The 52,935-nt window shown below is 64.2% G+C and carries 61 protein-coding genes (2 of these 61 only partly in view); 12 read left to right on the top strand and 49 right to left on the bottom strand.

Annotated elements, in window-relative coordinates:
• Positions 1 to 264, bottom strand: partial view of a BufA1 family periplasmic bufferin-type metallophore gene (locus ACFOOQ_RS16435; RefSeq protein ID WP_379728625.1) — the 5' portion only. Its footprint begins 42 nt before the window's first position; 264 of the gene's 306 nt are visible here — the first part of the coding sequence; its start codon is at positions 262 to 264; its stop codon lies beyond the left edge, outside the window.
• 52 nt (positions 265 to 316) lie between these two features.
• Complete coding sequence (locus ACFOOQ_RS16430; RefSeq protein ID WP_379728623.1) at positions 317 to 844, bottom strand: YHS domain-containing (seleno)protein; 528 nt, start codon at positions 842 to 844, stop codon at positions 317 to 319.
• A gap of 675 nt (positions 845 to 1,519) precedes the next feature.
• Here ACFOOQ_RS16430 and ACFOOQ_RS16425 point away from each other — a divergent pair.
• Positions 1,520 to 2,200 carry a DUF6969 family protein gene (locus ACFOOQ_RS16425; protein WP_379728621.1) on the top strand — a complete coding sequence of 227 codons (681 nt, stop codon included), beginning with the start codon at positions 1,520 to 1,522 and terminating at the stop codon, positions 2,198 to 2,200.
• Positions 2,201 to 2,254: 54 nt separating this feature from the next.
• On the opposite strand, the gene ACFOOQ_RS16420 is transcribed toward ACFOOQ_RS16425, so the two are convergent.
• The 4 genes from ACFOOQ_RS16420 to ACFOOQ_RS16405 all read right to left on the bottom strand — a co-directional run bounded on the left by ACFOOQ_RS16420 (position 2,255) and on the right by ACFOOQ_RS16405 (position 4,515).
• The gene (locus ACFOOQ_RS16420) at positions 2,255 to 2,494 is read right to left on the bottom strand and encodes an anti-sigma factor family protein (RefSeq protein WP_449265816.1); all 240 of its coding nucleotides are present in this window, start codon (positions 2,492 to 2,494) and stop codon (positions 2,255 to 2,257) included.
• A gap of 89 nt (positions 2,495 to 2,583) precedes the next feature.
• Entirely contained in the window at positions 2,584 to 3,309 is a 726-nt protein-coding gene (locus ACFOOQ_RS16415; protein WP_379728619.1) for an RNA polymerase sigma factor, read from the bottom strand.
• Between the two features lie 146 nt (positions 3,310 to 3,455).
• The gene (nrtS, locus tag ACFOOQ_RS16410; protein WP_379728617.1) at positions 3,456 to 3,806 is read right to left on the bottom strand and encodes a nitrate/nitrite transporter NrtS; all 351 of its coding nucleotides are present in this window, start codon (positions 3,804 to 3,806) and stop codon (positions 3,456 to 3,458) included.
• 40 nt (positions 3,807 to 3,846) lie between these two features.
• Entirely contained in the window at positions 3,847 to 4,515 is a 669-nt protein-coding gene (locus tag ACFOOQ_RS16405) for a TetR/AcrR family transcriptional regulator (protein ID WP_379728675.1), read from the bottom strand.
• Between the two features lie 13 nt (positions 4,516 to 4,528).
• On the opposite strand from ACFOOQ_RS16405, the gene ACFOOQ_RS16400 reads away from it, so the two are divergent.
• The 8 genes from ACFOOQ_RS16400 (at position 4,529) to ACFOOQ_RS16365 (ending at position 11,720) form a co-directional block, all read left to right on the top strand.
• Complete coding sequence (locus ACFOOQ_RS16400) at positions 4,529 to 4,933, top strand: thioredoxin family protein (RefSeq protein ID WP_379728615.1); 405 nt, start codon at positions 4,529 to 4,531, stop codon at positions 4,931 to 4,933.
• A 25-nt stretch (positions 4,934 to 4,958) separates the two neighbouring features.
• Positions 4,959 to 5,681, top strand: coding sequence for a cytochrome c biogenesis CcdA family protein (locus ACFOOQ_RS16395; protein WP_379728613.1), 723 nt, complete (start codon positions 4,959 to 4,961; stop codon positions 5,679 to 5,681).
• 29 nt (positions 5,682 to 5,710) lie between these two features.
• A complete protein-coding gene (locus ACFOOQ_RS16390) occupies positions 5,711 to 6,259 on the top strand; it encodes a peroxiredoxin-like family protein (protein WP_379728611.1) in 549 nt (182 codons plus the stop codon).
• A gap of 124 nt (positions 6,260 to 6,383) precedes the next feature.
• Positions 6,384 to 8,525: an FAD-dependent oxidoreductase gene (locus ACFOOQ_RS16385; protein WP_379728609.1), complete on the top strand. Its 2,142-nt coding sequence runs from the start codon at positions 6,384 to 6,386 to the stop codon at positions 8,523 to 8,525.
• Positions 8,526 to 8,544: 19 nt separating this feature from the next.
• Positions 8,545 to 9,162 carry a CDP-alcohol phosphatidyltransferase family protein gene (locus tag ACFOOQ_RS16380; protein ID WP_379728607.1) on the top strand — a complete coding sequence of 206 codons (618 nt, stop codon included), beginning with the start codon at positions 8,545 to 8,547 and terminating at the stop codon, positions 9,160 to 9,162.
• Entirely contained in the window at positions 9,159 to 9,818 is a 660-nt protein-coding gene (locus ACFOOQ_RS16375; protein ID WP_379728605.1) for a DUF3047 domain-containing protein, read from the top strand. The genes ACFOOQ_RS16380 and ACFOOQ_RS16375 overlap by 4 nt, the downstream gene beginning before the upstream one ends.
• A 53-nt stretch (positions 9,819 to 9,871) precedes the next feature.
• The gene (locus tag ACFOOQ_RS16370) at positions 9,872 to 10,975 is read left to right on the top strand and encodes an FAD-dependent oxidoreductase (protein ID WP_379728603.1); all 1,104 of its coding nucleotides are present in this window, start codon (positions 9,872 to 9,874) and stop codon (positions 10,973 to 10,975) included.
• Positions 10,976 to 11,030: 55 nt separating this feature from the next.
• Positions 11,031 to 11,720, top strand: coding sequence for a haloacid dehalogenase type II (locus ACFOOQ_RS16365; RefSeq protein WP_379728601.1), 690 nt, complete (start codon positions 11,031 to 11,033; stop codon positions 11,718 to 11,720).
• 575 nt (positions 11,721 to 12,295) lie between these two features.
• On the opposite strand, the gene ACFOOQ_RS16360 is transcribed toward ACFOOQ_RS16365, so the two are convergent.
• The 8 genes from ACFOOQ_RS16360 to ACFOOQ_RS16325 form a co-directional block, all read right to left on the bottom strand.
• Entirely contained in the window at positions 12,296 to 15,472 is a 3,177-nt protein-coding gene (locus ACFOOQ_RS16360) for an efflux RND transporter permease subunit (RefSeq protein ID WP_379728599.1), read from the bottom strand.
• A complete protein-coding gene (locus ACFOOQ_RS16355; RefSeq protein WP_379728597.1) occupies positions 15,469 to 16,887 on the bottom strand; it encodes an efflux RND transporter periplasmic adaptor subunit in 1,419 nt (472 codons plus the stop codon). The genes ACFOOQ_RS16360 and ACFOOQ_RS16355 overlap by 4 nt, the downstream gene beginning before the upstream one ends.
• The gene (locus ACFOOQ_RS16350) at positions 16,884 to 17,291 is read right to left on the bottom strand and encodes a FixH family protein (protein WP_379728595.1); all 408 of its coding nucleotides are present in this window, start codon (positions 17,289 to 17,291) and stop codon (positions 16,884 to 16,886) included. Before ACFOOQ_RS16350 ends, ACFOOQ_RS16355 begins: the two co-directional genes overlap by 4 nt.
• Positions 17,292 to 17,423: 132 nt before the next feature.
• On the bottom strand, positions 17,424 to 17,777 hold the full coding sequence (locus ACFOOQ_RS16345; protein WP_379728593.1) for a hypothetical protein: 354 nt from the start codon (positions 17,775 to 17,777) through the stop codon (positions 17,424 to 17,426).
• Between the two features lie 369 nt (positions 17,778 to 18,146).
• A complete protein-coding gene (merA, locus tag ACFOOQ_RS16340) occupies positions 18,147 to 19,571 on the bottom strand; it encodes a mercury(II) reductase (protein WP_379728591.1) in 1,425 nt (474 codons plus the stop codon).
• A 9-nt stretch (positions 19,572 to 19,580) separates the two neighbouring features.
• Positions 19,581 to 19,811 carry a mercury resistance system transport protein MerF gene (merF, locus tag ACFOOQ_RS16335; RefSeq protein WP_379728589.1) on the bottom strand — a complete coding sequence of 77 codons (231 nt, stop codon included), beginning with the start codon at positions 19,809 to 19,811 and terminating at the stop codon, positions 19,581 to 19,583.
• Between the two features lie 4 nt (positions 19,812 to 19,815).
• Positions 19,816 to 20,154 (bottom strand): heavy-metal-associated domain-containing protein, encoded by a 339-nt coding sequence (locus tag ACFOOQ_RS16330; RefSeq protein WP_379728587.1) that lies wholly within the window; start codon positions 20,152 to 20,154, stop codon positions 19,816 to 19,818.
• A gap of 11 nt (positions 20,155 to 20,165) precedes the next feature.
• Positions 20,166 to 20,564, bottom strand: a complete 399-nt coding sequence (locus ACFOOQ_RS16325) for a mercuric transporter MerT family protein (protein ID WP_379728585.1) — start codon at positions 20,562 to 20,564, stop codon at positions 20,166 to 20,168.
• Between the two features lie 78 nt (positions 20,565 to 20,642).
• Here ACFOOQ_RS16325 and ACFOOQ_RS16320 point away from each other — a divergent pair, with 78 nt between their 5' ends.
• Complete coding sequence (locus ACFOOQ_RS16320; RefSeq protein ID WP_379728583.1) at positions 20,643 to 21,056, top strand: MerR family transcriptional regulator; 414 nt, start codon at positions 20,643 to 20,645, stop codon at positions 21,054 to 21,056.
• A gap of 85 nt (positions 21,057 to 21,141) precedes the next feature.
• On the opposite strand, the gene ACFOOQ_RS16315 is transcribed toward ACFOOQ_RS16320, so the two are convergent.
• The 12 genes from ACFOOQ_RS16315 to ACFOOQ_RS16260 form a co-directional block, all read right to left on the bottom strand.
• The gene (locus ACFOOQ_RS16315; protein ID WP_379728581.1) at positions 21,142 to 21,393 is read right to left on the bottom strand and encodes a DUF2274 domain-containing protein; all 252 of its coding nucleotides are present in this window, start codon (positions 21,391 to 21,393) and stop codon (positions 21,142 to 21,144) included.
• A complete protein-coding gene (locus ACFOOQ_RS16310; protein WP_379728579.1) occupies positions 21,393 to 22,634 on the bottom strand; it encodes a TrbI/VirB10 family protein in 1,242 nt (413 codons plus the stop codon). The genes ACFOOQ_RS16315 and ACFOOQ_RS16310 overlap by 1 nt, the downstream gene beginning before the upstream one ends.
• Positions 22,631 to 23,680 carry a P-type conjugative transfer protein TrbG gene (trbG, locus tag ACFOOQ_RS16305; protein WP_379728577.1) on the bottom strand — a complete coding sequence of 350 codons (1,050 nt, stop codon included), beginning with the start codon at positions 23,678 to 23,680 and terminating at the stop codon, positions 22,631 to 22,633. The genes ACFOOQ_RS16310 and trbG overlap by 4 nt, the downstream gene beginning before the upstream one ends.
• Positions 23,677 to 24,366 (bottom strand): conjugal transfer protein TrbF, encoded by a 690-nt coding sequence (trbF, locus tag ACFOOQ_RS16300; protein WP_379728575.1) that lies wholly within the window; start codon positions 24,364 to 24,366, stop codon positions 23,677 to 23,679. The genes trbG and trbF overlap by 4 nt, the downstream gene beginning before the upstream one ends.
• Positions 24,366 to 25,736, bottom strand: a complete 1,371-nt coding sequence (gene trbL / locus ACFOOQ_RS16295; protein WP_379728573.1) for a P-type conjugative transfer protein TrbL — start codon at positions 25,734 to 25,736, stop codon at positions 24,366 to 24,368. Before trbL ends, trbF begins: the two co-directional genes overlap by 1 nt.
• Before the next feature lie 4 nt (positions 25,737 to 25,740).
• Entirely contained in the window at positions 25,741 to 26,094 is a 354-nt protein-coding gene (gene trbK-alt / locus ACFOOQ_RS16290; protein ID WP_379728571.1) for a putative entry exclusion protein TrbK-alt, read from the bottom strand.
• 10 nt (positions 26,095 to 26,104) lie between these two features.
• A complete protein-coding gene (gene trbJ / locus ACFOOQ_RS16285) occupies positions 26,105 to 26,872 on the bottom strand; it encodes a P-type conjugative transfer protein TrbJ (RefSeq protein WP_379728569.1) in 768 nt (255 codons plus the stop codon).
• Positions 26,869 to 29,337: a conjugal transfer protein TrbE gene (gene trbE, locus ACFOOQ_RS16280; RefSeq protein ID WP_379728567.1), complete on the bottom strand. Its 2,469-nt coding sequence runs from the start codon at positions 29,335 to 29,337 to the stop codon at positions 26,869 to 26,871. The genes trbJ and trbE overlap by 4 nt, the downstream gene beginning before the upstream one ends.
• 12 nt (positions 29,338 to 29,349) lie before the next feature.
• Positions 29,350 to 29,622 (bottom strand): VirB3 family type IV secretion system protein, encoded by a 273-nt coding sequence (locus ACFOOQ_RS16275; protein ID WP_449265815.1) that lies wholly within the window; start codon positions 29,620 to 29,622, stop codon positions 29,350 to 29,352.
• Positions 29,623 to 29,630: 8 nt separating this feature from the next.
• Positions 29,631 to 29,963 carry a TrbC/VirB2 family protein gene (locus tag ACFOOQ_RS16270; RefSeq protein WP_379728563.1) on the bottom strand — a complete coding sequence of 111 codons (333 nt, stop codon included), beginning with the start codon at positions 29,961 to 29,963 and terminating at the stop codon, positions 29,631 to 29,633.
• Positions 29,960 to 30,895 (bottom strand): P-type conjugative transfer ATPase TrbB, encoded by a 936-nt coding sequence (gene trbB / locus ACFOOQ_RS16265; RefSeq protein ID WP_449265814.1) that lies wholly within the window; start codon positions 30,893 to 30,895, stop codon positions 29,960 to 29,962. The genes ACFOOQ_RS16270 and trbB overlap by 4 nt, the downstream gene beginning before the upstream one ends.
• A 213-nt stretch (positions 30,896 to 31,108) precedes the next feature.
• The gene (locus tag ACFOOQ_RS16260; protein ID WP_379728559.1) at positions 31,109 to 31,672 is read right to left on the bottom strand and encodes a LysR family substrate-binding domain-containing protein; all 564 of its coding nucleotides are present in this window, start codon (positions 31,670 to 31,672) and stop codon (positions 31,109 to 31,111) included.
• A gap of 15 nt (positions 31,673 to 31,687) precedes the next feature.
• On the opposite strand from ACFOOQ_RS16260, the gene ACFOOQ_RS16255 reads away from it, so the two are divergent.
• Positions 31,688 to 32,788 carry a c-type cytochrome gene (locus ACFOOQ_RS16255; protein WP_379728557.1) on the top strand — a complete coding sequence of 367 codons (1,101 nt, stop codon included), beginning with the start codon at positions 31,688 to 31,690 and terminating at the stop codon, positions 32,786 to 32,788.
• A gap of 27 nt (positions 32,789 to 32,815) precedes the next feature.
• The gene (locus ACFOOQ_RS16250) at positions 32,816 to 33,277 is read left to right on the top strand and encodes a DsrE family protein (protein WP_379728555.1); all 462 of its coding nucleotides are present in this window, start codon (positions 32,816 to 32,818) and stop codon (positions 33,275 to 33,277) included.
• Positions 33,278 to 33,686: 409 nt separating this feature from the next.
• Here ACFOOQ_RS16250 and ACFOOQ_RS16245 read toward each other — a convergent pair whose 3' ends face one another.
• From ACFOOQ_RS16245 to ACFOOQ_RS16135, 23 genes are all read right to left on the bottom strand, one after another.
• On the bottom strand, positions 33,687 to 34,298 hold the full coding sequence (locus ACFOOQ_RS16245; RefSeq protein WP_379728553.1) for a L,D-transpeptidase: 612 nt from the start codon (positions 34,296 to 34,298) through the stop codon (positions 33,687 to 33,689).
• A 312-nt stretch (positions 34,299 to 34,610) separates the two neighbouring features.
• Entirely contained in the window at positions 34,611 to 35,414 is an 804-nt protein-coding gene (locus ACFOOQ_RS16240) for a prolipoprotein diacylglyceryl transferase family protein (RefSeq protein ID WP_379728551.1), read from the bottom strand.
• The gene (gene dsbD, locus ACFOOQ_RS16235; protein WP_379728549.1) at positions 35,411 to 37,252 is read right to left on the bottom strand and encodes a protein-disulfide reductase DsbD; all 1,842 of its coding nucleotides are present in this window, start codon (positions 37,250 to 37,252) and stop codon (positions 35,411 to 35,413) included. Before dsbD ends, ACFOOQ_RS16240 begins: the two co-directional genes overlap by 4 nt.
• A gap of 135 nt (positions 37,253 to 37,387) precedes the next feature.
• Positions 37,388 to 37,831, bottom strand: coding sequence for a ribbon-helix-helix protein, CopG family (locus ACFOOQ_RS16230; protein WP_379728547.1), 444 nt, complete (start codon positions 37,829 to 37,831; stop codon positions 37,388 to 37,390).
• 9 nt (positions 37,832 to 37,840) lie between these two features.
• Positions 37,841 to 39,832 carry a conjugal transfer protein TraG gene (locus tag ACFOOQ_RS16225; protein WP_379728545.1) on the bottom strand — a complete coding sequence of 664 codons (1,992 nt, stop codon included), beginning with the start codon at positions 39,830 to 39,832 and terminating at the stop codon, positions 37,841 to 37,843.
• Positions 39,833 to 39,861: 29 nt separating this feature from the next.
• Positions 39,862 to 41,619 carry a relaxase/mobilization nuclease domain-containing protein gene (locus ACFOOQ_RS16220; RefSeq protein WP_379728543.1) on the bottom strand — a complete coding sequence of 586 codons (1,758 nt, stop codon included), beginning with the start codon at positions 41,617 to 41,619 and terminating at the stop codon, positions 39,862 to 39,864.
• Positions 41,620 to 41,866: 247 nt separating this feature from the next.
• Positions 41,867 to 42,643, bottom strand: coding sequence for a lytic transglycosylase domain-containing protein (locus tag ACFOOQ_RS16215; RefSeq protein WP_379728541.1), 777 nt, complete (start codon positions 42,641 to 42,643; stop codon positions 41,867 to 41,869).
• A gap of 4 nt (positions 42,644 to 42,647) precedes the next feature.
• Positions 42,648 to 42,983 carry a DUF736 domain-containing protein gene (locus ACFOOQ_RS16210; protein ID WP_379728539.1) on the bottom strand — a complete coding sequence of 112 codons (336 nt, stop codon included), beginning with the start codon at positions 42,981 to 42,983 and terminating at the stop codon, positions 42,648 to 42,650.
• Between the two features lie 47 nt (positions 42,984 to 43,030).
• Positions 43,031 to 43,576 (bottom strand): S26 family signal peptidase, encoded by a 546-nt coding sequence (locus ACFOOQ_RS16205; RefSeq protein ID WP_379728537.1) that lies wholly within the window; start codon positions 43,574 to 43,576, stop codon positions 43,031 to 43,033.
• Complete coding sequence (locus ACFOOQ_RS16200) at positions 43,573 to 44,091, bottom strand: DUF2840 domain-containing protein (RefSeq protein ID WP_379728535.1); 519 nt, start codon at positions 44,089 to 44,091, stop codon at positions 43,573 to 43,575. Before ACFOOQ_RS16200 ends, ACFOOQ_RS16205 begins: the two co-directional genes overlap by 4 nt.
• A complete protein-coding gene (locus tag ACFOOQ_RS16195) occupies positions 44,088 to 44,342 on the bottom strand; it encodes a hypothetical protein (RefSeq protein ID WP_379728533.1) in 255 nt (84 codons plus the stop codon). Before ACFOOQ_RS16195 ends, ACFOOQ_RS16200 begins: the two co-directional genes overlap by 4 nt.
• Entirely contained in the window at positions 44,339 to 44,977 is a 639-nt protein-coding gene (gene parA / locus ACFOOQ_RS16190; RefSeq protein WP_379728531.1) for a ParA family partition ATPase, read from the bottom strand. Before parA ends, ACFOOQ_RS16195 begins: the two co-directional genes overlap by 4 nt.
• The gene (locus tag ACFOOQ_RS16185) at positions 44,974 to 46,053 is read right to left on the bottom strand and encodes a replication initiator protein A (RefSeq protein WP_379728529.1); all 1,080 of its coding nucleotides are present in this window, start codon (positions 46,051 to 46,053) and stop codon (positions 44,974 to 44,976) included. The genes parA and ACFOOQ_RS16185 overlap by 4 nt, the downstream gene beginning before the upstream one ends.
• A gap of 20 nt (positions 46,054 to 46,073) precedes the next feature.
• Positions 46,074 to 46,355 carry a helix-turn-helix transcriptional regulator gene (locus tag ACFOOQ_RS16180; protein WP_379728527.1) on the bottom strand — a complete coding sequence of 94 codons (282 nt, stop codon included), beginning with the start codon at positions 46,353 to 46,355 and terminating at the stop codon, positions 46,074 to 46,076.
• A gap of 140 nt (positions 46,356 to 46,495) precedes the next feature.
• Entirely contained in the window at positions 46,496 to 47,038 is a 543-nt protein-coding gene (locus ACFOOQ_RS16175) for a DUF2285 domain-containing protein (RefSeq protein WP_379728525.1), read from the bottom strand.
• Positions 46,965 to 47,270 (bottom strand): transcriptional regulator domain-containing protein, encoded by a 306-nt coding sequence (locus ACFOOQ_RS16170; RefSeq protein WP_379728523.1) that lies wholly within the window; start codon positions 47,268 to 47,270, stop codon positions 46,965 to 46,967. Before ACFOOQ_RS16170 ends, ACFOOQ_RS16175 begins: the two co-directional genes overlap by 74 nt.
• A gap of 119 nt (positions 47,271 to 47,389) precedes the next feature.
• Complete coding sequence (locus tag ACFOOQ_RS16165) at positions 47,390 to 47,656, bottom strand: DNA -binding domain-containing protein (RefSeq protein ID WP_379728521.1); 267 nt, start codon at positions 47,654 to 47,656, stop codon at positions 47,390 to 47,392.
• Positions 47,657 to 47,785: 129 nt separating this feature from the next.
• A complete protein-coding gene (locus ACFOOQ_RS16160; RefSeq protein WP_379728519.1) occupies positions 47,786 to 48,031 on the bottom strand; it encodes a helix-turn-helix domain-containing protein in 246 nt (81 codons plus the stop codon).
• Positions 48,032 to 48,216: 185 nt separating this feature from the next.
• A complete protein-coding gene (locus ACFOOQ_RS16155) occupies positions 48,217 to 48,543 on the bottom strand; it encodes a DUF736 domain-containing protein (protein ID WP_102959702.1) in 327 nt (108 codons plus the stop codon).
• A 566-nt stretch (positions 48,544 to 49,109) separates the two neighbouring features.
• Complete coding sequence (locus ACFOOQ_RS16150) at positions 49,110 to 49,553, bottom strand: hypothetical protein (RefSeq protein ID WP_379728517.1); 444 nt, start codon at positions 49,551 to 49,553, stop codon at positions 49,110 to 49,112.
• A gap of 277 nt (positions 49,554 to 49,830) precedes the next feature.
• On the bottom strand, positions 49,831 to 50,835 hold the full coding sequence (locus ACFOOQ_RS16145) for a tyrosine-type recombinase/integrase (protein WP_379728515.1): 1,005 nt from the start codon (positions 50,833 to 50,835) through the stop codon (positions 49,831 to 49,833).
• A complete protein-coding gene (locus tag ACFOOQ_RS16140) occupies positions 50,828 to 51,790 on the bottom strand; it encodes a tyrosine-type recombinase/integrase (RefSeq protein WP_379728513.1) in 963 nt (320 codons plus the stop codon). Before ACFOOQ_RS16140 ends, ACFOOQ_RS16145 begins: the two co-directional genes overlap by 8 nt.
• On the bottom strand, positions 51,787 to 52,935 hold the 3' portion of the coding sequence (locus ACFOOQ_RS16135) for a tyrosine-type recombinase/integrase (protein WP_379728511.1). The gene runs 87 nt beyond the window's last position; 1,149 of the gene's 1,236 nt are visible here — the last part of the coding sequence; the start codon falls outside the window, past its right edge; the stop codon is at positions 51,787 to 51,789. Before ACFOOQ_RS16135 ends, ACFOOQ_RS16140 begins: the two co-directional genes overlap by 4 nt.

Genomic DNA, 52,935 nt, shown 5'->3' with positions numbered 1-52,935 from the left:
CGAGCGCCCGTCGGGCAGTTTCATGGTGAGGCAGGTTCCCTTCGGCACGAGCTTCCAGGAATTGCCTTGATAGTCGACCTTGGACGTGCCGGCGCAGGTCGTGCCGGGTCCCGCCGCACAATCGTTTTGCCCCTTCAGAGCGATGCCGAAGCACTTCTCCTTGGCTGCGTCCTGAGCGGCGACTGGCTGTGCGAGGAGCAGGACGGCGGTCGCGAGTGCGCCGGCAAGGCTGGCGGCGGCGGTGAGTTTGGTCGTTGCAGACATTTTTGCTCTCCTAGAGATGTGAGGACGGTGGTGGACGGATAATCTATTCATTTCATCGGGCGTTCAGTTCCTTCGCCGGAACGTCCTTGATTTTCGGCCATTCGATGTTCGCTTTCGCGATATTGCCAGGAACGTCATCGGCCCATTTCTTGGCCGCGTCGGCGTTGACGTTCAAATAGAGGCGTCCGTCGACGACCCTCCACAAGGTGGGGTCTCCATCGAGCTTCTTATCGAAGACCGCACCCATTGCGCAGAAACCGCCATAGGCCGGCGCGTATTTCGCCGGATCTTTCAAAAAGAGATCCTTGTGCGCGGCGGACGCAAAATTGTACCGAGCCCCTTCATACTCGGCCGTGAATTGCTCCGAGCCTTTGAGCGCCTTTCCATCCGTGAAGTAGGCGACCGGATCGTAGCCCTTGAGCATCACGCCGTTCTCATCGGCGTTTAGAGCGACGGTCGTCTTGGACGGTTCCGCCGCGTAGGAATGGGTCATCCCGCCGGAGGCGGCCAGCGCCACGGCGATGACGGATGCCGCGGCGAGACGAAGAACTGCCCGGCGTTGCGGTGATGTTGTGGTCACGTATCTCTCCTCATTTTTGACTACGCCGCAGCTCTAGCCGCCAGTGATGGCGCTGAGCTCAAGCAACGGCATACGGGTTAGTCGCGCGACACAGCGGCGCGTTACACCCGCCATTGCAGCACCGGCGGCAATTGCGCTGGGAAGCGTGCGCGGTGGGTGATGGAAAGAAGGTTTCGTCGCCAAGGCTGTAACGGCTCACCACTTGACGCGACCTACCCCAGGTCGGGTTCAAGTTGCGGATTTTCGTGATGAGGCCGTCTCGCCCGATACGACAACCCGAAGGAGAAAGAACCAAATGTCTTCGATCAGATCATCAAGTGCCCTCGCCATGATGGTGATTGCCGGAGGGCTCACCGCGGCTGCGCCTGCTCTCGTGAGCCCGGCCCTCGCGGCATGCGCGCCGGCGACGGCCCAGTGCGGTGCGGCCAAGAAGAAGGGGGCATGTACCGCGAAATGCGCCCCGATCAAGAAACACCCCATCAAGAAAAAGGGCGCCTGCGCCGCGAAGTGCGGCGCCGCTGAGAAGCCGGCCCCGTGTGCCGCGAAGTGCGGCGCAGCCAAATGACGGATTAGGTCGAGATAGGCTGAAAATCCCGGCTCGGGCGGCGACGACCGCCGCCTGAGCCGTGCGACCGTAGAAAATCATGTCCTCAGGGTGCGCAGGACCCAGAATCCATGTCACAGCAACGACAGACACGCCTCGCCGTGGCGGCGGATATCTTCCTCTCGGTGTTGTCCGAGGCCGCGCGGGACGGGCGCCACGTCATTATAGATCTGATCGGCGATGCGCCCTTCACACAGTTGGCCCACTATCCGGCCGAGGATGTACATGATACGCGAAGCGGCGCACTGTACTTCTACCATGCACACGCGCCCGAAGATCGCGCTGGCGATGAACACGGTCATTTTCATTGCTTCGTCGAGCGGTCGAAACTGACGTCCGCTGCCGCGCCCGTCGCTCGTCCCAAGGCCAAGTATAGCGGCAAGCAATTATGCCATCTGATTGCCATTTCCATCGATCGCAGGGGTGTTCCGGTCGAACTGTTCACAACGAACCAATGGGTGACTGACGAATGGCTCTATCCTGCCGACGAGGTCATTCCCCTGATCGAACACTTCGTCTTCTCGGACGAAGGTGAGATGCCGCTCGCCAGCCGCTGGCTCGCTTCTTTCGTCGCGCTCTACCGGCCGGTGATCGCACAATTGCTCCGCGAGCGCGACACAGCTCTTGAAATCGGCACTGGCGGCAGCACGAGCCGATGTGAAGATCTTCTGCTCGAGATCCCGTCGAGGCGCACAATCGACATCGATCGCCAGATCAGTGACGCCCAACAGGGCGTCTCAGAGACACCATAGAACCCAATCGTACAGGCGGCTCGTTGAGACGCGCACCTGCAGGAGAAGGCGTGGTCACAAGCGAGGGCGGTCGGCGTTGCGGAACAACTCCGCTAGCTTGTCTTCGGTGCCGCGATCCGGCGCCTCCGCCGGTGCCTGCCGCAGCAGCGTCACCGTTTTTGCCAGTTGGTCGACATACCTGCGGCAATGCTTACACATCATCAGATGCAAGCGAAATTGCGCTTTCGCCGACCAACTTAAATCGCGATCGAGATAGGCGTTCGCCATCTCAGTCACTTCACGACAACTGAGCACGACCGTTCTCCAGGGGGTAAATCGAAATCCAGCGGATTTCTGTAAGGAATGAACTCATCATCTGTACGGTCTCGCAACGCAGCTTGATGTTACACTTTTCTCTCTGGGCGCGCCAAATGGCCAGCCGCCGGCGCATCGAGCAAAGTTTCCATGGCCTGACGTATGCGCGAACGGCCCCGATGCAGGAGAACCCGCTGGTTCGCCTCGCTCACGCCGAGGATCAGGCACGCCTCTTCCGGCCCCAATCCTTCAACTTCGCGCAGAATGATGACGCTGCGCTGGGCTGGCGGCAAGGTCTCCAGCGCCGCCCACACATGCTCCAGTATCTGGCGTCCGGCGACGATGCGTTCGGGGGTGATGTCGGACCAACCGCCAGGCGGATCGGCCCACATGCCGTTGGATTTGAAGCGATCGGGATCAACCGCAGGATCACCCTCGACGCCCAAGTCCGAGAAGGTCACGATGCGGCCGTCGCGCACCCCCCGCGTCCGCGCCTTGTTGACCAGGATGCCGAAGATCCAGCTCTTGAGGGATGATCGCCCCTCAAACCCGGACAGGCCCGTAATGACGGCGACCCACGTGTCCTGAACCACCTCCTCGGCTGTCGCACGGCTTCTTACGAACGATCGGGCGAGGCTGATCATGGCGCCGTGAAGGCTGCGCACGAGATACCGGAAGGCGGCCTCGTCTCGCCCGCGCAGGCGGGCGAGGAACGCGTCCGATTCGGTGTCCTTCTTGTCTGTATGATCTTCCCCGCCGCCCATCACTGCTCCCGATTTTTGCCCGGTCTTGAGCGTTTCATTGTCTTGCAACATGCGGGGTTTGCCGCGGGCGGTTCCCTACGGTCGCATCCCGTGCGTGCGTCGAAGAACAGGCACGCCTCGGTCGGCATCGTTTCGGATGTCGCAGCGCCGTAGTGCGGGCAGGTGATGACCCCTCGAGCATCAGAGGAGCGCCGTCGTCATGGTTCAATCCTCACGCCGATGTAACGGCTCCCGCGTTCGGGAGACCTAAGGGCGTGCAGCTCGGTCTCTGCGCTGTTTCCTGAAGGGGGGGCGTGCTGGTGAGAAGCAGCCTGTGACGAGAGGGCGTCGCGCTCTTGGCGCAGTCGATAAGACACGGCGCCGTAAGTCGCGACGCAATAAGGCACGGCAAAAGTGAGCGCGATCTTGGTCCAATTGATTGCGCCTCCGCTGAGGGCCGCATCGCCCTGGTTGATGAGGTTCAGGACAGTGCCGACGAACACGGCGACGAGCAATGATCTGCGCGGAACGCCGGATTCTAACGAGTGGGAAATGAAACGTTCGATCATGGTGTCTCCGAGGTGGCAGACGAATTGTTCATGGCTCGGTTCAACCGTCCAAAGGGGGAAGCGCAGAGTGGGCGATGCTCTCGAGGAGTGCGCGATCATCGGCGACGCGAGCAAGCACACGCGTGGAAATGACGGCCGAAAGCAGGCGCCTCGCGAGATCCTCGCTGGGCTCACAAGAGCGTACGGAACCCTCACGCTGGGCACGTTCTACTGTGCGGCGAAAGCCGTCTTCTATTTCCTTGAGACCGGCCCTGATGTCCTTTCCCAGTTCGGCGTCGAAGGGTGCGACCTCCATGGCGGAGTTCACGAGCAGGCAGCCGCCGCGACGATCGGCGAGGGAGGCGGTGATCAGATCGGCGAAGAAGACGTGCAGCGCCACGAGCGGATCGGCGGCGGCGTCGAGTTGCGCCATCCGGCGGCGGGACGATCGGTCGAGATAGTGCTGCAGCGCGCGAGCGAACAAAGCCCGCTTGTCGCCGAAGGCGTTGTACAGGCTCGCGCCACCCAGCTTCATGTGGGCGGCGAGGTCTCTTACCGAAGTCGCGCCATATCCTCTACGCCAGAAGCACTCGACGGCGGCGTCGAGGACCGCTTCTTCTTCAAAGGCTCGGTGTCGCCCCACGGATCGCTCCTTGCAATGTGAACGCGCGGTGGACGCATCGTCATTGGTTTTTAGATCGGTCGATCTAAAATTACAAGCATCAGCCATCAAGGAGATTCTCATGAATAAGACGCGTCCCATCCTGTCCGCCTTCGTTGGCGCCTTCGCCGTTCTGGCGATGATGCACGCTGGCTTGGCCGCAGAACGCAAGTCATTCGATGCCAAGAGTTTCGCGGCGGCTCAGGCGGCGGGTTCGCCCATTCTCGTAGAGATTTCGGCGAGCTGGTGCCCGACCTGCAAGGCGCAGAAGCCGATCGTCGACGCACTCGCCGAACTGCCGGAGAACAAGGCCCTGGTCATCTTCGAGGTCGACTTCGACAGCCAGAAGCCGGTCGTCCGCGATTTCCGCGCTCAGAGTCAGAGCACGCTTATCGCATTCAGAGGCAAGGTCGAGACCGCACGGTCGGTGGGCGATACGAGCCCCGATTCAATCGGCTCCCTCGTGAAATCGACGGTCGCCAAATGAGAGCGCACGGAAGGAGTCGTCACCCATGAGTGCCGGAGATGGTCTCCTCGCCTTCCTGGCAGGCGTCCTCTCGACGCTGTCTCCCTGCGTGTTGCCGCTCCTGCCTCTGGTTCTGGGCGCGGCGGTCTCGCAACATCGGCTCGGGCCGCTGGCCTTGGCGAGTGGACTTGCGCTGTCCTTCGTGACCATCGGCCTGTTCGTCGCCACCATCGGTTTCTCCATCGGATTGGATGCCGGTATTTTCCGTGCTGTCGCGGCCGTTCTGCTGATCGCCGTCGGCATCGTCCTGGTCGTGCCGCAGCTTCAAAGCCAGTTGGCGACGGCGGCGGGACCAGTCAGCGGATGGGCGGAGCATCGGTTCGGCGGCTTCGCGACAGCGAGCTTGAAAGGACAGTTCTCCGTCGGCCTGCTGCTCGGGGCGGTTTGGAGCCCATGTGTCGGCCCCACCCTCGGTGCGGCTTCCGTTCTCGCTGCGCAGGGCAAAGACCTCGGCCAGGTAGCCATTGTGATGCTGAGCTTCGGCCTCGGGGCGGCGCTGCCGCTGCTGGTGCTGGGCCTTGTCTCGCGCGACGTCATGATGGGATGGCGCGAACGGCTGCTTCGTGTCGGCCGGGGCGGCAGATCGCTCCTCGGGAGCCTTCTCGTCGCTGTCGGTGCACTGATCCTGACCGGGTTCGACAAGCGGCTCGAGACGTTCCTGGTCGATGTCTCGCCTGCCTGGCTCACCCGTCTGACTACGCAATTCTGACCGATCCACCGTAAACTGGAAGGCAAACTATGACGGATCTCATCACCCTATTTCCTCGCCAGCCGGTCCCGGCGCTCGCTGTCGATCTGGCCGGCGGCGGGATTTTTGAGATCACGGCGGAAAGGTCCAGGACGTTCACCCTAGTGGTGTTTTATCGCGGCCTGCACTGCCCGATCTGCAAAGCCCAACTCAAGGAGTTGGAGGCCAAGCTCGATGACTTCGAAACGCGGGGCGTTGCCGTCGTTGCGATCTCGTCGGACACCGCGGAGCGGGCCCAGGAGGCCAAATCGGCGTGGGGTTTGGCTCGACTCCCCCTTGGCTACGGGCTCGATCTCGCGACGGCCCGCCGATGGGGCCTGTTCGTCTCGGCCGGAAGAGGAAAAACGTCACTGGGAATTGACGAGCCCGCCCGTTTTTCCGAGCCCGCGCTCTACCTTATCCGGCCGGACGGTACCCTCTATTTCGGCAGTATCCAGACGATGCCTTTCGCGCGGCCGCACTTCGCGGACATCCTCAGCGCCATCGATTACGTCGTGAAGATCGATTACCCGGCGCGTGGCGAGGTGGTGAGCGTGTGACGCCGCTTGGCGAATTGAACAGACACCCGGCTGACCTTTCGGCGGGCACAGACGTGCCCCCGCACAGACACGGGCGAAACCCTGCCAACCGGCCCATCGGTCGAACTATTCCTGAAGGCCCAAAATGAAGCGCGTTAGAACATCCCGGCGGCTTGGCCCGCGACTGGCCATCGCCGTGGCCATCGCCGCTTCATTGATCGTCTTCGTCGCTATGGGAGGTCCGCGCCTTCTCGATTGGCATGCGCTCGCTCAGTACCGTAGCGCTTGGCAGGGCTGGCTCGGCGTGCACCCGTTCCTGGGCGCGCTCAGCTTCTTCCTCGTCTATGTTGCGGTCACATCGCTTTCGATCCCCGGCGGAACCGCCTTGACGCTGGTGGCGGGAAGCCTGTTCGGCCTCTTGGGCGGAACCGTCATCGTCTCATTCGCCAGCGTAGTGGGAGCGACGCTCGCCATGCTCACGGCGCGCTATCTCCTGCGCCGTGTGGTCGAGGCCAGGTTCGCGCCATTGATGGAGAAACTGAACGAGGGAATCAGGCGCGATGGCGGCCGCTACCTGTTCGGCTTGCGGCTCGTGCCGGTCGTTCCCTTCTTCGCGATCAATGTCGCGATGGGTCTCACCCAGATGCCGGCGCGCACCTTCGCATGGGTCAGCCAGATCGGCATGCTGCCGGCGACCATCATCTACGTGAATGCGGGAAGTGAGCTTGGCTCGCTCCAAAGCGCCGGCGACCTGCTGAGCGGGCGTCTTCTCATGGCGTTCGCAGCGCTCGCGCTCTTGCCCTTTGCTGTCAAAGCCGCTCAAGGGTGGTGGGACCAGCGTGCGCTCTTACGACCATGGCCTCGTCCGCGGACTGCGGACTACAATCTGGTGGTGATCGGCGGCGGTTCTGCCGGGCTCGTGACCGCCTATATCGCCGCCGCCGCCAAGGCGCGCGTCGCCCTCATCGAGCACGGCGAATTGGGCGGCGACTGCCTGAACACGGGATGCGTGCCCTCGAAGGCACTGATCCGCTCCGCCAAGCTGATGAAGGAGGCGCGCTACGCCGAACAATTCGGCCTCAAGGGGGCATTGGAGGCCGACTTTCCGGCGCTGATGGCGCGCGTCAGGCGCGTCATTGCGCGCGTCGCGCCGCACGATTCCGCCGCACGTTACCAAGGCTTGGGCGTAGAGGTGATCCGCGGCTCCGCGCGCCTCACCAGCCCCTGGACTGTCGCGGTCGGGGATCGAACGCTGACCACCCGTCGCATTGTTGTCGCCTCGGGCGCCGAGCCGGCGCTCCCTCCGATTCCTGGCCTTGAGCGGATGGAGCCGCTTACCTCGGAAACTGTATGGTCTCTTGCCACCCTGCCGCGCACGCTGCTCGTGGTGGGCGGCGGGGCTATCGGCTGCGAACTTGCTCAAAGTTTCGCCCGCCTCGGATGCCGAACGGTCCTTCTGGAGGCTGCGCCGCGTCTGCTGGCGCGGGAGGATGAAGAAGTCGGCAAAGCGATGCATTCCATCCTCGCTGCCGATGGCGTCGAACTCCAAGTCGGGGTCGACATAGACCGGTTCGAGCGCGTTGACGGACAATGCACGGTGTTCCTTGGTGATGGGAGCGCTATTCCCTTCGACAGAGTGCTGGTCGCCGCCGGTCGCCGTCCGCGTGTGACCGGTTTCGGTCTGGAAGAGCTCGGGCTTTTGGAGAACGGCCGCCTTGTGGTGGATCGTCGACTCCGGACAAGACTGCCAAGCATTCTCGCCGCGGGCGACGTGATCGGCGAACTCCAGTTCACTCACGCGGCCGGACACTACGCATGGTTCGCTTCCATCAACGCGCTGTTCGGGAACGTCAAGTCATGGACCGTTGATGTCAGCGTCTTTCCGATCGTCATCTATACCGATCCGGAGATCGCCCGGGTCGGGCTGACGGAGGAGGAGGCCCACCGCAAGGGTGTGGCGTTCGAGGTCACGACCTATGACCTAGGGGAACTCGACCGGGCCATCACCGACGAAGCTAATCAGGGCCTCGTCAAAATCCTGACGGCGCCGGGCAAGGACCGGATTCTTGGGGCGACTCTGATCGGCGCGAGGGCCGGGGACATGCTCGCGGAATTCACACTCGCTATGAAAAACGGTCTGGGGCTCAACGCGATCCTGCGCACGATCCACCCTTATCCGGGGTGGATGGAAGCCAACAAGGCTGTCGCCGGGGAGTGGCGTAGGGCGCACACTCCCGCTTGGGCGCTGTCTCTGTCGGAGCGCTGGCTCAAATGGCAGCGCGGATAACGGTCGGGGAGATTCGATTGTGTTCGACCGTCATCTTCTGACTTCGCAGAGAAGGGTGCTGCAAGGTCCCGCCCGCTGGCTCTCGGTACGGGGTGTTAGCGCCGACAGCATAACCTTGTGCGGATTTGTATTCGGGTTGGCGGCGTCTGGCCTGGTGGCCCAACGACTTTACGCAACGGCGCTGGCCTTCATTATCCTGAATAGGATTTTCGATGGACTCGACGGTGCTATCGCACGCGAACGGGGTCCTACCGACCGTGGCGCGTTTATGGATATCGCCCTCGACTTCTTTTTCTACGCCACGGTTCCGTTTGGCTTCGCGCTCGCCGATCCTGCAGAAAATGCCTTGGCCGCATCAGCTCTACTGCTCGCCTTCGTCGGGACAGGTAGCAGCTTTCTGGCATTTTCTGTGATCGCAGCAAAGCGAGGCGTCTCATCGACATCGTACCCCCAAAAGGGAATCTACTATCTCGGCGGCTTGACCGAAGGGGGCGAGACCTTCGTGGCGTTCGCGGCAATGTGCCTCCGGCCGGCGAGCTTTGCCGCCATCGCCTGGGTTTTCACGATCCTTGCTCTCATCACCACGGCGACGCGCTGGTGGTGGGGGTGGCGTATCTTCTCGGAGAGAAAATTATGAGACTTGGCATCGCGCTGTCGTTCGCAGGACTGATCTTCGCAGGAACCGTCCCCACCGTGGCAGCAGGAGACGCGATCGCGATCAGCCGCTTTTCGGATGGCGCACTCAACGCCTGGGAAAGCCGCTCGTTCAAGGGAGAGACGAGCTACACATTCGCTATCGATCCAGAGATCAATTCGGCGGTCCTAAAGGCCGTTGCGGACGCTTCCGCATCCGGCCGCTTCCGAAAGATTAAGATCGATTTGAGCAAAACCCCTTTTCTTAACTGGTCGTGGAAAGTTACCAACATTTTCCCTGGCATTGATGAGCGAACAAAAGCCGGCGACGATTTTCCCGCGCGGATTTATGTCGTTGTCGAGCGCGGCATCCTGGGGACCAGTTCCCTATCGCTCAACTATGTCTGGGCGAGCCAACATCCCGCCGGAAGCCTTTGGCCGAGCCCCTTTACAAAACAGGTTCATCTCTTCGCGATCGACTCTGGTACTCAAACCTTAAACAAATGGGTCCGCCACAAGCGCGATCTTAGGGCCGACCTGAAGAGGGCGTTCAGAGAAGACATCTCAGAAATCGACGCTGTCGCCCTAATGACGGACGCCGACAACCATGGTGGCCGTGCCGAGGCGTTCTATGGCGAGATTTGGTTCAGCACGGAATAGATGAAACGCTCGGCATCAAATGGAAAATTAGTAGGGGGCGATTGCGAAACGCGATGCATATCGTGCTGCTCGGTGGTGGTCATGCACACCTCGAAGTCCTCAGACGGTTCGGACGCCGTCCCCAACCGGGCGTGCGACTGAGCTTGATCACCAAGGGTGCGCACGCGCCATATTCGGGAATGCTGCCCGGCTTCGTGGCCGGTCACTACTCGGCGGACGAGATCCACGTTCCACTTGCGCCGCTGACGCAACGAGCCAACTGCGCGCTTGTGGTAGCAGAGGCTACGAGACTGGACGCTGAACGACGCTCGATTCTGCTCAGCGACGGCCGCGAAATCGCGGGGGACGTCATCTCGATCAACACGGGAGCCGTGACGGATTGTTCCACCGGAACGTCCGCTGAACGATGCGTTGCGGCCAAGCCCATTGATGACTTCGCGCAGGACTGGACGCGGCTGATGGACGTGATCGAAGCCGATCCAACTCTGCGAATTGCGGTCATAGGTGCCGGGGCCGCAGGCGTGGAACTCGCTCTCTCGATCCAGCATCGATTGATGCAGATGCCTTTCGCTGGAGGCCGAATTGCCGAAAGCAGGGTTTCACTGGTTGGTGGCGACGACATCCTGCCGAGTTTTCCCGCCAAGGTAAGGCAACGAGTTGCTCGGCTCCTGCGAGGGCGCGGGGTGACGTTCCTATCCGGGCCTGACATTGAAGTGATCGCGACACGCGGTCTTTCCGGCGCCGGATTTCAACATGTCCTTGTTTGGGCGACCGGCGTGCGTCCTGCGGACTGGCTCACGCGGTCAGGTTTGGCCCTTGACCATGCCGGCTTCGTCGCAGTCGATCGCCATTTGCAGTCGAAGTCTCATGAGGGCATCTTTTGCGCAGGCGACGCGGCTGGCTTGGTGGACGGTCCTCAGCCTAAAGCCGGAGTCATTGCTGTGCGCCAGGGACCGGTCCTTGGTGAGAATCTGCGCCGATATGCTTCCGGTCGGCAGCTTCAGTCCTTTGCTCCCCCAAAGATCTGGCTGAGCCTCATCTCAACAGGCAACCGTTATGCAGTGGCGTCTCGCGGCAAATGGTCGGTAGAGGGACGTTGGACTTGGTATTGGAAAGACTGGATCGATCGGCGTTTCGTCCGGAAATACAAACAATGATCCTCGCAGAGCGATATTCGGACGAAGCGCATGATCGAACATCGAGGAAGCCCGCATGAGTCTCGCGCCGCTCAAGAACATCAGGGCCTGCGTCTTCGACGCCTACGGCACACTGTTCGATTTTTCCTCCGCGGCCAAAGGGTGCAAGGATGTGCTCGGCGAGAAGACCGAGCCGCTGACCGCGCTCTGGCGCGACAAGCAGCTTCAATATACATGGCTCCTCGCCGCGCAGGGGCGGCACGCGGACTTTCACCGCGTGACGGGCGACGCGCTCGATTTCGCTCTGGAGACCTTGGGCATCGCCAGCCCCGGCCTGCACGCGCGCCTGATGGGCCTTTATCTCGCCCTTCACGCCTTTCCGGAGGTGCCGGAGGTCCTGCGCCGGCTCAAGGCGGCCGGGCTGCGGCTGGCGATCCTATCGAACGGCACGCCGGCGATGCTTGACGCCGCGGTCCACGGCGCGGGCCTCGGCGGACTCTTCGACGCGGTGCTCTCCGTCGAGGAGGTTGGGGTTTTCAAGCCGAATCCCAAGGTCTATCAGCTCGCGGTGGAGCGACTTCGTCTGCCTGCATCGGCGCTGTCGTTCCAGTCGTCCAACGCATGGGATGCCCATGCGGCATCGGCATTCGGAATGCGGGTCGTCTGGTGCAACCGGTACGGGCAGCGACCCGAACGGCTTCCGGGAAAGCCCGATTGCGAGGTGACGTCGCTTTCCTCTTTGCCCGAGCTGGTAGCGTCTCCCTAAGGCAGATTCTGCCCGAATCGGATCGGTTGGGGCGACAAGAGCAGGATCAAGCCGTTGAATTTGTGAAGCCGAATCGACGCCGATAAGCTTGTCCGGCATGCTTACAGCCCAGCGGTCGATCAATGCTTTGCACGAAGGGCGTGCGACACTTCCGGCTCGCTTTTCACCGCCAATTACACGAATTCATCTTCTTCGGCCTCCATTGGCTTGCGATCGTGGCCGAAAAGCATAGTTTTTTAGATGGTCAGGCCGCCGCTCGGAAAAGCAATTTGAGATGGTTGCGTGCCCCCGCAGCAGCCGCAGTTCGGATCGCGGGTCACAATCAGCTTGGGCAGAGTCTCAGCCGCCCAGGAGGGGCGCGACAGCACGTCCGTGACGACCGCTTGTGCGGGCGCCGATCATCAGTCGTCGCGTTCTGTCTCCGAAAGAGCGAGCGCATGCGCACCTCACCGGAAGAAGACGTATTTCACGAGGGCAGCGATCGCCAGCACCAGGACGAGAATGCCGATAAGGCTGGCGAGGCCCATGCCCCATCCCATGGCTCCCATCATGTCGTGCATCATTGGGACCTCCTCTCATTCGGCGGCCGCCTTGACGCTGGCTGGACCCCGTTCGATGACCGTCTCATCGGCGACCACACTCCGCGGCAACCGCCAGCCCTTGATCAGCCCGTAGACGGCCGGGATCACGACCAGCGTCAGCACGGTCGAGGAGACCATGCCGCCGATCATCGGCACCGCGATGCGCTGCATCACTTCCGAGCCCGTGCCGGTGCTCCACAGGATGGGGACGAGGCCGGCCGTGATCGCAATGACCGTCATCATCTTTGGCCGTACCCGTTCGACAGCACCGAGCATGATCGCCTGATAGAGATCCGTCCGGGTGAAGGGCCGTCCTTCCGCCTCTCGCTCAGCCTTCAGTTCCGCCATCGCCTGTTCGAGATAGATCAGCATGATGACGCCGGTCTCGGCGGCGACGCCGGCAAGGGCAATGAAGCCGACGGCCACGGCGACCGACATGTTGAAGCCGAGCCACCACATCAGCCAGAAGCCGCCGACCAACGCGAAGGGCAGCGACAGCATGACGATGAGCGTTTCCGTCAGTGCCCGGAAGTTGAGGTAGAGCAGCAGGAAAATGACCAGCAGTGTCACCGGTACGACGATCTTCAGCCGCGCCTCGGCGCGCTGGAGATACTCGAACTGGCCGCTCCACGCGACATAGGTGCCGGGCGGCAGCTTGACCTCGTTCGCGACGACCCGTTGCGCCTCGGCGACATAGCCACCCAGGTCCCGACCGGCGATATCGACGAAGACATAGACCGCGAGCTGGCCATTCTCGGTGCGGATCGAGGTGGCGCCGCGCGTGAGCTCGACCTTGGCGACTTCGCCCAGCGGCACCGTTCCACCACCCGGTAACGGCACCTGCACATCGCGGGCGATCGACTGCGGATCGCTCCTGAAGTCGCGAGGATAGCGGATGGTGACAGCGTAGCGCTCGCGGCCCTCGACTGTGGTGGTCACCGTCTCCGCCCCGAGCGCGCTTGCGATCACGCCTTGGACGTCGCCGATGGCCAGTCCATAGCGCCCCAGCACGTCGCGGTCCGGCACGATGTCGAGATAATAGCCCACGAACACCCGCTCAGCATAGGCACTCGATGTGCCTGGCACCGACCGCAGCACCCGCTCGATTTCACGGGCGCTCTGCTCCATCTGGGTGAGATCGGTGCCGAACACCTTGACCCCGACCGGCGTGCGGATGCCGGTCGCCAGCATGTCGATACGGGCACGGATCGGCATGGTCCAGGCGTTGGAGACGCCGGGAAATTGCAGCGCCTGGTCCATCTCGGCCTTCAGGTTGTCGATGGTGACGCCTGGCCGCCATTCACCCTTCGGTTTCAGATTGATGATGGTCTCGAACATCTCGGTCGGCGCCGGATCGGTCGCGGTCAGCGCACGCCCCGCCTTGCCGTAGACCGAGGCCACCTCCGGGAAGCTCTTGATGATGCGGTCCTGCATTTGCAGCAGCTCAGCGGCCTTGGTGACGGAGATCCCCGGCAAGGTGGTCGGCATGTACATCAGCGTCCCCTCGTCGAGGCTCGGCATGAACTCCGACCCGAATTGGCGCGCCGGCCAGACGGTGATGCCAAGCGCAATGAGCGCGACGAGGATGGTGAGCGTCTTGGCCTTCAGGACACCGCGAATAACCGGGCGGTAGACCCAGATCAGGAAACGGTTGATCGGGTTACGGTGCTCCGGGATGATCCGGCCTCTCACGAAGACCACCATCAAGGCCGGCACCAGCGTCACTGAGAGCAGCGCCGCGGCGGCCATCGAGAAGGTCTTTGTGAAGGCGAGCGGGCCGAACATCCGGCCTTCCTGCGATTCCAGCGTGAAGATCGGCAGGAAGGAGACGGTGATGACGAGCAGGCTGAAGAACAAGGCCGGCCCGACCTGGCTTGCCGCTTCGATCAGGATCTCGACGCGCCGCTTGTCCGGTGGCGCACGCTCCAAATGCTTGTGGGCGTTCTCGATCATCACAATGGCGGCGTCGATCATGGCGCCGACGGCGATGGCGATGCCGCCGAGACTCATGATGTTGGAGCCAAGCCCGATCGTCTTCATCGCGGCGAAGGCGATCAGGATGCCGACCGGGAGCATGAGGATGGCGACCAGCGCGCTGCGCAAATGCAGCAGAAACACCACGCAGACCAGCGCGACGATGATGCTCTCCTCGATCAGCGTGCCCTTCAGCGTCTCGATCGCCCGGCCGATCAGCTCGGAACGGTCATAGACCGGCACGATCTCAGCCCCCTTGGGGAGGCTCGACGAAATCTCGGCAAGTCGCGCTTTGACGTTCTCGATCACAGTCAGCGCGTTGGCGCCGAAGCGTTGCAGGACGATGCCGCTTGCGACCTCGCCTTCGCCGTTGAGCTCGGTGATGCCGCGCCGTTCGTCCGGCCCGATCTCGACGCGGGCGACATCCTTCACGCGCAGCGACACGCCGCGGTCGGTCTTCAGCACCACGTTCTCGATGTCGGCGACGCTGCGGACATAGCCGCGGCCGCGCACCATGAACTCGAACTCGGAGAGTTCGACAGTGCGGCCGCCGACATCGGCGTTGCTGGCCTTGACGGCGTCGCGCACCCGATCGAGCGGGATGCCCAACGCCCGCAGCCGATTCGGATCGACCACGATCGAATACTGCTTCACGAAGCCGCCGACGCTGGCGACTTCCGCGACGCCCTCCGCTTTGGAGGCGTCGAAGCGGATCACCCAGTCCTGCAGCGAACGCAACTCGGCGAGCGTCATCTCCCTGGCGACGACGGCGTATTGGTAGACCCAGCCGACACCGGTCGCATCCGGTCCGAGGGTTGGCGTCACACCCGCCGGCAGCCGCTGGGAGGCGGCGTTGAGATATTCGAGTACGCGGCTGCGGGCCCAATAGGGATCGGCGCCGTCCTCGAAGATCACGTAGACGAAGGAGACGCCGAAGAAGGAGAAGCCGCGCACGACTTTCGACTTGGGCACCGTCAGCATTGACGTCGCGAGCGGATAGGTGACCTGGTCCTCGACCACCTGCGGCGCCTGGCCGGGATAATTGGTATAGACGATCACCTGCACGTCGGAGAGGTCGGGGATAGCGTCGAGCGGCAGTGTCTTCAGCGCATAGAGCCCGGCGGCAACGGCAAAGATCGTGCCGACGAAGACGAGCACGAGGTTGCGAGCTGACCAGCCGATGAGGCGAGCGATCATGGCTGTGCCTCCGGCTGTGTCAGGCCGCGCAGCGCCGCCTTCAGATTGCTTTCGGCGTCGATCAGGAAGTTCGCCGCGACGACAACGCGGTCACCCTCCGCGACGCCCTGGCGGATTTCGGTGAAGCCTTCGCCGCGCAAGCCGGTCTTCACGTCGCGCGGTTCGAACCGGCCTTCTCCACGATCAAGGATCACCACCTGCCGCGTGCCGGTGTCGATCAACGCGCTGTCGGGCACGGCAACGACGGGCGCGGCGCCGCCGGAACCGATCTCTACTTCGGCATACATGTTGGGAAGCAGAACGCCGTCCGGGTTCGCGATCTCGATCCGTACCCTCGTGGCGCGTGTCGCTTCGCCGACCTGCGGGTAGATCAGCGACACGCGTCCGGTGAGGCTGCGTCCCGGCAGGCTTCGGACCCGGATCGTCACCGGCGCCCCGATGCGGACCGCACCGAGATCGAACTCGGGCACGTCCGCCAGCACCCAGATGGTCGAGATGTCCGCGAGGCGGAACAGCACGTCGCCCGGGCCTGCCTTCATGCCTTCGACGACATTCCGTTCCAGCACAACGCCATCACGCGGCGCGCGCCATGTCATGGACAATGGCACCTTGCGCGTGCGCTCGATCTCGGCGATCGCCTCAGGCGGCAGCCCAAGATTCTCCAGCCGCTGGCGGGCGCCGCCGAGAGCGGTGTCGCGGCCGCCACTGTTGAGATCGGTAAGGAACTGGGCGCCGGCGGCGGCGATGTTCGGCGAATAGAGTTGAAGGAGCACTTGGCCCTTTGTCACCCGGTCTCCCGTCGTGACGTTCACCACCTCGTTGATGAATGCGTCGCTCCGGGTAGCAACCACGGAGATGCGCCGCTCGTCGAGCTGCACTATTCCCGGCACTCGCACCAGTCTGCCAACGGTCCGCCGAACTACCAGCTCAGATCGCACGCCGGTCCGCTGGAGCTTGCCGAGCGACACCCGCACGACCGAGCCGCCGTCATCCTCGCCGGCGTAGACGGGGATGTAGTCCATCCCCATCGCGTCCTTCTTCGGCGCAGGAGACGTGTCAGGCAGACCCATTGGGTTGCGGTAGTAGAGGATGCGCCGAGGGCTTGCCTGCCTGGTCGTTTCCGCCGTTCCCGCCGGCGTGTCCTCAAAGCTCACGTCCTCGCTGGCGCGAACGGCGCGGAAGGCGCGGCCGTCCGCGGTTTGGCGCGGCATCGCCGAATAGACCGGCTTGCTGTCGGGGTCCTGATAATAAATCACCGTTCCCGTGCCGGTCGGCTCAGCCGCAAGGGTCCCCTCGACACCGAGCCAGTCGCGGAGGCCGGCTACCGGGAGACCCCGGACGCCGGCCCAGTAGCCTCCGACCCCCGCCGCCAGAACGGCGGCGAGGGTGAGGCCCGTGAGGACGATCCGTTTCACGGTACGGCCTTCAGGACCAGCTTGTTCTCAATCGTTCCGGTCTCACCCTGGATCTTGGCGCCGAGCGAAAGCCGCCAGCCGCCAGCCATCATCAAGTTGGTCTTGAAGCGATAGACACCCGGCTCGGTCGACGGCAGAGCCTCGATCGGCGCCGCCATCGTCTCCATGCCGTCAGGCGCCATGTCGATTCGGGTCGCGAAGATGACGGCATCGGGAACTGCCTTACCGGATCGCTTGTCGACGAGCCGGACAGCGACAATGGCGCCGTTGCCCTGCTTGACGTCCATCTGAACGAGCCGAAACTCATAGTCCGTGATGTCGGCACGCGCCGTTGAGAGGGCCGCCACGGAAAGCACGGCCGCGAGCGCCGCCGCAGCGGCGCGCTTCATAGGAAAGGTCGTCATAGTTTGAAAATCCCAGATTCATCGAAGCACCGTGCACATGGCCCGGCGTTGCGCGGCCTATGGCCACGCGCTCTCGGCCGCCCGAGCCTCGCTGGGGCGACACGAGCCCGGCGCGCAAACGCCGGCGATGTTCTAGGTTCGAGGAGGTCGAGCTGGGGGCTCTATCGCGAGCGCGTCGCCCAAGACGTCGCTCGGGCGCATGGCATCGCTCTGATCCCAAAAAATGAAGGCCAGGCTCGAAAGTGTCGGCGTGACCGAGAAGCACTTGGCCATGCACGTCGCCATCAATGGGCAGGTCTTCTGACAGTCCGGAACCGCCGGCTTCTCGTGCGGACAGCAGGGCATGTCGTCCGCCATCTGGGGCATGGACATATCAGAGGCGGCCGCCATCGCGGCGCTCGTCACCGGTGCGGTGAACGGTCCGGCGACGAGCCCCACGATCGCAAGGATCGGGAGCAGCCTGCGGAGCCAAATGCCGACTTTCATGGACCGAACCATGCCATAGGCGCAACGTTCCGGGAAGTCGGCCAGCACGAGGACGCTATGGATACTGGCAGATGAAGCAGAGGCCAACTCGACCGATCCAGCGAAATGCGACGGCCGACCCAGGATCGGCCGGACACCAGGACGCGCTCGTTGGGATCAAGCGTGTTGATCTGCTCCTGGGGAACTCGGCACCGAGAAGGTTGACTCCGAAACTTCGAATCAAATCGTCGCATATCGTTCCCGATTTTCGAATTTGTGAGCTAGGCAAGAATGATTGAACACGATGGAGGATCAGGACCTGGGCCAGGTTGCGATCCATGGAACGTGTGCACAGACGCCTGACTGCGAAAGACTACATCTTGTTTGTCCTCACCCAGCGCAGCACGAGAGCTTCGTCACGTCCTTCCCGAAGCCTTGCGCCGCAAGCTTTAGTGCCTCGACTGTGGTGAGATAGGGAAAGATCGTGGCACCGAGGTCATGAGTGGTCATCCCGAATTTGATCGCCAGCACCATGGTCTGGATGCTGTCGGCGCCTTCTGGTGCGAGGATTTGGGCACCCAGAAGACGGTCGGTCTTCTTATCGGCGACGAGCTTGATCAAACCGCGTGTATCCCTAGCCGCCAGCGCGCGCGGTACCTGGTCGAGCGGTACGATGGATATCTTCGTCTCAAAGCCCCTCGATTTCGCGGCGGCTTCGGTCAGGCCCACGCCCGCAACCTGCGGATCGGTGAACACAACCCAGGGCATCGTCGCATTGTCGTAGGCGAGGCTGTTGCCGTTGAGGGCGTTCAGCGCCGCGAGCTTTGCACCATAGGCCGCCATGTAGACGAACTGGTCACGCCCGGTCACATCGCCGGCAGCATAGATGCCCGATTTAGAAGTGCGCATCCGGTCGTCCACGACGATGCCGCCATGGGACGCCAATTTGACACCGACTTCCGTCAGCCCAAGGCCAATCGTGTTTGGGGTTCGGCCAGTGGTCATCAGGACCTGCTCGGCTGTTAGCGTTTCCGCTTTGCCACTTACGTCAATGGTAAGCACGATTTTCCCATCACGGTGTTCGATGCGGGAATAGGTAAGCCCGGCGCGAACCGTAATGCCTTCATCCGTCAGATACCGGGTCAGTGCCTCGGCTATTTCCGGCTCTGCCTCGGGAACAAGACGCGAGCGCGTAACGAGTGTCACGTTCGTCCCTGCGCGGGCGAACAACTGCGCCAACTCGCAGCCGATGTAGCCACCGCCGACGACCAGAAGCGAGCCAAGCTGCTCGGTGAGATCCAGAGCGGTCGTGCTCGTCAGCCAAGGCACGTCCGCCAGGCCCGGGATATCCGGCGCGGCGGGCGACGAGCCGGTCGCAATGATAACCCTCTCGGCGGCGATGTCGCTGCCGTTGATCGCGACGCCATTCTCGGTGAGGCGCGCCGCGCCCTCGAGATAGGCCACCCCATTATATTCAGGCAAAAGGTCGATGTATTTCATCTGCCGGAGTGTGGTGACCAGATCATCCTTCGCTGCGATCAACTGACGCCAGTCGTTGACATGGGCCTCACCCGCAAGGCCGGGAAAGCGGCTCGCGGCGCGGGCCCCATGCAGGGCTTCTGCTGCGCGGATCATGGTCTTGGAAGGAACGCAGCCAACATTGACGCAGGTGCCGCCAATGGTGCCGTGGCCAATCAGGGCGACACTTGCGCCTTGTTCCGCAGCGGTGATAGCGGCGGAAAATCCTGCAGACCCCGCTCCAATGACGGCAAGATCGTAACGGCTGTTGTTTCGCGGCGTGCAGCAGTCGGACATGAATTTCCTCTATTTCTTGGCTTGGCCAGTAGCGCGGGCGTGGATTGGTCGACGTCGCATGGCGTAGACGGCGAGGCCGATGAAAAAGACCAGTGCCGGCAGCAAGACATAGTCGAGGTGGCCGACGATTGCCGACAGGCCGACCACGCCCGCCAGCACCACAAGCACCGGGGTGAAGCAGCACAGCGCCGCAATCACCGTCCCGATGAGGCCGGCACTGAGGAGTGTCCGGTCGTTCATCTCGTCAGCTTTTCGTCGCGTGCGCGGGATATCCCGCGTTGGTCGAGGCTTGAGCGATGGCGGCAACCGTCGCTTTGGACGGATCGAACGTGACCGTTGCGGTCTTGGCGTCAAAATCGATGGCAACCGATTTAACACCCGCCACGCCTTCCATCGCCTTCTTGACGGTTACCGGACACAAGGCGCAGGTCATGTTCTCGATGGTGAATACCGCCCGCTGAGCGGTTGTGGCGGCCTGCGCCGAGGCCGATAGTGCGGAGGACGGAACCAATTCGCCTATCGACAGTATTCCTGCAACCGCCAGACCGATCGTTGCGGCGGCGGTCTTCATGTTTCGTTTCATGGTTACGTCTCCTAGTAAAAGAGGGGAGCCCACCAGCTGATAGTGACGGCAAGCAAGGTCACGACCGCACCGATCCAGAGGGCAGACTTGGTGATGAGCGAGGATTGAGGGCGGGCGCAGTAGGAGCCTTCCTCGCACGCGGCTTTGGGCTGGAAATAGACACGCCAGAAGCCAAGCCCGATCAGGCCCAGCGTCACAGTCGCCACATAAGGTTTGTAGGGTTCCAGCGCGGTCAGGTTGCCGATCCAGGCGCCGGACACGCCTAGCGTCACCAGCAGCAGCGGCACGACACAGCAGGCGGACGCAAGGATAGCGCCGGCGACGCCGCCCGCTACAAGCCAGCCGTCACGCTGCTTATCAGCGCTGCCGACGCCTGGCGAGCCGACAAGATTCGAGCTGGAACTACGCATTCAAAATCTCCCTTCATTTCGAGTCGAGGACACGTTAAGCTCTGTAGTAACTACAGGCTCAAGAGGTTTTTTTTTCTCATGGTGGATCACGGAATCAGGAGGGGACTGAAACGCGGTGACGTGGCGCGCAGGACAGGCTGCAATCTGGAGACCATCCGCTATTACGAGAAGATCGGCCTCCTTTTGGAGCCGCCGCGCAATGTCAACAGCTATCGGATCTATGACGACGCTCATGTTCGCCGCTTACGCTTCATCCTGCGCGGACGCGAACTTGGCTTTTCGATCGAGGACATCCGTGGCCTTCTCGATTTGGTCGATGGCGGCACGCAGACCTGCGCCGAGGTGAAGACCAGGACCGAGCACCACCTGACCGATGTTCGCACCAAGATCGCGGACCTTCGCCGTATCGAGACCATTCTCGCCAAGACGGCCGCCCAGTGCTCGGGCGATGAGGTGCCGGAGTGTCCCATTCTTGAGGCGCTCGCTTCGTGAAGACGACGTTCACGATCTCTATCGGTGCCGCGCACTGGGGCGGGCTCTCTCCCCACGATTGCAAGGAAGCCTCAATCACAAACGGCTAGTCCTTCGCTGACGGTGGTTGATGCGCACTCTCTCTGTCCCGGCGCGTCTTCGAAAAGCCCCGATCCGTCGCAATGAACCGCTCCAGCATCGGCACGATCAGCTTCACAGGATCGGTGATCGGCCGCCCCTGCTCGCGGCTGAGAGCATCGGCGTAGGCAGCCAAATCCCGGTGAAGTGCTGCGGGGAGTTCCACAGTCACCTTAACCGGCTTGTCGTCGGTAATCGGTCCCAGTTTCAGCTTCGCCATCATGATCCTCCATAGGGTTCGAGTACCAAATCGCGGGTGACGATCACGCGGACCGGGAATCCCGGGCGGATCGTAAGCGTCGGCGCAATGTTGAGCTGGCGGCTGACGATCTGCTGACCGGTCTGACTGACGCTATCTGACGCGCCTTGACGCAGCGCCCGCACGATGTCGCTGTCCTGACCGGACGATCCTGCCTCAGCGCCAACGCTGAGGATGGTGGAGAGCGCGGCGGCCTTGAACAGTTCGCCCCAGTGATAGTTGACACCATCCTCGAGGCCGGCATACCCCTCAGAATCGGCACCGGGTTGGCGCTCAAGCACGATCGAGCGGCCGTTCGGCATGATGAGCCGGTTCCACACCAACAGCACGCGGCGTTGGCCGAAGCCGACACCGTTGTCGTACTGGCCGATGATACGCGTGCCCTGCGGCACGAGCAGGATGCGGCCGGTTGGGCTGTCGTAGATGTTCTCGGTCACCTGGGCGGTGATCTGGCCGGGAAGGTCAGAGCGTATGCCGGTAATCAGCGCCGCCGGGACCACCGCGCCGGCCTGCAGAATGTTCGGCGATGCCGGGGCCGCGACGCGATCCGGGGAGACGGTCCGCCGATCGGCGGCGACGTTGAGGAAGGCAAGCTGACGGTCCTGGGCGGTCGGAGTGGCGGGCTGCGGTGCAAGGCCGAGGCTCGTCAGATCGGGCAGAGGCAGTTGGGGATTGGCGATCGGCGTCGCGCCTGGTGAGGCCGCCGCGGGCGTGGTCGTCCTGGTTTCCGTGGACGCGAACAGCCGCGCTGTCCGCGCCGACTCCAGTTCCTGAAGCCGGCGCTGTTCCTCTGCGCTGAGGCCTGGGCTGGGCGTCGCCATGCCGGGAACCGGGACCGGCTGGCCTCGGGTCTGAGCATCGAGGATCGGGCGGCCGAGATCGCCGGGCAGCGGCGGCCCCAGCACCGGCCCCGTATAGTCACGCGGCAGACCGGCAAGACCATCGGCGGTGGCGCGATTGTCGGTCGAATACAGCTCTTCATTGGGCCGGCCGCCGTCGCGGGTCTGGAGCGCGTAGATCAGCGCGCCGCCGATCCCGAGGCTGGCGACGAGACCGAGACCGGCCAACACCTTCCTCGACAAGCGCGTGACGCGCGGCGCCTCGGCGCGCAGCCGCATTGGCGGCGCGGGCTCGCCGATCAGAGGCTGCTCGACATTGTCCGGTTCAGGCCCTTCCTCTTTCCGGGGATCGATGTCGCTCACAATGCCGGCCTCCCGTCGGTGCGGGTGATGCGCACGCGCTTCTGGCGATCGCCCGCGCCGAAGCGCAGCTCGGCGGCGGCGAAGAGCCGATCGACGATCATGTGGTTGCCGCGGACCCGGTAGTTCACCAGTTCGGAGGTGTTGCCCTCCGGCCCGACGACGAAGAGCGGTGGCATCTCGCCCTGGCCGATGCCGCGTGGAAACTCGATGAACACCTGGCGGCCATCATCGAAGGCGCGGAGCGGTCGCCACGGCGCGCGGTCGCCATCGATCTCGTAGCGGAAATTGACACGGGACAGATCGATGCCGGTGGCGACTGGCTGGGCAGCCTGCGCCTCGGTGTTCTGACGGCGCAGCGCGATGAGCTGATCCTGCGGATATTGCCAGGAGACCGAAGCCATATAGGTGCGCTCGGTCGAGCGCAGCTCCATGTGGTAGGTGCGCAGGTTGGTATTGATGACCAGGTTCGTCATGAGCTCGGCGCGGGTTGGCTTCACCAGGATATGGATCTGTCGCGTCGCGCCCGATCCGCTTTCTGTGTCGCCGATGATCCAACGCACGGTGTCGCCGGCGGCGACGGGTCCGGAGCCAACGAGCTGCTCGCCGGGCTGGAGTGCGATGTCCGTGATCTGCCCGACGGCGGTGTAGACTTGGTAGAGCGCGCCCTGTGTGAACGGATAGACCTGCATCGAGTTGATGAAGCCGTTACGGACGGGCTGGATGCGCGCGGCGGCATTGGCCTGATTGACGCGAGCCGCTGGATCGGTCGGCTCTGGCGCGCTCCGCGTCGTTTCGACCGGCTTCATCTGCCCGGGGAGTGGCAGCGGCCGGGGAAGTTCGACCACGGTGACGGGCGCCGGGGGATCGACCGTCTGAACGGCGGGCGCTGCGTCGTCATAGCTGATCTCGGGCGGCTTCTGCGCCGTGGCGCAGCCGGCGAGCGCGGTTGTCGCGAGGAGAATGATCGGCAGCGCGGCTTTGCGCAAAGCCGGAGAGACGTATGTGTGTGAAGCCGGATTTCCGGCTTTACGGAAAGACGACTTCATTGTCCCAGCTCCCGTGACCAGTTGATGGCGTTGACGTAGATTCCGAGCGGATTGGCGCGGAGTTTTTCGGCGGTGCGCGGCGGCTGCACGACGATGGTGAGGATGGCGGTCCAGCGCGATGTTTCGGCGAGAGCGCCGTCCTGATAGCGCCGCTCGATCCAGGCGACGCGGAAGCTCGTAGGCGACGCGCGGATGACCGACGAGACGTCGACCGAGATCTGTTGCTTGCCGACCTTGGTGAAGGGATCGTTGGCGCGGGCATAATCGTTGAGCGCCATCGCGCCGGCCGAGGTGGTGAACTCGTAGGCGCGCAGCCAGTTCTGCCTGACGATGATGGCGTCGGCCGGGATCGAGCGGACCTGTTCGATGAAGCGTGCGAGATGCCAGGCCATCTGCGGATCGGTCGGCTGATAGTCGGCAATCGCGGGTGCGACGGCCTGCGACTGCCCGAGGCGATCGACCTGCACGACCCAGGGCACGATCGTTCCGCGCGCCGACTGCCAGACAAGCGCGGTGGCGAAGCCCGCCGACAGGATCAACGAGCCGAACGCCATCAAGCGCCAGTTCCTGGCCTGCACGCGGGCCGAGCCGATGCGGTCGTCCCAGACCTGGCCGGCGCGCTGATAAGGCGTCTCGGGTTCGGGGGATTTGCCGTAATGGGTTGCTGGTCGTTTGAAGAGGTTCATCAGCGGTCGCTTTCGGAAAGGTTGATGGAAGAGCCGCCGCCATGGCTGTCACCAGAGCGGACCGCATGCGCGGCGGCCTGGACGCCATGCGTGATGTTCTGAGAGCGCTTCATGCGCTTGGCCCAGTCGGGCGGTCCCTGACGGGAAGAGGCGCTCTGACTGGCGGAGGCGTCGTTGGCGGCCTCCGTCTCGCCACCAATCGTGCCCGCGGTCGAGGAGCCGCCCGTCGCCTCGAAGGCGGATTTGGCGCCGGCAGAGAAGCTCGACTTCATGCTGTCGGCAGCACGCGACGCGGTGCGCTTCAACGGAGAGGCAGCGGCGGAAGCGCCTGCGCGTGCAACGCGACCGAGACCGGAAGCGACGCCCGCCGCACCCGACTGGCCCGCCGAGCCGAGGCTGTAGGCGGTGGACGCTCCGCCCGCGAGGGCAGCCCCACCGCGCGCAGCGGCGGCCGCACCGCCGATCGCCGCCGCGCCGCCGGAAGCAACGGCTCCTACGGTAGCGGCGCCGGCGGCGACCATGCCGCCAGCTGCAAGACCGGTTCCGACGGCCGCACCCGCGCCGAGTTGAGGACCGCCACTCACCAGACCATTGGCAATTCCAGGCCCAAAAATTCCGAGGCCAAGCAGTGTGAGCGCGGCCAGCACGATCGCCATGGCCTGGTCGATGGTCGGCGTTGCGCCTCCAAAGCCGGCGGTGAACTCGGAGAAAAGAGTCGAGCCGATGCCGATGATGACAGCGAGTACCAAGACCTTGATGCCGGACGAGATGACATTGCCCAGCACGCGCTCGGCCATGAAGGCGCTTTTGCCGAAGAGACCGAAGGGAATGAGGACAAAGCCCGCGAGCGTCGTCAGCTTGAACTCGATCAGCGTCACGAAGAGCTGGATCGCGAGGATGAAGAAGGCGAGCAGCACCAGCGCCCAGGCGAGGAACATGCAGGCGATCTGGATGAAGTTCTCGAAGAACGACCAGTAGCCCATCAGGCCGGAGATCGACTCCAGCAGCGGCCGGCCGGCATCGAGGCCGGTTTGCGCAACCTTGCCCGGGCGCAGAAGTTCGGCCGTCGTAAAGCCCGTGCCGGATGCCTTCAGGCCGAGGCCGGCGAAGCTCTCGAAGACGATCCTGGCGAGGTTGTTCCAATTGCCGATGAGGTAGGCGAACACCCCGACGAACAAGGTCTTCTTGACCAGCCGCGCCATGATGTCGTCATCAGCGCCCCAGCTCCAGAACAGGGCGGCGAGCGTCACGTCGATGACGATCAGCGTCGTGGCGATGAACGCGACTTCACCGCTCAGCAGCCCGAAGCCGGAATCGATGTAGCGGGTGAAGACCTCCAGGAAATGGTCGATGACGCCGGTGCCGCCCATGATCTTACCTGACTTCTTCGGGTTGGAGCGGAGCCGCCGGCGCCGGGATGGTCGCCGTCGGGTGCGGCGACTGCGGTGCATCGGGCAACCGCTCGGCGGGGCGGACCCCGGGAGCCAGGAAGCGGCGACGGTTCTCGGCCCAGGCGCGCAGGCAGGAAGGGTCGCGCGGACCGGCCTCGCCGATCCCTGCGCAGCGGATGAGTTCGGCCCGCAGAGGATCGACGCTCTCGGCGCCGGATCGATCGACGCTCTGGTAGATCGGCGCGTCCTCGTGTCTGGTCATCTCGATCGCCGTGGCGGTGACGGCCACGGCGATGAAGACGATGGCGCCGAGGCGGGCGAACATCTTTCCGTCCATGGTCGCGCCCTCAGTTTCCGCTCGGGAACATCCGGGCATTGCCGGGCTGATATCCGGCGCCGGGAGTAAGGAAGCGACGACGCTGCTCGCGGCCCTGATCGGCCGCCGCGGCCTGCTCGGCGGATTGGAGCGCCTGCGCCCGGCCATTGGCCGCGACGACGGCCGTGAGGTCGGCGAGTTGCTGCGCCTGGAGCGCGAGAAGCTGATTGCCGGCCTGCGTCGCCTGAAGAGCACCCGTCGCGCCCTGGCTCTGACCGACCAGCGCCGACATTTGCGTCCGGTTGGTGTCGATGTTGCCGACGACGCCGGCCTGGACGCGCATGGAGTCCTGCAGGCCGCTTACGGTGTTCTGCCAGCGCTCCTTCGCCTGGGCGACGAGCTGCTGTTCGGAAGCCGTCATCGAGGCGTTGCCGTAGGTGGTGCGGAACGCCTGATCGATGTTCTGGACGTCGTAGGCGATCCGCTGGGCCTGCTGGAGGAGCTGCTGTGTCCGATGCACGGACTGCTGAAGCTGCTGGAGCGAGGAGAACGGCAGGTTCGCGAGATTGCGGGCCTGGTTGATCAGCATCGTCGCTTCGTTCTGAAGCGAGGTGATCTGGTTGTTGATCTGCTGCAGTGCGCGGGCCGCTGTCAGCACGTTCTGCGCATAGTTGGTGGGATCGTAGACGATCCATTGCGCCGCGGCCGGAGGTGCGAATATCGGCGTCAGCGCCAGCGGCGCGGCCAGGATGAACAGAGCGAGCCGGGCGGCGCGCGTGCGGGAGCGATAGCGGGTCATGACGATACCTCCTGGCTGGTGGGAATGACGGTCTGGGAGCTGACGTTGGTGAGGTCGGCGATGAGGTCCGCCGCCCAGCCGAGCGAGCATTCGGCGAGCCATTCGTGCAGGAAGCCGTCGCGGCCCGACCGGGCGAACACCTCGGCGATCAGCGCCTGGTGCTGCTTCGACGACGCGGCACAGAACGCCAGCGCAACGTCGGACAGGCCCAGCTCGAACAGCCGGTTGCCGCGTCGTGACTGGCAGTAGTAGTCGCGCTTCGGCATGGCGCGCGCGAGGATCTCGATCTGGCGGTCGTTGAGACCGAAGCGGCGATAGATCGTGGTGATCTGCGGCTCGATCGCGCGTTCGTTCGGCAGCAGCAGACGGGTCTGGCAGCTCTCGATGATCGCGGGCGCGATGGCGGAATTGTCGATGTCGGACAGCGACTGCGTGGCGAAGATGACGCTGGCGTTCTTCTTGCGCAGCGTCTTCAGCCATTCGCGGAGCTGGCCGGCGAAGCCTTCGTCGTCGAGCGCGAGCCAGCCTTCATCGACAATGAGCAATGTCGGCCGGCCGTCGAGCCGGTCCTCGATGCGATGGAACAGATAGGCGAGGACCGCGGGCGCGGCGCCGGTGCCGATCAGGCCCTCGGTCTCGAAGGCTTGCACGGACGCTTCACCCAGATGCTCGGCTTCAGCATCGAGCAGCCGGCCATAGGGCCCGCCGACGCAGTAGGGCCGCAGCGCCTGCTTCAGGTCGTTGGATTGCAGGAGGACGGCGAGGCCGGTGATGGTTCGCTCGTTGACGGGCGCAGAGGACAACGAGGTCAGCGCCGACCAGAGATGCTCCTTGACGTCGGGCGTTACGGCCAAGCCTTCGCGGAGCAGGATCGCGGCGACCCAGTCCGCCGCCCAGGCGCGCTCCTGCACCTCGTGGATTCCGGCCAGCGGCTGAAGCGCGACGGAGGAATCTGATCCTTCCGTCAGGCCGCCGCCGAGGTCGTGCCAGTCGCCGCGCATCGCCAGGGCCGCGGCGCGAATGCTTCCGCCGAAATCGAAGGCGAAAACCTGGCTGCCGGCATAGCGGCGGAACTGCAGCGCCATAAGCGCCAGCAGCACCGACTTGCCGGCGCCGGTCGGGCCGACGACAAGCGTGTGACCGACATCGCCGACATGAAGGGAAAACCGGAACGGGGTGCTTCCCTCGGTCTTGCCATAGAGCAAGGGGGGCGACCCGAAGTGCTCATCCCGTTCCGGCCCCGCCCACACCGCCGAGAGCGGGATCATGTGGGCGAGATTGAGCGTGGAGATCGGCGGTTGCCGAACATTGGCGTAGACGTGGCCGGGCAGTGAGCCGAGCCAGGCGTCCACCGCGTTGATCGTCTCCGGCATCGCCGTGAAATCGCGGCCCTGGACGATCTTCTCGACCAGCCGCAGCTTCTCGGCGGCGATGCGCGGATCCTCGTCCCAGACCGTGATGGTCGCCGTCACATAGGCCTGGCCCGCATAGTCGGCGCCGAGTTCCTGAAGGGCGAGGTCGGCATCCGCCGCCTTGTTGGCCGCGTCGGTGTCCACGAGGACGGAGGCCTCGTTGGTCATCACCTCCTTCAGGATGGCGGCGATCGACTTGCGCTTGGCAAACCATTGCCGCCGGATCTTCGTCAGCAGCTTGGTCGCATCGGTCTTGTCGAGCAGGATGGCGCGTGTCGACCAGCGATAGGGAAAGGCGAGCCGATTGAGATCGTCGAGCAATCCAGGCGTGGTCACTGTGGGAAAGCCGACGATGGTGAGCACGCGCAGGTGCGCCGTTCCCAGTCTCGGCTCCAGACCGCCGGTGAGCGTCTGGTCGGCGATCAGGGCATCGAGATACATCGGCGTCTCGGGAACCCGGACGCGGTGGCGTTTGGTCGAGACGCAGGAATGCAGGTAGGTCAGCGTCTCGCCGTCATCGAGCCAGACGCATTCCGGCATGAAGCCTTCGACGAGCTGCAGCACGCGATCGGTGCGGTCGATGAAGCCGCGCAGGATCTCATGGGCATCGACGCCCGATTGCTCTCGTCCCTCATAGAGCCAGGCTTCGGTGCGCGCGGCGTCCTCGGCCGGCGGCAGATAGAGGAAGGTGAGGAAGTAGCTCGACTCGAAATGCGTGCCCGCTTCCTCGAAATCTGCCTTCCTCTCGGCGTCCAGCAGACCGGACGCTGAATCGGGAAACATGCTGGAGGGATAGGTCGCGGCGGCATGGCGCTGCGCCTCGACGAAGATCGACCAGCCCGAGCCCAGACGCCGGAAGGCGTTGTTGAGGCGGGCGGCGACGGCGACCAACTCGGCCGGCACGGCGGAATCCATATCGGGGCCGCGGAAGCGGGCGGTGCGCTGGAACGAGCCGTCCTTGTTGAGCACAACACTGTCGCCGACCAGGGCAACCCAGGGGAGAAAGTCGGCGAGCCGGGTGTTGCGATTGCGATATTCGGCAAGATTGAGCATCGGTGCGCCTCCTCAGACCGCCAGGTGGCCGGGGATGCGCAGATGGCGGCGCACGACATCGACGAATTGCGGATCGCGCTTGGCCGCCCAGACGGCGGCGAAGTGGCCGATGGCCCAAAGGCCAAGGCCGACCAACCAGAGCCGAAGGCCGAGGCCGAGCGCCGCGGCCAGCGTGCCGTTGAGGATGGCGATCGAGCGCGGTGCGCCGCCGAGCAGGATGTGCTCAGTCAGCGCCCGGTGGACGGGCACGGAGAAGCCGGGCACTTCGGCCGAGAGGTCGACCATGCCGGCCATCAAACGAGCGCCCCGCCGCCGAACGAGAAGAACGACAGGAAGAACGAGCTGGCCGCGAACGCGATCGACAGGCCGAAGACGATCTGGATCAGCCGGCGGAAGCCGCCCGACGTATCACCGAAGGCCAGCGTCAGACCGGTGACGATGATAATGATCACCGCGATGATCTTGGCGACCGGACCTTCGATCGACTGGAGGATCTGCTGGAGCGGTTGTTCCCACGGCATGGACGAGCCCGACGCGTGGGCGGCGGGCGCCACTGCGATCGACAGGAAGGCGACGGAGGCCGCCGTCGCGATGTGACGACTTATGCGAAGCGAGTGACGGATCATGCTGGATCTCCCGATGGTTTGGATGCTGCGTGGGTCATGGCGTAGTCGCCGGTCGGGCCCAGCCCATCGACACGGGCGAGTTCGGCGAGACGGCGTTGAGCGCCGCGGCCGGAAAGCACGGCGACGAGATCGATGGTCTCGGCGATCAGAGCGCGGGGGACCGTGACGACGGCTTCCTGGATGAGTTGCTCGAGGCGACGCACCGCGCCGATCGCGGTGCCGGCGTGGATGGTGCCGATGCCGCCCGGATGCCCGGTGCCCCAGGCCTTCAGCAGGTCGAGGGCTTCAGCGCCGCGAACTTCGCCGATCGGAATCCGGTCTGGGCGGAGCCGCAGGCTGGAGCGCACCAGATCGGAGAGCGAGACCACACCGTCCTTGGTGCGCAGCGCAACGAGATTGGGTGCGGCGCATTGCAGCTCGCGCGTATCCTCGATCAGGACGACGCGATCGTCCGTCTTGGCGACTTCGGCCAGCAGCGCGTTGGTGAGCGTCGTCTTGCCGGTCGAGGTGCCGCCGGCGACGAGGATGTTTTGCCGGGACGCCACGGCATCGCGCAGCGCGTTGGCTTGCGCGCCCGTCATGATGCCGGCGGCGACATAATCGTCCAGGGTGAACACTGCGACGGCGGGCTTGCGGATAGCGAAGGCCGGGGCCGCGACGACGGGCGGCAGCAGGCCCTCGAACCGTTCTCCCGTCTCGGGCAGCTCGGCCGAGACACGGGGGCTACCCGGATGCACCTCGGCGCCGACATGGTGCGCCACCAGGCGCACGATCCGCTCGCCGTCGGCGGCGGAGAGCCGCTCGCCTGTATCGGAGAGCCCCTCGGAAAGACGGTCGATCCAGAGCCGTCCGTCGGGGTTGAGCATCACCTCGACGATCGCGGGATCTTCCAGGAACCGGGCGATGGCGGGGCCAAGGGCGGTGCGCAGCATGCGCGCACCCCGCATGATCGCTTCTGATTTCTGGTGTGCTGCCGCCACGTCGTCCCCGTTCTTTCGCGGGCGCGCACGACGCGCGGCCCTGGATCGGGGATGAGTAAAAGAGCCAGAAATCCGGCCGGTTCAACAAGATTAGATCGTCGTAGTAGCCTAGCGTGCAAATACAGGAGAACGGCGAGATCAGAGTTTGGATTGTTGGCCGATTGCTTAGTCGTCCCCGGAGACGGTTTGGGGAATCGTACGCAGAAACTCTGCTGCCGGCCCCGACAGCTCGTAGGAGGGCCATGCAGCAAACACGTCGATGCTTAGATCTATAGGTTTGACTACTAGGTCTGCGGCAATGGAATTTGAGAGGCCTTCCGGCAAGAAGGCGATTCCGGCGCCCGCCTTTACAAGCGAGAGCTTGGTTCGAAAGCATTCAGTCTCTGCAATGACGCGAAGCTTTATCCCGCATTCGGCGAGGTGTCGGACGACCCGGTGGTCGAAGCGCTCCAAATGAGGGGAACCGCTCAAGACGACGGCTTGGTCTGCGAGGATACTGGGCCCGATTTCTGAAAGCGTGCTCCACGCATGATTATCTGGGACTGCAATGGCGGCAGTTTCCGACCAGATCAGTTCACGATCGATTTCAAGATCCGCACCTGTGTCCAGCGCGATCGCGAGGTCGAGAAGTCCGGTATGAAGGGCTTTGACTTGGTCCTGCGGCGTCATGTCGAAGATGTGGATGCGAACATCTGGCCAGCGGGTCTTGTGGCGCGTCAGCGCGGCCAATGGGAGGAATGCGCCATGAACTGGCGAAGCGTTGCAAAGATCTTCTTCGGTGGGGCCCTCGGCTTCGGATTCGTGGCAATGTTGACCTATTTCGGCGAACACGGGTTCGGCGAGATGGGGCAGACGGCAAGTGGAGCGACCGCCTCGCATGGTGTCACGGCCGCCGCGTCTTCGGCTGCCGCGACGGCCGGCACCCAAGCCGCCGCATGGACCGTCCCCGACATCGAAAAGCTACCCGATGATCCCTGGGGCCGGATGGTGCGGATGGGCCGCGACCTAACCGTTGAAACCTACAAGCATATCGGACCCGAAGCGGCCGATCCCGCGAAGCGTTTCGCCGGCAGCAACATGTCGTGCCAGAGCTGTCACCTCGAAGCGGGAACAAAACAGTATGGGCTGCCCTTCGTCGGCGTCTTTGCCGATTTCCCGCAATATCGAGCGCGCGAGGGCGAAGTCGGAACGCTCGAGGATCGAATCAACGGCTGCATGACCCGCAGTCTCAATGGCCGGCCGTTGCCAGTCGATTCCGATCAGATGAAAGCCTTCGTTGCCTATATCAAGTTTCTCTCAACCGGCCGTCCGATCGGCGGAAAGACGCCGGGGCGCGGCTCTGGCGAGATGCCGGAGTTGACGCGGGCAGCAGAGCCGAAAGCAGGCGCCCAGGTATTCGCCGAGAACTGCGCTGCCTGTCATGGCGCCGACGGTCAGGGCAAGCGGGTGGGGGCCGTTGGCGACGGCAAGGGCTACGAGTTCCCGCCTCTATGGGGAGCGGGCAGCTTCAACGATGGCGCTGGGATGGGGCGGTTGATCTCGGCCGCGAACTTCATTCGCTCTAACATGCCGAACGGCACCACCCACGATCAGCCCTTGCTCACGCCCGAGCAGGCCTGGGATGTCGCGGCCTACGTGGAGTCGATGGACCGGCCGCAAAAGAAAGACGTCGACAAGGATTATCCGGTCGGCTCCGAGAAGGCCGTCGATGCCGGATATGGCCCGTATGTCGATGGGTTCAGCCAAGACCAGCACAAATACGGGCCCTTCCAACCAATCCGCGACAGGCTGAAGGCGCTGAGGCAGGCGGGGGCCGGTGGAAAGAGCAAGCCGGCGGCGCAGTAACAGCTCGATGATAATGAGGACGATACTATGAAACGATCATTCAAGACGTTACTTGTCGCGGCGATGACCTTGTTGGCATGGAGTGCAACGACAGTGAACGCCGCTCCAGCCGGTTACTACACCGACCAGAAGGTCGTCTATCATAATAATGGCGGCGCGCCCGACAATGCTACTTACTTCAAGCGGATGCTGAACAGCATCAATAACCATGTCGAGGCGGTCGGAAAGGATCATGTTGAAATCCGCGTGGTCGATCACGGCGCCGGCGTCGACCTTTTCCAGATGGCGCAGAGCGATAGGGATCTGGCGAAACAAATCGATGCGCTGCGCGAAAAGGGCGTGCGCTTCCTGGTCTGCGCCAACACCTTGAGAGAGCGGAAGCTCGATTGGCACCAGCTATACGGCGTCAAGGAAGACGATATCGTACCGAGTGGCGTTGCGGAACTCGCGCGCCTGCAACAAATGGGATTCGTCTATATCCATCTGTGACAAACGATTCCGAGATCCTGCGGCATCATCCTGTTGTTCGAGAATGATTGCTGACGGAAAAGAACTGAGGTGATTTCCCTCTCGTGATCAGTCATCGACGTCGCGAACGTATCATCGCGACCTGTCTCGCCGAGCTTGGCGGTTATTTCGATGCTCTGGTTTTCTGAAGCTCGGCTGGCTGTTCGGCACTTTCATGAGCGGAAACTCGACAAGGCTTGGTGTTGGGCTGGAGCAAGGGCTGCCCAGGTCCCCGTGCCGGCCAGCCTGATCGGTTTGTTCGTGGTCGGCATTGTCGCCGGTTCATTCATGGGTCATGTCGCCCAGGCACGTCGCCGCCCGGCCGAAGTCGATCGCTCTGCCGGCGGTTTGACCGCGCGTCGAGTGCTGGGTGCGTTCTATGCCAGGCGACCTACAGCACGACGACCTTTGCGCCTGAAGGCACGCGGCCATAAAAATCGATGACGTCCTGGTTCATCATTCGGATGCAGCCGGAGGAGACGGCGTGACCAATACTCCAGGGTTCGGTTGTTCCGTGAATCCGGAATAGCGTGTCCTTGCCGTTCTTGAAGAGATAGAGCGCACGGGCGCCGAGCGGATTTGTCGCTCCACCGTCCATCCCGTCTTCCCATTTCACATATTTCTCAGGCTCGCGCTTGACCATGTCGGGCGTCGGCGTCCAGCGCGGCCACTCGCGCTTGTAGCCGATCTTGGCCGCGCCCTTGAACTCCAATCCTTCACGACCCACGCCGACGCCGTACCGCAACGCCTTGCCGCCTTCCTGCACGAGATAGACGAAGCGGTCCTCGGTATCGACGACGATGGTGCCCGGGGATTGGTCAGTTGGATAATCAACCTGCTGGCGAAGATATTTCGGATCGATCTTGGAAAGGTCGATCGGCGCGACCGGAAACTTCTCGCCTTGGGGCGCGGCATAGCGGGCGACTTCGATCGGATTGACCCTCGGGACAGGCGCAGTCATGGCAAGGCGCGGCTCGGTCGTGGTGCAGGCTGCGAGCAACATGCTGGTGAGAAACAGGGATGGAAGGAGGGAGAGGCTTCTGGATGTCAACATTTGATGGGGGAACTCTTAAGCTTGGTTTTTCGGAAATGATGCGACCGGCGTGACTTCATGGGGCGCTGGTCGTCGTGCTGCCGTCGTCAGCAAGGCCGGGTGATTTGGCGGGCGGAACCGTCCAAAGAGCGCGATCGGTGATGACTACAGATGCGCCTGCGCGTTCTGGAATGGGGCAATAGGACGAGCTCGACGGTCCTGCGATGCAGCCAGTGAGATCCATGGCGAGAAGGACCAGAAGCAGAGTGCCTGGTCTGCAAATCATGGGGCCTCCTGCAGGCGGGCGATGTTGTCGTTCAGCGCTTCGCGGGAGATCTCACCCAGATGTGCGGTCATCAGCGTGCCGTCCCGGCGTAGAAACAACGTCACCGGAATGCCGGGCGTCCCATAATGGCGTGGCAACGACAGGCCCTGATCCAGCAGCACATGGGTGAGCGCCAGCTTCTGCGTGGCGAGGAAGGATTTGATCTGGTCGGGTCCTTCGCCCTGATTGGCGAACAGGAAAGTGACGTCGCTACGCGAAGCCGCGACCTCGGCAAGCAAGGGCATCTCGCGTCGGCATGGCGGACACCATGTCGCCCAGATGTTGACTACGACAGGCTTGCCACCGGTGTCGGCGAACGCCAGCGGCGCGCCATCGAGCTGCTGGAACGCCAGGGTCGGCGCGGGCTGGCCGGCGGTCGCCGCCGTCAGTTGCAGGGTGACGATCCAGACGAAGAGCGAGAGGCCAAGGGTAAAGGCCGCCGCGAGCCCGGTGCGCAGGGGGCGAAGATAGAAGGCCGTCACGAAAACGGCAGTTGCCAGACCCGTCGACATCGAGAAGCCGCCCTGCCAGACGGCGATGACGCGCCAGGGTTCGGCAAGGAAGCTGTCGGCATGAAGGGCGACGTGGCCGAGACGAGCGGCGACCAGGCCGACGATCAGGGCCTGGGTCGACCAGTGTCGGATCCGGCGATCAACGCGAGCCGAGAGGATCGTGGAGACCAGCATGAAGGTGGCGATCGAAAGGATCGCTGCGAGCCGGTCGCCAGAAAACATCAATGGCCCGATTGCGACCGCGTTCACTGGATGCTCTCTGCCTTGCCTGCGGAGGCAAGCAGTGCGTCCACGGTAATGTCGCCGATCAGTCGCGATGCCGGCACTTCCTTGGTCTTCGGATCGACGAAGATCATTGTTGGTGGACCTACGACGCGCAGAAACTTCATCATCATTTGCTGCTCGGGCGTGTTGCCGCTGACGTCGATCTTGACGAGGTTGAAGCCTGCCAGGCGGTCGCGCACGGTGGCGTCCGGAAGGACCGTTCGATCGATCACGGCGCAGGTGACGCACCAGTCGGCCGTGACATAGACGAGGCTTGGCCTACCGGCGCTGGAGGCGACGCGCTGCGACAAGTCCGTCGCATTCGCCACGGCGACAAAGCTTTCCTTTGCGGGTGCGTCCCCGGCACCGTCATTCGATAGGGTCGGGATGTGAACGCCACCAAACTGTCCGCCGACGGAGGCGGCAACGAGAATGAGGCCATAGATCGCGACGCCGATACCGAGCATTTCCGGGCCGACGCGGCAGGTCATGCAGGTCCTGGAGCGGATGAGATCAATTGCGCCGAGCCAGACCCCTGTTCCGATGGCGAGCAGCCCCCAGAGCACGCTTGTGATGGTCGTGGGCACAAAGCGGGCAAGCATGCTGATCGCGAGCCCGAGGAAGACGAGCCCGAAGAGTTCCTTCACCTTGACAAGCCAGCGTCCGGCTTTGGGCATTGCCTGGGGCCCGAATGTGCCGAAGATCATCAACGGGATGCCCTTGCCGATCCCGAGCGCAAAGAGCGACGTGGCGCCAAGCGCGACGTTGCCGGACTGGGCGATATAGAGCAGCGCGCCGGCGAGCGGCGCGGTGACGCAAGGCCCGACGATCAGTGCGGACGTGAATCCGAGCGCAGCCGTGGACGTCAGTGACCCGCGGCTACCTTGTCCAACTGTGCCGAGGGCAGTCACCCAGCGCGATGGAAACTGCAGCTCGTAGAGCCCGAACATCGAGAGCGCGAGCGCGACGAACAGGATCGCGACAGCCCCGACGGCAAGCGGCGACTGCAGAACCATATGGAGATTCTGTCCTGACCATGCGGCGGCGATCCCGAGCAGGCCAAAGGCCGAAGACATCGCGAGGACATAGACACCGGAGAGCGTGAAGCCTCGCAGCGGCGTGACGCGTTCCCCCGCCCGGGCGATTGCGCCCGCCAGGATCGGGTACATCGGAAAGACGCACGGCGTGAACGCGAGGGCGATGCCGAACACGAGAAAGCTGCCGAGCACGAACAGGACGCCGCCGTCCTTCAGCAGAGATGCGATCAGTCCGCCGTTCTCGTCGGCGGCAAGCGTGATCCCGAGTGCCTGGGTCGTCTCAGCCGACGGCGGCGCCTGCCATTCGCCAGCTGCCGCAGTCTCAGGCCTCGCGCGCTCATCAGTCAGTGCCAGCGATATTGGATCGACATGCCGCGTGATCGGGGGATAGCAGATGCCGCCTTCCTGGCAGCCTTGATAGGTGACCAGCAGTTTGTCGGCGTCGGCCGGTATGGCGTCCCTCAAGACCGTGGTTGCGACTTCATCATGATAGATTTCAGTCGGGCCGAAGGTTGGATCATCCTTCGACATGCCGTGCCCGACGAGCGGAGCCGGCATGTCCGCTCCGCCGACCGTCACCTTGATCCGGTCGCGGTACAGGTAGTAGCCGGGCGCGATCGTCCATTTGAAGGTGACGGCGTCATTCGGCTGTCGGGAGATTGACAGATGGAAGGCCTGATCTGCCGGCAACGGCATGACTTGTGCTCGACCCTGCCCGGGAAACAGCACCAGCAGGAAGAGCAGCAGGAAAGGTGTGGTCAGCGGTTGGACGAATCTGGCGATCAAGGACAGGCTCCGGAATATACGCGAGGGGCGGCTATCCGGAGGCGTCGGCTCTGTGGCTTAAGGCAGGCTTAAGTGGCGGAGCCATAGAGCGCTGATCGGCTGCTAACGCCAGAAAGGCTAGTGACGAGGGCCGCACTATGGGTCCTGACCTTCCGCTTTATGCGCCTCGGACGGGAGGGGGCCTACGTCGTCAGGGACTTCTCGTAGAAAGCTCTGGCCCTTCTGAAGTCTTTTGCCGAGCGTTTCGACGAAGCCTTCGAAGCGCTCGCGACCCTTGATCTGAGCCGAGGCCTGTGCGTCGCCCGGCAATGGCGGTGTGATCGTGAGCCAGAAGCGGACGAAGAGCGCCAGCGTCTCGGCCGTGACGCCGAGATCGCGCTCGATCCGTTGGGCCTGGCGGGAGAGCCGATCCATCCGGCGGGTGAAGGCGGCTTCGCGCCGATCGGCGGCATCGGGCGACAGGAACGACGCCACGGCTGCCTCGACGATGGCCGATCGCGGGATCTTCTTGCGTTCCGACAGCTCGTTGATCCGGGTGATCATCTCGACGGGCAAGGTGAGGTTCAGGCGGTCCCGCATCGCCGTCTCCTAGAGGACCATGCCGTCATTGGGATCGAGCGAGACCTGACGCGCGACGCCCGTCATCTGGCGGCGCAGCGCCTGACGCTGGCGGGCGACGTCCTCGGGCTCCTCGTCGAGCAAAACCGCGAACTCCTCCGCCGGCGTCTGGTCGGTCGTCTCCTTGACGATGGCGACATGATCGGGAAGCTCGGGTTCCCGGCGCAGGCCGCCATTGGCCTGGTCGCCCTCTGTCTTCTCCATCTCGGCCAGCAGCGCCGCGTCGGGTCTCTGTGGGGAGAGCGTCGACCAACCGTCAGCGCGGGACGTGCGCCCGGATTTCTGCGGATCGGGAGGCGACAGCACCCGTTCCTTGAACCGGGCATCTTCGTAGTAGCGTGCCTTCTTCGCTCGGATCGGCGCGGTGCCGGCGACCATGACGATCTCGTCGGTGGGCGGGAGTTGCATCACCTCGCCGGGGGTAAGCAGCGGGCGGGCGGTTTCGGAGTGTGAGACCATGAGGTGGCCGAGCCAAGGCGACAGGCGGTGTCCGGCATAGTTCTTCATCGCCTTCATCTCGGTCGCGGTGCCGAGCGCATCGGAAACACGCTTCGCCGTTCGCTCGTCATTGGTCGCGAAGCTGACCCGGACATGGCAGTTGTCGAGGATCGAGTTGTTCGCCCCGTAAGCCTTCTCGATCTGGTTCAGCGACTGCGCGATCAGGAAACTCTTGATTCCGTAGCCCGCCATGAAGGCGAGTGCGGACTCGAAGAAGTCGAGGCGGCCGAGCGCCGGAAACTCGTCGAGCATCATCAGCACGCGATGCTTGCGCTCCTTCGCATGCAGGTCCTCGGTCAGGCGCCGGCCGATCTGGTTGAGCACCAGACGGATGAGCGGCTTGGTTCGCGAGATGTCGGACGGCGGCACCACGAGGTAGAGCGTCGCCGGGCGCGGATCGGCGATGAGATCGGCGATGCGCCAGTCGCAGCGCCGCGTCACCTTTGCGACGACGGGATCGCGATAGAGGCCGAGAAACGACATGGCGGTCGAGAGCACGCCGGAGCGCTCGTTGTCGGATTTGTTCAGCAGCTCGCGCGCCGTGGACGCGACGACGGGGTGCGGCCCTGCTTTGCCGAGATGCGGCGTGGTCATCATCGCCTTCAGCGTCGTCTCGATCGGCTGCTTCGGATCCGAGAGGAAGCCGGCGACACCGGCGAGCGTCTTGTCCGCTTCGGCGTAAAGGACATGCAGGATCGCGCCGACCAGCAGCGAGTGGCTGGTCTTCTCCCAGTGATTGCGCTTGTCGAGCGAACCTTCCGGGTCGACCAGCACGTCGGCGACGTTCTGGACGTCACGGACTTCCCAATCGCCGCGGCGCACCTCGAGCAGCGGATTGTACGCAGCGGACTTTGGATTGGTCGGATCGAACAGCAGCACGCGGCCATGCTTCGCCCGGAAGCCGGCGGTGAGTTGCCAGTTCTCGCCCTTGATGTCGTGGACGATGGCCGAACCCGGCCAGGTCAGCAGCGACGGCACGACCAGGCCGACGCCCTTGCCGGAGCGTGTCGGCGCGAAGCACAGCACATGCTCGGGCCCGTCGTGTCGGAGGTAGTCGCGCTCCAGCTTGCCCAGCACCACGCCATCCGGGCCGAGCAGCCCGGCCGCCTTCACCTCTCCCTTCTCGGCCCAGCGCGCCGAGCCGTAGGTCTCGGCGTTCTTCGCTTCTCGCGCGCGCCAGACCGACATGCCGATGGCGACCGCGATCGAGACGAAGCCGCCCGACGCGGCGATGAAGGCGCCCTTGGTGAAAATCTCCGGCGCATAGGCGTCGTAGGAGAACCACCAGGCGAAGAAGGCAGGGGGGAAGTAGATCGGCATTCCGAATAGCCTGAACCACGGCGCTCCAAGCTGCGCCTGAAAGCCAAGCTGCCAGGCGACATACTGCGTCGCCGACCAGGTCGTGATCAGTACGATCAGGAAGACGATGGTGATCTGGCTCCAGAGGATTTTGGTCGCGGACATGCGCTGCTTCCTTGTCTTCTTGTTCGTGGCTAGAGGCCAAGGTCGCGCTTGCGCCCGAGGCTCCACTCGATGCCGCCGCCATCGCGGGCGACGCCGGCGACGTGCTGGCCGAGTTTGCGTTCGATCTCGCGCGACCAGGGCATGAGCTGGAAGCCGAGCCCGTTGTCGATCATGGCGAAGCGGCCCGAGGAGAGCGTCAGGTGCTGGCGATAGGTGCCCGAGACATGCTCGCCGGTTGCGGCCTTCACATGGGGCAGGCCCGTCTGGGCCGACAGCTTCTCGCCCACGGCGTCCAGCTCGCGGCGGCGCAGCGTGCTGAGCAAATCGCGCTGGAGGATGATGCGCTGACCCTGGCGGCGGGCGAGGCCCTCGTCAGCGAGATGTTCGGCGCGGGCGTGCATGGCGTCGCGCGCCTCGCGGCCGAACCCGGCAAAAGAGAGCGGCATCTGTTCGCGCTCAACCAGACGGTGGTCGAGCCAGGTGGCGCCTGGCGCGGTGACTTGAGCGCGAAGATCGAGGTCGGAACGGGTGGCGAGTACAAGCGTCGGCCGCTGGTCCTCTGGTCCGCCGAAGCGCCGAACCTCGACAATGCCGCCGAGCGGTGGCGCATGCTCGAAGGCTTCGATGCCGCGGAAGCGGACATGGTGGGCGCGGCCGTCGGTGCCGTCGATGACGGCATAGGCTTCGCCGGTCAGCTCGTCGTGGAGACCCTTATCGACCAGCCGGCCGATGATCGGCGAGCCGGCGCCGTCCTCGATGACATAGTCGGCGACACCGCGATCCTGGCCGCGCTCGGTGAAGGCGCGGTGCATGGTCTTGATGATGTCGCCGCGCATGCCGAGATCGCGAAGGTGGCGTTCGGCTTCCAGCCCGACCATCCATTCGCCGGGACCGGCCGAAGCGGCGAGCCCCATCTTTTCCAGATGCTGAAGGCGGCCGATCATCAGCCGGCGGGTCTCGGGATCGGCGGGGCCGTCTGACCCAGGGCGAAGGTCGATGGCGCCGACGTCGTCGGCGTGGCCGCGGATCTCGACATCGAGTCGCGTCCAGCGTTCCGCGGTGACTTCCTTCTCCAGAGCATTGCGGATTTCATGCTCGGGCTTCGGGCCAAGCTCGATCGACACCAGATCCTCGGCGCGCGAGCGAAGGCCCCGGCTGATGTAGTCGCGCGAGATCACGAGATCGGCGCCGGTCTCGTCCACGCCGCGCACGAGCAGATGGACGTGGGGGTTATCGGTGTTCCAGTGATCGACGGCGACCCAGTCGAGCCGCGTCCCCAGATCGGCTTCCATCTGCAGTGCGAGGTCGCGCGTGAAGGCCTTGAGGTCGGTCATCTCGCCGGCGTCCTCGGGCGAGACGATGAGCCGGAAATGATGCCGGTCGTCCTTGCAGCGATCGGCAAAGGCGAGGTCGTCGGCGCGAGCGGAGCCGGCGTCGAACATGACGCCCTTTTCTCCGTCCCGGCTGACGCCCTCGCGCTTGAGATAGGAGAGATGCGCTGACAGCGGCGCGGAGCGGAAGGACCGGCCCTGGTGACGCACGACGCGCGCCTTGACGACAACGCGGCGGGACGATGAGAACAGGCGGCTGCGGCTGAAACTGCCGCGTCCCCGGCCGAAGGTCGATCGGCCATAGCCGGAAGCGCGTCTGCCTGACGCCGGCACGCCGGTATGGCCCGCCTTCTTCGCGGCCCGCAGCACCTGGTTGAGGAAGCTCTTCGCCTTCGGTGCGCGTGTGGTTTTGATGCGCCCTGGCCGGACACGAAAATCGCTGTCGCCCTCGCTCATATTGAGGCTCCGGGCAGTGGCAATTCAGGCCCGTGCATACGGAAGCCTTGAAATCCTTCGCAAAAACCGGGCTTCATGCCCGCGACCGACCGCCATGCACGCCAAAACGCAAGCCTCTTCAGAGGCTTACAGCGTTTCGGGCATGCGCTTTTATCTCGCCGTCTGTTGGTCGTGTTTCCCTGCCAGCCCCATCCTTCCGCCCAACCTGACCGGAAGTCCGCCACACCGCGCCAAAGTGCGAATGCCGTCATTGCGGCTCTCCCGCACGATTGCGGGCGACGAACAGGCCGCCGGACTGCGCGACCACCGCGGAGACATCGCGCGCGGTCGGTGCTGCCGGAGCATCGTCCCGATTGCCGCCGCGCTGCACAGGCTCGGCCGCCGATGTGCGCTCGGATTGCGCGATGAACAGCGGCGCGCGAGTCCAGGCTTGCGGATCGGCGGCGGCAACGACGGTCGCCGGAGCGGTCAGTTCACCGCCGCCGAAGATAGGGAGGAGGGCGGCTACATAGGCGCGCGTCTCGGCGGGCAAGGGACGGCCGGCGAGATAGTCTTCATATCGGCCGGGTCCCGCATTGTAGGCGGCGAGAAAGCCGGGCGAGCCGTACCGATCGTGCATCTCGCGCAGATACGCCGCGCCCGCCAGGATGTTGTCGCGCGGATTGAAGGGATCAGTTCCGAGCGAATATCGCGCGCGCAGACCCGCCCAGGTGTCGGGCATGATCTGCATCAGGCCCATCGCGCCCCTCAGTGAGACGGCGCGCACCTCATTCGCGCTTTCGACGCGCATGACGGCCCTGATCCAGGCCGCCGGAATGCCGAAGCGCTGTGCCGCTTCCGCGATGTGAGCGGCATAGGGATCGGCCGGAGCGGGGCGTTCGACCGGCGCGCTCTGCGCCAGGGTGACGGCCGATGGTGCGCCGATGAGAAGCAGGCCGGAAAGGAGAAGGGCGCCTGCATGCCGGGCGGCGCGACGACGCCCGGCAGCGGTGACTTGAGGACCTGATGGGGATGGCCAGCGCATCGGCTCAATCCCGATCGCCGCGCTTGGGCGGGCGGTTCCAGTGCAGGCCCCAGGCGGTCTTGTCGTCGCCGGACTGGAACAGGTTGGCGCGGATCGGTTGCACGAAGACGGGATCGTCGAGCTGCAACGAGACGTAGTCACCGGCGCGTTCGCCGGTGCGCTTCCAACCGGCGCCGACCTCCGGTCCGTCCTCGTCGTGGAGGTGGATACGATAGTCAGGCGCGTTCTCCGCGTCGGACGGCTCGGCCGGAACGACCGTCAGTTCGATGTCGAGCGAGAGGGTGCGGATACGGCCGGAATAGCCCGATTTCGTGCGGGTGAATTCTCCAATCTGGGGCATGCGAAGGCTCCTTTGCTGTGCGGTGGAGGACGGGATGGACGCGCGCGTCACCGCGTTGGCGCGCGCCATTCGAAGCGGCCGTTGCCGTCTTCATCGGTGTAGAGAGGCGTCGCCCGGCCGATGATCGTGTCGGTCGAGACGGGTCCGAAGTAGCGGCCGTCAAGGCTGTCGCGGACCTGCCAGTTCATGAGGAAGATCTCGCCCACGGCGATGAGGCGGCAGCCTTGCCAGCTCGGCAGGGCGCGGCCCGAGCGGTCGCGATCAAGCGCCTCGGCCATGTCGATGCCATCGACCGAGATCGTGCGGCCCGTGCGACAGACGCGTTGCCCGGCAACGCCGGCGACGCGCTTCATCAAAGGCACGCCACGCGGCAGGTAACCGCGCTCGGCCAGGAAGGTCGCGAGCGGTTCGGGCGCGTCGACGGCGACGAGGTCGGTGACCTCCGGGAGATGGTCGGGATCGATCATGTAAAGCCCGATCGGCACGCTCGCGGACGCGTTCCAAATCAGCTTGAGCGGCAGCGGAAGGACGGCCGCCATGACGATGCCCATCGCCGCGAAATACGTCGCCATGACGTAGCCGAAGCGGCTCATGGCTCGGCCCTCCGGCGCAGCAGGAAGGCCCGATGCTGCTCGGCGCTGTAGACGCGCGGTGCCTCGCCAGCGGTCAGGCGGTTGTGGATGTGCCGCCAGTGATCGGGCGACACATCGACCGGATCGACGCCGATCGCCTCGATCGCGTCGATGGCCTGCAGCACGCGCTCGACCTTGGGCCAGCCTTCGATCTTCAGCAGGATGTCGCCGCCAGGCCGCACGAAGGGCAGCGTCTGGAACGGCTCGCCGGCGCCAACGGCGCGCACGATGTCGATGCGCGAGATGATCGTTCCGAACTCGTTCGCCGCCCAGCGGACGAAGGCGAAAGTGCTGTTTGGCGGAAAGCCCAGGACGCGGCGGCGGCGATCGAGGATCTGCTCGTAGCTGTCGTGGCCGAACCGGATCCAGTTCTCGATTTTCTTCTCGATCCAGGTCAGTTCGACGAGTGTCGTGGAGGGCGGCGGGCTGGCCGGCGCAGCGCCGCCGCGCACGCGGGGGGCCGCGGCGCTGGTCATGACGGGTCTCCTTCGGTGCTGGAAAATTCGCGCGCGAGCAGGTCGCGCAGCATCTCGGCGACGGTGACGCCGCGCTGGAAGGCGGCGATCTTGATGCGCCCGCGCAGCTCCGACGTGACGTCGATGGTCAGCCGGGCGGTGTACCCGCCATCGGCCGACCCGCGCGCCGACGGCGTGTCGGACGCCTTGATCCAGCTCTCGGGATTGGCGGGGCGCGTGGCGAAACTGCGCTTCGGGGATCGCTCGGTCATGGCGCGATCCTTTCGATCTCGGCGCAGAGCGCGGCAATCTCGCGAGCGGCGGGGCTGTCTTCGTCCACTTCGGAAACCAGCCGGCCGGATTGCGCCGCGTCCGCGAAGGCCACACGCTGGCCGATGGTGGCGCCCAGCACCGGCGGGTCGTGATCGGCAAGGGTCTCGGCCGTCGCGCGGGCAATGACGGTGCGCGCGCCGCAGCGGTTCAGGACGAAGCGGGCGGCGAGCTCCGGGCGATAGATGCGCGCCTCGCCGAGCAGCGACAGCATCTCGGCCGAGGCCCAGCCGTCGAATGGCGATGGCTGCACCGGGATCAGCACCGGGTCGGCGGCGAACAGCGCCGAGCGCATCAGCCCGGCGACACGCGGCGGCCCGTCGATGACGATGTGATCGACATCGCGCGCCAGCTCCGGGGCCTCGCGATGCAGCGTGTCGCGCGCCAGGCCGACGACGCCGAAGAGCCTCGGAAGCGCCTCGCGAGCGCGCTGCTGCGACCAGTCGAGCGCCGAGCCCTGCGGGTCCGCGTCGATCAGCGTGACGCGCCTTCCTCTGGCGGCCCATTCGCCTGCGAGATGCAGGGCCAGCGTCGTCTTGCCGACGCCGCCTTTCTGATTAAGAAGCGCGACGATCATTCCGCCTCTCCCGATGCTGGATCGAGAGACAGGCGCGGTGGGCTTTCAGGACGGCCGACGACGTTTTCCACATCGCGCGCGCGTCTTCTAAAGTTAGATTCTTGGTTAGACTCTAAGTTAAGGGCGCGATTCCGGTTTTGTTTTCCGTGGCTTATGCCCTGTTTGGGTTCCCGATAGCACGTGCCAGCGGTTCCCGATGGCACGATAGTCCGGGTTCCCGATAGCACGAGGCCGTCCACAGCTTGTCCACAGGGTGCCGACGGCTCGAAGGCGAGCAGCACGCGGCCGCCGATTTCGACTTCGATGAACAGCATGTAGCCGGGCAGCGGCTGGCGACGGATGATGTCGCGCAGCTCGAAGGCGAAGCGCTTGAACGGAGAGAGGCTGCCCGATTTCTGGTGGAGATGATGGAAGTCGAAGCGCCAACCGTTGCGTTGCTTGCCGCCATGCTTGCGCACCAGGCGATAGAGCCAGCGGTCGAGGCCACCGGTGAGATCGAAATAGGCCCGGTCGATCGTCAGCACGAGCGCGTCGTCGAGGACGGCGCGATAGAACCAGTCGGGAACGATCAGCTCGAGGCCGGCCGGTCTGCCGTTGCGGTCGGTGCGCTCCTGCCATTCGTTGATCCAGGAAAAGCGATGCCGGCGCCCTTCTGCCGGCTGGCGGATCGAGGTGGCGACGGTGGTCGACTGAAGCCGGTCCAGGGCGGCCTTCAGCCGCTGGTAGTCACGCAGGCTGACGCCGCGGCCGATGAAGTTCAAAATCTCATAGGGCGTCGCCGCCATCAGGCGCGAAGTGCGCAAGCCGGCGTCGCGCGCCTCGACGATCTGGCTTGCCGCCCAGATCAGGATGTCGGCATCCCAGATGGTGGCCATGCCATGATCGGGCACCGCCTCGACGCGGATCGACACGTCGCCGGCGACGAAGTCGATCGGCGCGGTGCGATGGGATTTGGAGAGGGAGAAGAACGGATAGGCCATGAGATCCTGCGCGTCGCGCGGGGCGAAGTCGCCGGGGAGCGCGTGGAACAGATCGAGCTGTCCGCGCTCCGAGACTGGGCGATCTCGCGCCGACATTGAGAGGGAGCCCGACGCGGTCAGCGCGCGTAGCGGCCGGTGCGCGCGGGCGGCGCGGGATCATGACGCTTGGCGGGAAGCAGCGTGCCGCGCGGATCGGAGGTCGAGGTGACGGCGCCGCGTTCGGTCCAGGCCTGCAGGTCATCGACGGCGTAGACGACACGGCCGCCGAGCTTGCGATAGGAGGGGCCGGTCCCGTAGGTGCGGTGCTTCTCCAAGGTGCGGGCGGACAAGCCCAGGAAGTGCGCGGCTTCCTTGGTGCGTAGAAAGCGCGGCGGCAATGCGCTGAGATTGGGCGTCATGATCGGGCCTCCGTGGTGTCCGTGGGGGCCGCTGGCGTTCAGCGGCTGACGAAGGCCACGATGGCGAAGGGAAACCGCGTAGATGGAGTGGGGAGTTGGGGGGTGCTGAATTCCCACACCGCCATTCGCGTATGCTCCGGCTATGGTCGGCGACGATGACGAAGCAGTTTGCGATAGCCGCCCGTGATCATGGCGAGGCCATCCTTGATCAGGTCCATGGTTGCGTAGCGTTCCGGCGCGTTCTGCCAGTCGTCGCGCCGGATGGGCTTGAGCCGGAAGAGTACCTGGGCGATCTCGAGTTGGCTTGCGCCAACGCGGTGACCGTCGACCGCCTGCAACATGCGACGCGCGCGGGCCAGCTGCTGACGCGTGAGGCGCGTGTCGGGTGGAATGGCGCGGCCGTGCAGGGACGCCAGAAGCCGGGCGACCGCCTCCAAGCGATCGAAGCCCTCGATCCCGAGCGGGATCACGGCCACGAGTGGCTGGTCGGCCGATCCGTCAGCGGGAAGCGCCAGGTGCAGGCGTTGCCCGTTGCTCAAATCGTGCAGGACGTGGAGGCCGTGATCGGTTGACTCATCCAGCGGTTGTTCGGGCAGCGCGAGGGGCGCGCTACCGGCGGCAATGGATGCCGGCGCCGGCGTTAGTATGACCGATCCGGTGTCTTCTTGCGGAAGCCAGAACACTCGCGCCTCGGTCGACTTCAGAGCTGGGGCAACAAGGAAATCGCAACCCCCATTGTCGACCAGGGCGCTCGATCACCGACGCAGACTCGCTCGGAGCGCTGCTGAACTCTGCATAGTCGCGCTGGTAATCCTCGTTTCGCCGCAACCATTCCCAGCCGATGTCGGGGGCAGTGAGTTGATCGACGTAATCGTAGTCTGATGACGATCGCCACCGGGATGTATCGGGCGACATCGAAATCCTCCTGGCTCGCATTATTCGTGCGTTTTGAGCCGGATACGATTCCCAGTTGAGCGATGCGAAGGAAGTCCCTGGCCCGGCAACAGGTGTTGCCGCGGCGGCATCACCACGGCTCAGTGCCGGTAGCCTTCGCGCACCAGCTCGCGATAGCCGTGGGTGGTCATCCAGCGGGCACGGGCGAGATGGGTGTCATGAACATGTTGGGCGCGCTGGGGGTCGCGGTCGGGATCGAGACCGAAGAGAATCTCGACCGCTTCGCGCCAGTCAGCTCCATCGGTGGCCGCATCAAGCAGGCGCAGATAGAGCTTCATGTGCTCGCGATCATAGGTCGTGAGCACCGCGCTCTCCGGCGGCTGGTCTAGAAAATCTGTCTGCGTCACAACGATCCTCTAGAATCATTTTAATCCATTCCGGAGCTATTTGTTAACCACATCCCGGTTGCACCGCAGCAAAAGCTACGCTGCAGACGGCGACGATCAAAGCGTGCCGCTTTCTTGCCCTTTGGGGTGTTACCGCTTGTCGGCTTTTCCACGGACCACCATCACGCCTTCGCCCTGGTCGGTGGTCAGAAGGAGAATGCCATGGCCTTCAAGCGCCCGCCGGACCTGATCGCGCGTGGTCTCATACACCTCGAGGCCGCTCGCGGATTCGAGGCGTTTCAGCGCGGTCAGTGATACCTGGGCCTTGTCAGCGAGCGTCTCCTGGTTCCATCCGAGCAACGCGCGTGCGGCCCGTGATTGTCGGGCGGTGATCATGCATGATCACCTCCCACCGACACGAACCAACACGCTAGAACTACGACTATAATAGTCGTTCTAGGAGGCTAAGGCCAGCTTTAAGAGCCTCCGGGACCAACGCTTGCGTCCGTCCTGCGCGAACTGATCCGGTCGTCGGCATAGCCGAAGGCCCCGGCCTTCCGGCCGGGGCCTTGCGCGGGACCTCAGTCGCCGCGCCGCCCGTTGGGGCGGGACCAGATCAGCGAGAAGGTGTCGCCTTCCTCGTCGTCGAAGAGGTTGGCGTAGATCGGGGCGTTGAAGCTCGGATCGTCGAGCTTGAGGCCCAGATAGTCGCGGCCCTCGTTGGAGCGCTTGGACCAGGCGGCGCCGATCTCGGCGCGGCCGACCAGGACCCGGTGGCTGGGGGCGTTCTCGCCGGTGGCGCGCTGGTCGGGGACGATGCGCACGTTCTTGGCCTGGACGCTGAGGGTGACGATTTCGCCGGTGAACTCGTTCGAGCCGGTCTTCTTGAAGGTGCCGATGGTCGCCATTGTAAGTCTCCGTTTTCCGTTTCCGAGCCCGCAGCATTGCGGCCTCGATGGCGATCGGCAGGCCGGAGGCGATCGACGGCGCACCCCGAAGGGGCTTGACAGCTAAGGAGGGCTTTCTTGCCTCGCGAGGAATGACGGCTTCAGCCGGCAGGGGAAGAAAGTTTGACGCGGCTGTTGCGTCATAGGCGATCGAGGCGCAGCCGACCTTCGGCCAGATCAGGCCATTGAAGAGGCCGCTTGGAGCGGTCGAGGCACGGTCAGACAACGGAGAAGATGGCGGCCGTCCCGCATCGGCAAGCCGGCGTCGCAGCCATGGTCACCGGCTTCGTCTCCTCCCTGCAGGCCCACGCTGTTGCATCCTGGCCCTCCACCGCCTTCAGGGAGATCGCCGCGCCGGGTGTTCGGTGTGCCGCCGAGACATGGTCCTGCCACGGCAGCGCTCCAACGAAGACCGCTTCTTGGGGTCGAGCGTCGATCCGCGCCGCGCGCTTCCATCGCGACAGCGTGAGACGACGAGGAGCCACCCGCCCATGCTGATCTGGCCCTCTCAATGGCGATGACGAAGATTAGGCCCGCGCGAGATCCCGGCCGGACGGGCCCGGGGCCGCCGCCATTCCTGCGACCCGCGCGAAGGCGGTGATGCCGACCGCGACTGCGCCGATGACGGAGAAGGTGATCTGCCATGCGTCGGAAGGCATGATGTGCTTCACGATGCCATGGGTCGCATGGAAGCCGGCGATCGCCGCCGGCGCGACGAAGGCGGCGGCCAGAATCAGCTTCAGCCACATCGGCCGTGCGAGGGTGATCAGCAGATGTCCGGCCGCCAGCGTGATGGCGGCCGCGACGGCGCCGACCAAGATGGCGCCGGGAATGCCGGCGCCCGTGCCGTATGCCCAAGCGCCCGCGGTCACGCCGACGAATGCCGGCAACGCGAACACGGCCAGCGTGAACAGCAGCCAGCAAAGCAGGCCTATCGCTGCGAGGGATGCAAGTATTGCGAGGATGATCATGGTGGTGGCCTCCGTAAGGACAAGATCTGACGGTCGCGCCTTCCACCACCACCACGGCGCACCCGAAATATAGCGCAAGACCGACGGCGCCGGGAGCGGAAATCTTCGACGATTTCCGCAGGACCAGGCGGCTCGCCCCGGTCAGGGGGCGAAGGGATCGATCTCGTGATTATGCGCAGGTGTGCATAAGCATGATTATGATCCGTGGGAGATTATGAGCAGCTCAGACTGAGGAAGCCGGATTCACGCAGCTCGACCGAGATCGGGCTGCGCATAATTATAGCGATTGCAGGAAGGCCATGAGTTGGTCCGGCGGGCGATACCGCGTTGGCGCAGTGACGATCGGCTGGAGCCGACTCAATGCCTGCTCCTTCATGGCGAGATCCGCCTCCATGTAAATGTGTGTCGTGCTCGGATGCTCATGGCCTAACCACAGCGCGATGACCGTGATGTCCACGCCTGATTGCAATAGGTGCATTGCCGTGGTGTGGCGGATGGTGTGAGGCGAGATCGGCCGGTCGGCAAGAGCCGGAAGCGTGCACGCCGCCTGGGCAACTGCCTGCCCTAGCCGCTGAGTCACGCTCGATCGCGACAGTCGTTGGCCACGCCCACTTGGGAACAGATGCGCCCGAGGGCTGGCATCTGTCAGGCGGGGTAGCCAGTGCCGGATCATGGCCGCGGTCGACTTCCACAGCGGCACGCTTCGGCGCTTTCTGCCTTTGCCGTGCAGGTGCGCGACCGGTGAGACATCGAGCACCACATCGCCGACCTTGAGGTCGATCGCCTCAGAGACCCTGGCACCAGTGTTGTACAAGAGCGTGAACAGGGCTTGATCGCGCCGGCCCGCCCATGTCGTGCAGTCGGGGGCTGCTATGATCGCCTCCATCTCGGGGCGGGTCAGGAAGCCGAGCACGGCTCTGTCGTGACGCTTCTGCGGAACGGCCAGGCTGCGCTCGATGACCGCGAGCGCGGTCAAGTCTTGGTGAGCGGCATACTTTAGGAACGATCGGATGGCTGACAGGCGCGCATTGCGGCTCCGCACAGTATTCTTCCGCTCGCTCTCGAGATGGTCGAGGAAGGCGAGTATCAGCGTGGCGTCCAGGTCGGCCAGGACGAGGTCCGTCGGCGCTTTGCGGATCGTTTTTTGCGCGAAGACAAGCAGGAGCTTGAACGTGTCGCGGTAAGCCGCGACTGTGTTGGAGCTGACAGCGCGTTGCTGACGAAGATAATCAACGAAGAAGCGCTGGAGGAGCATCGGGAACGAAGGGTTTGCCTCAACCATGGCGCGCCTCCCCAAAGTGCAATGCAAGACTCTCGAAGCGGTCTCCGGCCAGCGCCATGAGTTCGGGGACAGCCTGCATGTACCAGTACGTGTCGCCGAGATTGACGTGGCCGACATAGGCCGAGAGCGCCAGCATTGCATTGTCGATGTCTGTACCCTCGGCTTGCCAGAGCATCAGCCGACGACAGATGAAGGTATGCCGCAAATCGTGGATGCGGATGAACTGATGCCCGCCGCGCGGCACGATGCCGAGGTCTTCCGTCAGCCGAAGCCATGCTCGACGCACGGCGCCATAACGTAGAATCTCGCCGCTTCGCTCGTCGAGGAAGAGCGGCGCAGAGCGATCGGTCGAGCCGAGCCTCGCCCGCGTCCGCAGGTAATCTCGCAAAGCCACCGTCGCGGTTGGGTGTAACGGCACAATGCGCGTCCTATCGAACTTGGAGTGTTTCACCGTGATGCAGGTGACAGCCTCGTCGAGGTCGCCGCATCGAAGACGCAGCGCTTCGGAGATGCGCTGGCCCGTTACGGCAAGGAGGCCGAGAAGCGTCGGGAACGTGGCTGGGCCAGCGCCAAACACAGGAAGAGTACGCGCGGCCGTAATGAGCGCGTTCACCTCGGCTGGTGTGAAGATGTGTGGCGCGATCCGGCGCTTCGAGCGTCCAAACGGCGCGCCCTCCGGGAAGCTGGTTCCCGATTCTGCGTCGGCCAGATGACGCGCGAACGGCCGGAGTACGTTTAGGCGCTGCGCCCAGGTGAAGGGATCGGCACACACCGCCTGCTCCTTTGCCCAGCGGAGCACTATGGCGGAGGCGAGCGGACCCTCGTGGCCGGTTGCATCGGCGAAGCGGGCGAAGGCCAATGTGAGACTGCCTGACCGATCCAGCGCGAATCCGAGCCGACGACGCTCGGCGAGGTAAGCCTCGGCGCGCGCGAGCATTGTGACCGGGGCGCTCATGCGATTGCTCCCGGCCACGGCAATGCGACAGAGGACAGCCGTGCAACGTCGACCCGCGCATATGTGGCGGAGGTGACGATGCTCCGGTGGCGCAAGACGTCAGCAATCTGCTTCATCGATACGCCGGAGTTGACCAGCCGGGTTGCGAGCGTGTGTCGGAGGATGTGGACACGGCTTCGGTCCCAGCCGAGCCGAGCGTAGGCGGCATGCAGCGTCTTCTGCACGACGCGCCTCCCAACCGGCTCGCCGAGCGGTGCGACGTGGCGGACGAACACCTCACGGCGAGCGGTCGCGGGTCGCTCGTTCAGGATATAGTCGACAATCGCTTCGCCGGTTGGTGGCGAGAGCGGAAGGATGTCCGAACGCCGAGCTTTCCCGGCGGGCACTCTCACGACGCCTTCCGTCCAATCGATGTCATCAAGGGTCAACCGGATGACTTCGCTCGATCGCAAGCCGAGATCAGCTAGACAACGTACGATGGCGTAGCCCCGCCGGCGTGACGGACAAGGCTTGTCGAAGGCAGAAAGCAATCGCTCGACATCTGCTGCCGACAGAGCTTCCGGCAGTTCTGCATCTCGCCAGAACGCGGGCCGCGGCACGGCTTTGCGGAGATGAGCAACATCGTCACCGACCAGCGCGCGATAACGAAGATAGCAGCGGACCGCCCCAGCCATAACACGGATTGTGCTGGTGCTTCGGTCAGGATCACCTAGCACGAAAGTCCGAACAGCATTGGGCCTAATCTCACCAAGCTCAATCGACCCCGTGCCAAGCTGTTCGCGGAGAAGCCGTCGGATGATGCGGCGACGGTGATCTCGCGTACCCTGCGTCAGCCCCCAGACATCGTTCATCTCGGCATCGAACCGGGCAAGTTCCAGTTCGATCGCGTCAGGCGCGGGTGTTGCGGCGATGTTGTGCCTCCGCAGCACGCGGAGAAGATTGTTGAGCGCCGCTCTGTTGAGGATAAGTCCGCGAGGGGTCGGATGATCGCACGAACAGGTGGGCAAGTGGCCCGTGAGGAACCGGCCTATCCGAGTCTCGTCGATGTCGCCTGGTCCAGCGCCCTGGCCGTGCAACCAGTCGCCAAAGTGAAGAGCTGAGGCCGTATATCGGCGACGGCGCTTGGCTCCATAACGGCTGCACAC

Source organism: Ferrovibrio xuzhouensis (assembly GCF_042648965.1).
GTDB classification, from domain to species: Bacteria; Pseudomonadota; Alphaproteobacteria; order Ferrovibrionales; family Ferrovibrionaceae; genus Ferrovibrio; species Ferrovibrio xuzhouensis.
Note: the sequence above shows the minus strand (reverse complement) of the source record. Positions and strands in the feature narration are given on the sequence as shown.

What these genes read in the sequence shown, in the direction of transcription:
- ACFOOQ_RS16425 (WP_379728621.1), top strand. Translation starts at nt 1,520, where the DNA reads ATGTCACAGCAACGACAGACACGCCTCGCCGTGGCGGCGGATATCTTC.
- ACFOOQ_RS16415 (WP_379728619.1), bottom strand. Translation starts at nt 3,309, where the DNA reads ATGTTGCAAGACAATGAAACGCTCAAGACCGGGCAAAAATCGGGAGCA.
- nrtS (WP_379728617.1), bottom strand. Translation starts at nt 3,806, where the DNA reads ATGATCGAACGTTTCATTTCCCACTCGTTAGAATCCGGCGTTCCGCGC.
- ACFOOQ_RS16405 (WP_379728675.1), bottom strand. Translation starts at nt 4,515, where the DNA reads ATGGCTGATGCTTGTAATTTTAGATCGACCGATCTAAAAACCAATGAC.
- ACFOOQ_RS16400 (WP_379728615.1), top strand. Translation starts at nt 4,529, where the DNA reads ATGAATAAGACGCGTCCCATCCTGTCCGCCTTCGTTGGCGCCTTCGCC.
- ACFOOQ_RS16395 (WP_379728613.1), top strand. Translation starts at nt 4,959, where the DNA reads ATGAGTGCCGGAGATGGTCTCCTCGCCTTCCTGGCAGGCGTCCTCTCG.
- ACFOOQ_RS16390 (WP_379728611.1), top strand. Translation starts at nt 5,711, where the DNA reads ATGACGGATCTCATCACCCTATTTCCTCGCCAGCCGGTCCCGGCGCTC.
- ACFOOQ_RS16385 (WP_379728609.1), top strand. Translation starts at nt 6,384, where the DNA reads ATGAAGCGCGTTAGAACATCCCGGCGGCTTGGCCCGCGACTGGCCATC.
- ACFOOQ_RS16375 (WP_379728605.1), top strand. Translation starts at nt 9,159, where the DNA reads ATGAGACTTGGCATCGCGCTGTCGTTCGCAGGACTGATCTTCGCAGGA.
- ACFOOQ_RS16370 (WP_379728603.1), top strand. Translation starts at nt 9,872, where the DNA reads ATGCATATCGTGCTGCTCGGTGGTGGTCATGCACACCTCGAAGTCCTC.
- ACFOOQ_RS16365 (WP_379728601.1), top strand. Translation starts at nt 11,031, where the DNA reads ATGAGTCTCGCGCCGCTCAAGAACATCAGGGCCTGCGTCTTCGACGCC.
- ACFOOQ_RS16360 (WP_379728599.1), bottom strand. Translation starts at nt 15,472, where the DNA reads ATGATCGCTCGCCTCATCGGCTGGTCAGCTCGCAACCTCGTGCTCGTC.
- ACFOOQ_RS16350 (WP_379728595.1), bottom strand. Translation starts at nt 17,291, where the DNA reads ATGACGACCTTTCCTATGAAGCGCGCCGCTGCGGCGGCGCTCGCGGCC.
- ACFOOQ_RS16345 (WP_379728593.1), bottom strand. Translation starts at nt 17,777, where the DNA reads ATGAAAGTCGGCATTTGGCTCCGCAGGCTGCTCCCGATCCTTGCGATC.
- merA (WP_379728591.1), bottom strand. Translation starts at nt 19,571, where the DNA reads ATGTCCGACTGCTGCACGCCGCGAAACAACAGCCGTTACGATCTTGCC.
- merF (WP_379728589.1), bottom strand. Translation starts at nt 19,811, where the DNA reads ATGAACGACCGGACACTCCTCAGTGCCGGCCTCATCGGGACGGTGATT.
- ACFOOQ_RS16330 (WP_379728587.1), bottom strand. Translation starts at nt 20,154, where the DNA reads ATGAAACGAAACATGAAGACCGCCGCCGCAACGATCGGTCTGGCGGTT.
- ACFOOQ_RS16325 (WP_379728585.1), bottom strand. Translation starts at nt 20,564, where the DNA reads ATGCGTAGTTCCAGCTCGAATCTTGTCGGCTCGCCAGGCGTCGGCAGC.
- ACFOOQ_RS16320 (WP_379728583.1), top strand. Translation starts at nt 20,643, where the DNA reads ATGGTGGATCACGGAATCAGGAGGGGACTGAAACGCGGTGACGTGGCG.
- ACFOOQ_RS16315 (WP_379728581.1), bottom strand. Translation starts at nt 21,393, where the DNA reads ATGGCGAAGCTGAAACTGGGACCGATTACCGACGACAAGCCGGTTAAG.
- trbG (WP_379728577.1), bottom strand. Translation starts at nt 23,680, where the DNA reads ATGAAGTCGTCTTTCCGTAAAGCCGGAAATCCGGCTTCACACACATAC.
- trbF (WP_379728575.1), bottom strand. Translation starts at nt 24,366, where the DNA reads ATGAACCTCTTCAAACGACCAGCAACCCATTACGGCAAATCCCCCGAA.
- trbL (WP_379728573.1), bottom strand. Translation starts at nt 25,736, where the DNA reads ATGGGCGGCACCGGCGTCATCGACCATTTCCTGGAGGTCTTCACCCGC.
- trbK-alt (WP_379728571.1), bottom strand. Translation starts at nt 26,094, where the DNA reads ATGGACGGAAAGATGTTCGCCCGCCTCGGCGCCATCGTCTTCATCGCC.
- trbJ (WP_379728569.1), bottom strand. Translation starts at nt 26,872, where the DNA reads ATGACCCGCTATCGCTCCCGCACGCGCGCCGCCCGGCTCGCTCTGTTC.
- trbE (WP_379728567.1), bottom strand. Translation starts at nt 29,337, where the DNA reads ATGCTCAATCTTGCCGAATATCGCAATCGCAACACCCGGCTCGCCGAC.
- ACFOOQ_RS16275 (WP_449265815.1), bottom strand. Translation starts at nt 29,622, where the DNA reads ATGGTCGACCTCTCGGCCGAAGTGCCCGGCTTCTCCGTGCCCGTCCAC.
- ACFOOQ_RS16270 (WP_379728563.1), bottom strand. Translation starts at nt 29,963, where the DNA reads ATGATCCGTCACTCGCTTCGCATAAGTCGTCACATCGCGACGGCGGCC.
- trbB (WP_449265814.1), bottom strand. Translation starts at nt 30,895, where the DNA reads ATGCTGCGCACCGCCCTTGGCCCCGCCATCGCCCGGTTCCTGGAAGAT.
- ACFOOQ_RS16255 (WP_379728557.1), top strand. Translation starts at nt 31,688, where the DNA reads ATGAACTGGCGAAGCGTTGCAAAGATCTTCTTCGGTGGGGCCCTCGGC.
- ACFOOQ_RS16250 (WP_379728555.1), top strand. Translation starts at nt 32,816, where the DNA reads ATGAAACGATCATTCAAGACGTTACTTGTCGCGGCGATGACCTTGTTG.
- ACFOOQ_RS16245 (WP_379728553.1), bottom strand. Translation starts at nt 34,298, where the DNA reads ATGTTGCTCGCAGCCTGCACCACGACCGAGCCGCGCCTTGCCATGACT.
- ACFOOQ_RS16230 (WP_379728547.1), bottom strand. Translation starts at nt 37,831, where the DNA reads ATGCGGGACCGCCTGAACCTCACCTTGCCCGTCGAGATGATCACCCGG.
- ACFOOQ_RS16225 (WP_379728545.1), bottom strand. Translation starts at nt 39,832, where the DNA reads ATGTCCGCGACCAAAATCCTCTGGAGCCAGATCACCATCGTCTTCCTG.
- ACFOOQ_RS16220 (WP_379728543.1), bottom strand. Translation starts at nt 41,619, where the DNA reads ATGAGCGAGGGCGACAGCGATTTTCGTGTCCGGCCAGGGCGCATCAAA.
- ACFOOQ_RS16215 (WP_379728541.1), bottom strand. Translation starts at nt 42,643, where the DNA reads ATGCGCTGGCCATCCCCATCAGGTCCTCAAGTCACCGCTGCCGGGCGT.
- ACFOOQ_RS16210 (WP_379728539.1), bottom strand. Translation starts at nt 42,983, where the DNA reads ATGCCCCAGATTGGAGAATTCACCCGCACGAAATCGGGCTATTCCGGC.
- ACFOOQ_RS16205 (WP_379728537.1), bottom strand. Translation starts at nt 43,576, where the DNA reads ATGAGCCGCTTCGGCTACGTCATGGCGACGTATTTCGCGGCGATGGGC.
- ACFOOQ_RS16200 (WP_379728535.1), bottom strand. Translation starts at nt 44,091, where the DNA reads ATGACCAGCGCCGCGGCCCCCCGCGTGCGCGGCGGCGCTGCGCCGGCC.
- ACFOOQ_RS16195 (WP_379728533.1), bottom strand. Translation starts at nt 44,342, where the DNA reads ATGACCGAGCGATCCCCGAAGCGCAGTTTCGCCACGCGCCCCGCCAAT.
- parA (WP_379728531.1), bottom strand. Translation starts at nt 44,977, where the DNA reads ATGATCGTCGCGCTTCTTAATCAGAAAGGCGGCGTCGGCAAGACGACG.
- ACFOOQ_RS16185 (WP_379728529.1), bottom strand. Translation starts at nt 46,053, where the DNA reads ATGTCGGCGCGAGATCGCCCAGTCTCGGAGCGCGGACAGCTCGATCTG.
- ACFOOQ_RS16180 (WP_379728527.1), bottom strand. Translation starts at nt 46,355, where the DNA reads ATGACGCCCAATCTCAGCGCATTGCCGCCGCGCTTTCTACGCACCAAG.
- ACFOOQ_RS16170 (WP_379728523.1), bottom strand. Translation starts at nt 47,270, where the DNA reads ATGTCGCCCGATACATCCCGGTGGCGATCGTCATCAGACTACGATTAC.
- ACFOOQ_RS16160 (WP_379728519.1), bottom strand. Translation starts at nt 48,031, where the DNA reads ATGATCACCGCCCGACAATCACGGGCCGCACGCGCGTTGCTCGGATGG.
- ACFOOQ_RS16155 (WP_102959702.1), bottom strand. Translation starts at nt 48,543, where the DNA reads ATGGCGACCATCGGCACCTTCAAGAAGACCGGCTCGAACGAGTTCACC.
- ACFOOQ_RS16150 (WP_379728517.1), bottom strand. Translation starts at nt 49,553, where the DNA reads ATGATCATCCTCGCAATACTTGCATCCCTCGCAGCGATAGGCCTGCTT.
- ACFOOQ_RS16145 (WP_379728515.1), bottom strand. Translation starts at nt 50,835, where the DNA reads ATGGTTGAGGCAAACCCTTCGTTCCCGATGCTCCTCCAGCGCTTCTTC.
- ACFOOQ_RS16140 (WP_379728513.1), bottom strand. Translation starts at nt 51,790, where the DNA reads ATGAGCGCCCCGGTCACAATGCTCGCGCGCGCCGAGGCTTACCTCGCC.